At 71.3% G+C, this 56,554-nt stretch carries 50 protein-coding genes and 1 pseudogene (1 of these 51 cut by a window edge); 16 read left to right on the top strand and 35 right to left on the bottom strand.

All coding sequences use genetic code 11. The features are described from left to right. Both AB0H32_RS12475 and AB0H32_RS12470 read left to right on the top strand, forming a co-directional pair. Positions 1 to 472 carry the final stretch of a hypothetical protein gene (locus tag AB0H32_RS12475; protein WP_361118435.1) on the top strand. It extends 1,631 nt beyond the left edge of the window, so only the last 472 of its 2,103 coding nucleotides appear in the window; its start codon lies off the left edge, out of view; the stop codon is at positions 470 to 472. Next, a complete protein-coding gene (locus AB0H32_RS12470; RefSeq protein WP_361118432.1) occupies positions 472 to 2,019 on the top strand; it encodes a hypothetical protein in 1,548 nt (515 codons plus the stop codon). Before AB0H32_RS12475 ends, AB0H32_RS12470 begins: the two co-directional genes overlap by 1 nt. A gap of 64 nt (positions 2,020 to 2,083) precedes the next feature. On the opposite strand, the gene AB0H32_RS12465 is transcribed toward AB0H32_RS12470, so the two are convergent. The 8 genes from AB0H32_RS12465 to hemL form a co-directional block, all read right to left on the bottom strand. Beyond that, positions 2,084 to 2,491, bottom strand: coding sequence for an SRPBCC family protein (locus AB0H32_RS12465; protein WP_361118429.1), 408 nt, complete (start codon positions 2,489 to 2,491; stop codon positions 2,084 to 2,086). 157 nt (positions 2,492 to 2,648) lie between these two features. Continuing rightward, positions 2,649 to 3,749 carry a c-type cytochrome biogenesis protein CcsB gene (gene ccsB / locus AB0H32_RS12460; protein WP_361118426.1) on the bottom strand — a complete coding sequence of 367 codons (1,101 nt, stop codon included), beginning with the start codon at positions 3,747 to 3,749 and terminating at the stop codon, positions 2,649 to 2,651. Then, entirely contained in the window at positions 3,746 to 5,461 is a 1,716-nt protein-coding gene (locus AB0H32_RS12455; protein WP_361118423.1) for a cytochrome c biogenesis protein ResB, read from the bottom strand. Before AB0H32_RS12455 ends, ccsB begins: the two co-directional genes overlap by 4 nt. Positions 5,462 to 5,464: 3 nt before the next feature. Continuing rightward, the gene (locus AB0H32_RS12450; protein ID WP_361118420.1) at positions 5,465 to 6,229 is read right to left on the bottom strand and encodes a cytochrome c biogenesis protein CcdA; all 765 of its coding nucleotides are present in this window, start codon (positions 6,227 to 6,229) and stop codon (positions 5,465 to 5,467) included. Between the two features lies 1 nt (position 6,230). Continuing rightward, a complete protein-coding gene (locus tag AB0H32_RS12445; protein WP_361118417.1) occupies positions 6,231 to 6,821 on the bottom strand; it encodes a TlpA disulfide reductase family protein in 591 nt (196 codons plus the stop codon). Between the two features lie 169 nt (positions 6,822 to 6,990). Further along, entirely contained in the window at positions 6,991 to 8,289 is a 1,299-nt protein-coding gene (locus tag AB0H32_RS12440) for a hypothetical protein (RefSeq protein ID WP_361118414.1), read from the bottom strand. A gap of 146 nt (positions 8,290 to 8,435) precedes the next feature. After that, positions 8,436 to 9,146, bottom strand: coding sequence for a histidine phosphatase family protein (locus AB0H32_RS12435; RefSeq protein ID WP_361118411.1), 711 nt, complete (start codon positions 9,144 to 9,146; stop codon positions 8,436 to 8,438). Further along, the gene (gene hemL / locus AB0H32_RS12430; RefSeq protein ID WP_361118503.1) at positions 9,143 to 10,462 is read right to left on the bottom strand and encodes a glutamate-1-semialdehyde 2,1-aminomutase; all 1,320 of its coding nucleotides are present in this window, start codon (positions 10,460 to 10,462) and stop codon (positions 9,143 to 9,145) included. The genes AB0H32_RS12435 and hemL overlap by 4 nt, the downstream gene beginning before the upstream one ends. A 563-nt stretch (positions 10,463 to 11,025) precedes the next feature. Between hemL and AB0H32_RS12425 the strand changes: the two genes are divergently transcribed. Then, complete coding sequence (locus AB0H32_RS12425) at positions 11,026 to 11,463, top strand: hypothetical protein (protein WP_003974483.1); 438 nt, start codon at positions 11,026 to 11,028, stop codon at positions 11,461 to 11,463. Between the two features lie 127 nt (positions 11,464 to 11,590). On the opposite strand, the gene AB0H32_RS12420 is transcribed toward AB0H32_RS12425, so the two are convergent. The 4 genes from AB0H32_RS12420 to AB0H32_RS12405 form a co-directional block, all read right to left on the bottom strand. Further along, the gene (locus AB0H32_RS12420) at positions 11,591 to 12,436 is read right to left on the bottom strand and encodes a hypothetical protein (RefSeq protein WP_361118408.1); all 846 of its coding nucleotides are present in this window, start codon (positions 12,434 to 12,436) and stop codon (positions 11,591 to 11,593) included. 67 nt (positions 12,437 to 12,503) lie between these two features. Next, positions 12,504 to 16,730 carry a molybdopterin-dependent oxidoreductase gene (locus tag AB0H32_RS12415; RefSeq protein WP_361118405.1) on the bottom strand — a complete coding sequence of 1,409 codons (4,227 nt, stop codon included), beginning with the start codon at positions 16,728 to 16,730 and terminating at the stop codon, positions 12,504 to 12,506. A gap of 289 nt (positions 16,731 to 17,019) precedes the next feature. Further along, the gene (locus tag AB0H32_RS12410; RefSeq protein WP_361118402.1) at positions 17,020 to 17,682 is read right to left on the bottom strand and encodes an NAD(P)H-binding protein; all 663 of its coding nucleotides are present in this window, start codon (positions 17,680 to 17,682) and stop codon (positions 17,020 to 17,022) included. Between the two features lie 196 nt (positions 17,683 to 17,878). Next, the gene (locus AB0H32_RS12405; protein ID WP_361118399.1) at positions 17,879 to 18,907 is read right to left on the bottom strand and encodes an EamA family transporter; all 1,029 of its coding nucleotides are present in this window, start codon (positions 18,905 to 18,907) and stop codon (positions 17,879 to 17,881) included. 78 nt (positions 18,908 to 18,985) lie between these two features. Here AB0H32_RS12405 and AB0H32_RS12400 point away from each other — a divergent pair, with 78 nt between their 5' ends. Further along, positions 18,986 to 19,900, top strand: a complete 915-nt coding sequence (locus AB0H32_RS12400; protein WP_361118500.1) for a LysR family transcriptional regulator — start codon at positions 18,986 to 18,988, stop codon at positions 19,898 to 19,900. Positions 19,901 to 19,944: 44 nt separating this feature from the next. On the opposite strand, the gene AB0H32_RS12395 is transcribed toward AB0H32_RS12400, so the two are convergent. The 6 genes from AB0H32_RS12395 to AB0H32_RS12370 form a co-directional block, all read right to left on the bottom strand. Continuing rightward, entirely contained in the window at positions 19,945 to 20,280 is a 336-nt protein-coding gene (locus tag AB0H32_RS12395) for a hypothetical protein (protein WP_361118397.1), read from the bottom strand. Positions 20,281 to 20,413: 133 nt separating this feature from the next. Further along, a complete protein-coding gene (locus AB0H32_RS12390) occupies positions 20,414 to 21,454 on the bottom strand; it encodes a cytochrome d ubiquinol oxidase subunit II (protein WP_361118394.1) in 1,041 nt (346 codons plus the stop codon). Continuing rightward, entirely contained in the window at positions 21,451 to 22,902 is a 1,452-nt protein-coding gene (locus tag AB0H32_RS12385; protein WP_361118391.1) for a cytochrome ubiquinol oxidase subunit I, read from the bottom strand. Before AB0H32_RS12385 ends, AB0H32_RS12390 begins: the two co-directional genes overlap by 4 nt. 35 nt (positions 22,903 to 22,937) lie before the next feature. Beyond that, complete coding sequence (locus tag AB0H32_RS12380) at positions 22,938 to 23,777, bottom strand: SDR family oxidoreductase (protein ID WP_361118389.1); 840 nt, start codon at positions 23,775 to 23,777, stop codon at positions 22,938 to 22,940. Between the two features lie 201 nt (positions 23,778 to 23,978). Continuing rightward, a complete protein-coding gene (locus AB0H32_RS12375) occupies positions 23,979 to 25,568 on the bottom strand; it encodes a GMC family oxidoreductase (protein WP_361118386.1) in 1,590 nt (529 codons plus the stop codon). A 159-nt stretch (positions 25,569 to 25,727) separates the two neighbouring features. Beyond that, positions 25,728 to 26,645, bottom strand: coding sequence for a cyclase family protein (locus AB0H32_RS12370; protein WP_361118497.1), 918 nt, complete (start codon positions 26,643 to 26,645; stop codon positions 25,728 to 25,730). A gap of 265 nt (positions 26,646 to 26,910) precedes the next feature. On the opposite strand from AB0H32_RS12370, the gene AB0H32_RS12365 reads away from it, so the two are divergent. Further along, positions 26,911 to 27,363, top strand: a complete 453-nt coding sequence (locus AB0H32_RS12365; RefSeq protein ID WP_361118494.1) for a hypothetical protein — start codon at positions 26,911 to 26,913, stop codon at positions 27,361 to 27,363. A gap of 492 nt (positions 27,364 to 27,855) precedes the next feature. Here AB0H32_RS12365 and AB0H32_RS12360 read toward each other — a convergent pair whose 3' ends face one another. The 3 genes from AB0H32_RS12360 to AB0H32_RS12350 form a co-directional block, all read right to left on the bottom strand. After that, positions 27,856 to 28,698, bottom strand: a complete 843-nt coding sequence (locus AB0H32_RS12360) for an ABC transporter permease (protein ID WP_361118383.1) — start codon at positions 28,696 to 28,698, stop codon at positions 27,856 to 27,858. Continuing rightward, a complete protein-coding gene (locus AB0H32_RS12355) occupies positions 28,695 to 29,642 on the bottom strand; it encodes an ATP-binding cassette domain-containing protein (protein ID WP_361118380.1) in 948 nt (315 codons plus the stop codon). Before AB0H32_RS12355 ends, AB0H32_RS12360 begins: the two co-directional genes overlap by 4 nt. A 191-nt stretch (positions 29,643 to 29,833) precedes the next feature. Next, positions 29,834 to 30,616, bottom strand: coding sequence for an MBL fold metallo-hydrolase (locus tag AB0H32_RS12350; RefSeq protein WP_361118377.1), 783 nt, complete (start codon positions 30,614 to 30,616; stop codon positions 29,834 to 29,836). A gap of 102 nt (positions 30,617 to 30,718) precedes the next feature. Between AB0H32_RS12350 and AB0H32_RS12345 the strand changes: the two genes are divergently transcribed. Beyond that, a complete protein-coding gene (locus AB0H32_RS12345) occupies positions 30,719 to 31,321 on the top strand; it encodes an ABATE domain-containing protein (protein WP_361118374.1) in 603 nt (200 codons plus the stop codon). Between the two features lie 220 nt (positions 31,322 to 31,541). On the opposite strand, the pseudogene AB0H32_RS12340 reads toward AB0H32_RS12345, so the two are convergent. Next, a pseudogene (locus AB0H32_RS12340) lies at positions 31,542 to 31,703 on the bottom strand (M55 family metallopeptidase); the annotation flags it as partial. A gap of 103 nt (positions 31,704 to 31,806) precedes the next feature. On the opposite strand from AB0H32_RS12340, the gene AB0H32_RS12335 reads away from it, so the two are divergent. Next, a complete protein-coding gene (locus tag AB0H32_RS12335) occupies positions 31,807 to 32,088 on the top strand; it encodes a hypothetical protein (protein WP_361118371.1) in 282 nt (93 codons plus the stop codon). Between the two features lie 99 nt (positions 32,089 to 32,187). Then, entirely contained in the window at positions 32,188 to 34,026 is a 1,839-nt protein-coding gene (locus tag AB0H32_RS12330) for a phosphatidylglycerol lysyltransferase domain-containing protein (RefSeq protein WP_361118368.1), read from the top strand. Here AB0H32_RS12330 and AB0H32_RS12325 read toward each other — a convergent pair. The 6 genes from AB0H32_RS12325 to AB0H32_RS12300 form a co-directional block, all read right to left on the bottom strand. Next, positions 34,010 to 35,278, bottom strand: a complete 1,269-nt coding sequence (locus AB0H32_RS12325) for an ArgE/DapE family deacylase (protein ID WP_361118365.1) — start codon at positions 35,276 to 35,278, stop codon at positions 34,010 to 34,012. The two genes, AB0H32_RS12330 and AB0H32_RS12325, sit on opposite strands and share 17 nt — an antisense overlap. Positions 35,279 to 35,643: 365 nt before the next feature. Further along, a complete protein-coding gene (locus AB0H32_RS12320) occupies positions 35,644 to 37,056 on the bottom strand; it encodes a HAMP domain-containing sensor histidine kinase (protein WP_361118362.1) in 1,413 nt (470 codons plus the stop codon). Then, a complete protein-coding gene (locus AB0H32_RS12315; RefSeq protein ID WP_361118359.1) occupies positions 37,056 to 37,790 on the bottom strand; it encodes a response regulator transcription factor in 735 nt (244 codons plus the stop codon). Before AB0H32_RS12315 ends, AB0H32_RS12320 begins: the two co-directional genes overlap by 1 nt. A gap of 117 nt (positions 37,791 to 37,907) precedes the next feature. Further along, positions 37,908 to 38,537, bottom strand: coding sequence for an FMN reductase (locus AB0H32_RS12310; RefSeq protein ID WP_361118356.1), 630 nt, complete (start codon positions 38,535 to 38,537; stop codon positions 37,908 to 37,910). Then, positions 38,534 to 39,619: an LLM class flavin-dependent oxidoreductase gene (locus AB0H32_RS12305; RefSeq protein ID WP_361118353.1), complete on the bottom strand. Its 1,086-nt coding sequence runs from the start codon at positions 39,617 to 39,619 to the stop codon at positions 38,534 to 38,536. The genes AB0H32_RS12310 and AB0H32_RS12305 overlap by 4 nt, the downstream gene beginning before the upstream one ends. 90 nt (positions 39,620 to 39,709) lie before the next feature. Next, entirely contained in the window at positions 39,710 to 40,600 is an 891-nt protein-coding gene (locus AB0H32_RS12300) for an NADP-dependent oxidoreductase (RefSeq protein ID WP_361118350.1), read from the bottom strand. A gap of 134 nt (positions 40,601 to 40,734) precedes the next feature. On the opposite strand from AB0H32_RS12300, the gene AB0H32_RS12295 reads away from it, so the two are divergent. Further along, complete coding sequence (locus tag AB0H32_RS12295; protein ID WP_361118348.1) at positions 40,735 to 41,148, top strand: helix-turn-helix domain-containing protein; 414 nt, start codon at positions 40,735 to 40,737, stop codon at positions 41,146 to 41,148. An 88-nt stretch (positions 41,149 to 41,236) separates the two neighbouring features. On the opposite strand, the gene AB0H32_RS12290 is transcribed toward AB0H32_RS12295, so the two are convergent. Together AB0H32_RS12290 and AB0H32_RS12285 are read right to left on the bottom strand one after the other, a co-directional pair. Further along, positions 41,237 to 41,716: a MarR family winged helix-turn-helix transcriptional regulator gene (locus tag AB0H32_RS12290; protein ID WP_361118346.1), complete on the bottom strand. Its 480-nt coding sequence runs from the start codon at positions 41,714 to 41,716 to the stop codon at positions 41,237 to 41,239. 54 nt (positions 41,717 to 41,770) lie between these two features. Beyond that, positions 41,771 to 42,241 carry a hypothetical protein gene (locus AB0H32_RS12285; protein WP_361118345.1) on the bottom strand — a complete coding sequence of 157 codons (471 nt, stop codon included), beginning with the start codon at positions 42,239 to 42,241 and terminating at the stop codon, positions 41,771 to 41,773. 151 nt (positions 42,242 to 42,392) lie between these two features. Between AB0H32_RS12285 and AB0H32_RS12280 the strand changes: the two genes are divergently transcribed. From AB0H32_RS12280 to AB0H32_RS12270, 3 genes are read left to right on the top strand one after another with little or no spacing between them, the layout of a single operon-like run. Next, a complete protein-coding gene (locus AB0H32_RS12280; RefSeq protein WP_361118342.1) occupies positions 42,393 to 42,731 on the top strand; it encodes a YnfA family protein in 339 nt (112 codons plus the stop codon). Positions 42,732 to 42,784: 53 nt separating this feature from the next. Then, positions 42,785 to 43,561, top strand: a complete 777-nt coding sequence (locus tag AB0H32_RS12275) for an SDR family NAD(P)-dependent oxidoreductase (RefSeq protein ID WP_361118339.1) — start codon at positions 42,785 to 42,787, stop codon at positions 43,559 to 43,561. After that, positions 43,561 to 43,743, top strand: coding sequence for a hypothetical protein (locus AB0H32_RS12270; RefSeq protein WP_361118336.1), 183 nt, complete (start codon positions 43,561 to 43,563; stop codon positions 43,741 to 43,743). Before AB0H32_RS12275 ends, AB0H32_RS12270 begins: the two co-directional genes overlap by 1 nt. A gap of 12 nt (positions 43,744 to 43,755) precedes the next feature. On the opposite strand, the gene AB0H32_RS12265 is transcribed toward AB0H32_RS12270, so the two are convergent. Both AB0H32_RS12265 and AB0H32_RS12260 read right to left on the bottom strand, forming a co-directional pair. After that, the gene (locus AB0H32_RS12265; RefSeq protein ID WP_361118333.1) at positions 43,756 to 44,061 is read right to left on the bottom strand and encodes a hypothetical protein; all 306 of its coding nucleotides are present in this window, start codon (positions 44,059 to 44,061) and stop codon (positions 43,756 to 43,758) included. A 161-nt stretch (positions 44,062 to 44,222) separates the two neighbouring features. Beyond that, the gene (locus tag AB0H32_RS12260) at positions 44,223 to 45,416 is read right to left on the bottom strand and encodes an RtcB family protein (protein WP_361118330.1); all 1,194 of its coding nucleotides are present in this window, start codon (positions 45,414 to 45,416) and stop codon (positions 44,223 to 44,225) included. 214 nt (positions 45,417 to 45,630) lie between these two features. Here AB0H32_RS12260 and AB0H32_RS12255 point away from each other — a divergent pair, with 214 nt between their 5' ends. The 3 genes from AB0H32_RS12255 (at position 45,631) to AB0H32_RS12245 (ending at position 48,900) form a co-directional block, all read left to right on the top strand. Beyond that, positions 45,631 to 46,533, top strand: a complete 903-nt coding sequence (locus tag AB0H32_RS12255; RefSeq protein ID WP_361118327.1) for a DUF3558 domain-containing protein — start codon at positions 45,631 to 45,633, stop codon at positions 46,531 to 46,533. 126 nt (positions 46,534 to 46,659) lie between these two features. Beyond that, positions 46,660 to 47,553, top strand: coding sequence for a DUF3558 domain-containing protein (locus AB0H32_RS12250; protein WP_361118325.1), 894 nt, complete (start codon positions 46,660 to 46,662; stop codon positions 47,551 to 47,553). A gap of 99 nt (positions 47,554 to 47,652) precedes the next feature. Next, positions 47,653 to 48,900: a DUF2637 domain-containing protein gene (locus AB0H32_RS12245; RefSeq protein WP_361118323.1), complete on the top strand. Its 1,248-nt coding sequence runs from the start codon at positions 47,653 to 47,655 to the stop codon at positions 48,898 to 48,900. Between the two features lie 90 nt (positions 48,901 to 48,990). Here the strand turns inward: AB0H32_RS12245 and lysS are convergent, their stop codons facing one another. Beyond that, positions 48,991 to 50,730, bottom strand: a complete 1,740-nt coding sequence (lysS, locus tag AB0H32_RS12240) for a lysine--tRNA ligase (RefSeq protein WP_361118320.1) — start codon at positions 50,728 to 50,730, stop codon at positions 48,991 to 48,993. A gap of 209 nt (positions 50,731 to 50,939) precedes the next feature. On the opposite strand from lysS, the gene argS reads away from it, so the two are divergent. Further along, complete coding sequence (gene argS, locus AB0H32_RS12235) at positions 50,940 to 52,709, top strand: arginine--tRNA ligase (protein ID WP_361118317.1); 1,770 nt, start codon at positions 50,940 to 50,942, stop codon at positions 52,707 to 52,709. A 120-nt stretch (positions 52,710 to 52,829) separates the two neighbouring features. Here the strand turns inward: argS and AB0H32_RS12230 are convergent, their stop codons facing one another. Then, complete coding sequence (locus AB0H32_RS12230) at positions 52,830 to 54,311, bottom strand: protein kinase (RefSeq protein ID WP_361118314.1); 1,482 nt, start codon at positions 54,309 to 54,311, stop codon at positions 52,830 to 52,832. A gap of 22 nt (positions 54,312 to 54,333) precedes the next feature. Beyond that, on the bottom strand, positions 54,334 to 56,235 hold the full coding sequence (locus tag AB0H32_RS12225; RefSeq protein ID WP_361118311.1) for a hypothetical protein: 1,902 nt from the start codon (positions 56,233 to 56,235) through the stop codon (positions 54,334 to 54,336). Positions 56,236 to 56,554 lie beyond the last annotated feature (319 nt).

The following is a 56,554-nucleotide window of genomic DNA, read 5'->3' as shown; positions in this document are numbered from 1 at the left end:
CACGGAGTCGGCTGTGGCCCATCTGCGCGACACCTTCCCCACGCTGGAGACCGGCACCTGGCTGCGCACCCTGCGTTTCGTCGCGTCCGCGCCGTACTTCCACGCGCACGACGACGAGGGCCGCGACTTCGGCGGCCGCGGGGACCGGCGGACCGCGGTCGCGCTGGGGCGCACGGACGCCGGCCAGCGGCCACCGGACGGCGTGGACGCCGTACTGCACCTGCGCATACGGCGGTTGCTGCAGGCGGTGTGGCAACTGACCGATCCGCTGGTGCTGCCCGATGCGACGGTGTGCCAGCGGCTCCGCTTCGAGCTGGAGCAGCTGTCCAACCTGCGGCCCGCGGGCAACGCGCTGCTGTGGCGGGCGTCGAGGGACTGGCCGGCGGCGGCGCTCGCCGGGCGCCCGCTGGACGACCCCGACGACGCGGACGACGCGGACGACGGCCCGGACGACCACAGCGGGGAGGCGTGATGGCGCGCAGAGGCGTGGGCACATGGGTGCGCGAGAGCGTGTGGGAGATCCCGTTGCGCCGCTACCTGGCCCTGCTGGTCACGGCGGCCCTGGTCGCGGGGCTGGTGTTCGGGGTGCGGGCGCTCGCCCACGTGAACCGCTCCTGCGCGCCGGGGGTGACCCGGCCGCAGAACAGCGGCGAGTGCGTGGGCGTGGCGACGGGCCCGTACGCCTTCGGACACGCCCAGCTGCGGGACGTCGTCGAGGCGATCGGGCGGGAGAACGACCGGCTCAGGCCGGGCAGTTATGTGACGGTGGCGCTGATGCTGCCGTACTCGTCCGCCTCCCGCACCAGTCTGAACGACATCCAGCACCAGCTGCAGGGCGCCTACATGGCGCAGTACCAGGCCAACCACGACTCCAACGGGCAGGCGCCCGCGATCCGGCTGGTGCTCGCCAACCCGGGCGCCACCGGGGACCACTGGCAGCAGACCGTGGACCAGCTGGTGCGGATGACGACGAGTGCGGACCGGCTGCGGGCCGTGGCGGGCATCGGGCAGAGCACCGACAACAACAAGAAGGCCGTCGGGGAGCTGACCCGGCACGGGATCCCGGTGGTCGGCTCCTCGATCACCGCCGACGACCTGGCCAACGGGCAGGGCGGCAAGGACCCTTACCCGGGGCTGGCCCGGGTCTCGCCGACCAACACCGACGAGGCCCGCGCACTGGCCTCGTTCGCCCGGGTGAGCGCGGGCAAGGCGCTGCTGGTGTACGACAAGCCGGGCGACCCGTACACGCGGACGCTGCAGAAGTCGTTCGCGGCGCTGATCAAGGGCTCGCCGTACGAGCCGCAGCCGTTCACGCCGCCCGCGGACCGCAGCGAGGAGGGAACGACCGCGAACACCTTCCGGCAGATCACGCACCTGGTGTGCGACACCTCCCGGGAGACGGACACGATCCTGTTCGCGGGGCGGCACACGCAGCTGCGGCAGTTCATCAACGCGCTGGGCGGACGCGGCTGCCAGGACCGGGCGTTCACCGTGCTCACCGGCGACGAGGCCTCGTACCTGACCCACGAGAGCGACCTGGACCGTTCCGCCCTGCGCCACCGTCTCTCCGTGCGCTACACCTCCCTCGCCCATCCGGACGCATGGACGAAGGACCCCGCGAAGACGGGCGGCGCGGCGGCGGACTTCGGGGTGCTGCAGACGCTGCTGACCGCCGCCGCGCGGAAGCCGACCGGGCCGATCGGTCCGGCCGCCCTGGACGACGGCCAGCTGATCATCGGCTACGACGCACTGCAGCTGGCGGTGCACGGGATCCGCGAGGCGGTGCCGGACGGGAGGAACGTCCCGGCGCTCGCGGACGTCGGTCTGCAGTGGCCGCAGGTCAAGGGGTCGCTGCGGGTCGGCGGGGCGAGCGGCTGGATCTGCCTGGACGTGCACGGCAACCCGTACGACAAGGCCGTACCGATCGTGGAGCTGACCCCCGAGGGCGGCTCACGGTTCGTGAAGATCGCCTGGCCGGAGGGGAAGCCGCCGGCGAAGGAGTGCCTGCCGCCGTCCTAGAACCCGGCCGGTCCTCCCCTTCGAACCGGTCCGCCGTTCTGGTGCCCGGCCCGCCGGGCAGGCCCTAGGCCGGGGAGGGGCTCAGATTTTCGATCAGGCGTTCGAAACGGGTCCGCCAGCCGTCCTCCGACTCCCCCTCGCCCTGGAACTCATGGGTGAAGCGAAGGCGGCACCCCTGCTCCCCGTCCCGTTCCAGATGGAACCGGACCCGGCCGCCGCCGCGCACGGTGTACTCGGCGACGCGGTCGACGTCCCACGCCGTGACCCGCCCCGTGCCCAGATCACGCAGCGTGACCAGACCGTCGAGCCGGGGCTCCAGGACGTCGACGGCGGTGCACCAGGACCCGAGCCCCTCGCGGGTGGCCACCGCGGGCCAGACCTGCTCCATGGACAGCGGGAGCCGGACCAGGAAGTGGAGTATGTGCGTGTTCCCGTGCGTCTGGCTGGTGCCCTGTTCGATGGAACCGCTCATGACACCAGCCTGACCCGTCACGAAGGGTTCCGCACGCGGTTGCGGGCGGCCGGACGCGTCTTCGCGGATTCCCATCCGCCTCTCCGCAGCCGTCCGCACGGCAAAGGCCGGTCCCCGTGACCCGCGTCACTGGAACCGGCCTTCCGCAGTCCGCGGGTCACACGCCCGCGTAGGAGTGCTTGCCGCTGACGAAGATGTTGACGCCGTAGTAGTTGAACAGCCAGCAGCCGAAGGCGATCATCGCCAGGTAGGCGGCCTTGCGGCCCTTCCAGCCGGCCGTGGCCCGGGCGTGCAGGTAGCAGGCGTAGGCGACCCAGGTGATGAAGGACCAGGTCTCCTTGGGGTCCCAGTTCCAGTAGCGGCCCCAGGCGTCGCCCGCCCAGATCGCGCCCGCGATGATCGTGAACGTCCACAGCGGGAAGACGGCCGCGTTGACGCGGTAGGCGAACTTGTCGAGCGAGGAGGAGGCGGGCAGCCGCTCCAGCACCGAGGTCGCGAACCTGCCGGGCTTGCCGCCGGTCTGCAGCTTGTTCTCGTACGAGTCCTTGAACAGGTACAGGATCGTGGCGACCGCGCCCACGTAGAACACCGCGCCGCAGAAGATCGCGGTGGAGACGTGGATGTACAGCCAGTACGAGTGCAGGGCCGGGACCAGCTGGTCGCTCGCGGTGTACAGGACGGTGACCGCGAGGCCGAGGTCGAGCAGGACCGTGGTGATCAGGAACAGCCCGAGCCAGCGCACGTTCTTCTTCAGCGCCAGCAGCCCGAGGTACACGGCGACGGCGACCGTGGAGAAGGTGATGTTGAACTCGTACATGTTGCCCCACGGCGCCCGCTGCACGGAGGCCGCGCGGGCGACGACCCCGGCCAGCTCCACCAGGAACGCGAGCACGGTGAGGGAGATGGCGATGCGCCCGTAGAGGTCGCCCTGCTCGTCCCCGCCGTGCGCACCGGGCCCGTCCGGCACGTCCCGGGCACCGGCGGCGGAGCGCACCACGACCTTGGGCCGCTCCAGCACGGCGGTCCCGCCGGCCTGCTTCACGGTCACGGCGGGCGCCCCCGCCTTCTGCGCGCCGTCGGCGGTCAGCGCGGCGGCCGTACGGGCCACCCTGCTGCGGCTGCCGAAGAGCCATTCGGCGATGTACGCGAAGAAGGCCAGCGTGTAGACGGCCATCGAGGAGTAGATCAGCGTGTTGCTGATGCTCGCCAGGTGTTCGTTGGTCGCTACGGCGAGATCGTTTGCGGCGGCGAGAGTCACTTCTCAGCCCCTTCGGCAGGTACGACTTGAGGGTCGGGGGTTGCTTCGTTGGATGCTGAAGAGCCGTCGGGGTCGGGTGCCCCCGGCGCCTGCTCGTAGAGGGTTCCGGCGAGGTCGCCCAGTTCCTCGGGCACCTTGGCGGACTCGCTGCGGCCGAGCCCGGCCATCTCGACGACCGTGACACCGTCGGCGCCGCGCACCGCCCGCACCCACACACGGCGGCGCTGGATGAACAGCGAGGCGGCCAGACCGAAGATCGCGGTGAGGGCACCACCGAGCGCCCAGCTGCTGCCCGGCTCCTGGACGATCTCGAAGCCGGCCCACTCCTTGACGTCCTTCTCGAAGGTGAGGGACCCGGCGCCGTTCGGCAGCTGCAGGGTGTCGCCCGGCCTGAGCAGCTTCTTCAGCTGCTGCCCCTCGGCGTCCTTGAACTGCTTCATGTGCGTGGTGTCGAGCTGGTACACGTTCTGGCTGCCCGTGTCGACGCCGAGGTCGCCGTGGTAGGCGTTCACCGCGAGCAGCGGGTTCACCAGCGCCGGGAACTGCGACAGCATCGTGCCGCTCTTCGGGTCGAAGGTCGGCACGAAGAAGGCCTGGAAGCCGAGCTGTTCCTTCTTGCCCCGGCCGTCGCGGTAGCCGTCCATCACCTTGACCACGCCGTTGGAGGTGACGTTGCCGTCGAGCGGCAGCAGGGGTACGGCGTCCTGGTAGACGACCTTGCCCCGGCCGTCCCGGACGGTGATGACGGGCGCGTAGCCGTGGCTGACGAGGTAGACCTTGGAGTCGCCGATCTTCAGCGGCTCGTTGACCTTGATGGTGGCCGGCTTCTCCTTGCCGTACGCCCCCTCGCTGTAGGTGATCTTCGCCTGGAAGGTGCGCGGGGTGCCCCGGTTGGGGCCGCTGGCCTCGTAGGTGGCCCGGAAGTCCTTCAGGTCGAAGCTGAAGGGCACCAGATCGTCGGCGGTGAACATGCTGCCGGACTTCATGTCGTCGTACATCGGCAGCGCGTTGGAGAAGCCGTCGCCCTCCACCATCAGCTTGGTGCCGTCCGACTTGAACATCTGGCCGGAGGCGAAGGCGACCAGCAGCACGATCAGCGCGATGTGGAAGGCCAGGTTGCCCAGCTCGCGCAGATAGCCCTTCTCGGCGGCGACCGCGTCACCGGCGACGTGGGCGCGGAAACGGCGCTTCTTCAGCAGCGCGAGCGCGGCCTCGCGGACCTCGTCCGGCTCCGCGGTGGTGCGCCAGGTGGTGTAGGCGGGCAGCCGGGTCAGCCGCTTGGGGGCGCCCGGCGGGCGGCCGCGCAGCTGGCCGACGAACTGCCAGGTGCGCGGGACGATGCAGCCGATGAGGGAGACGAACAGCAGGATGTAGATCGCGGAGAACCACACCGAGCTGTAGACGTGGAACAGGCCGAGCTTGTCGTAGACCGGCGCGAGCGTCCGGTGCGCCTTGCGGAAGTCGTCGACCTTGTTGAGGTCGGCGCCGGTCTGCGGGATCAGCGAGCCGGGGATCGCGCCGAGCGAGAGCAGCAGGAGCAGCAGGAGCGCGACCCGCATGGAGGTCAGCTGCCGCCAGAACCAGCGGGCCCAGCCGATCACGCCCAGGCCGGTGAAGCCGGAGACCTCCTCCTGCGGCGCGGTGGACAGCTGGGAGCCTGCCGCGCCCAGGTCCTCCTGGTCCTGGCTGCTGCCGGTTTCGGTCTTGCTCATCGATCAGATCCCCACATTGAAGCCGCTGGACCAGCCCTGCATCTCCTGCACGAGACTGTCCCACGCCCCGGTCAGCAGCAGCACACCGGTCACGATCATCATCGTGCCGCCGATGCGCATCACCCAGAGATAGTGGCGCTTGACCCAGGCGAAGGCACCGAGCGCCTTGCGGAAGGCCACGGCCGCGAGCACGAAGGGCACGCCGAGGCCCAGGCAGTAGGCGACCATCAGCACCGCCCCGCGCCCGGCGCTCGACTGATCCATGGCGAGGAAGTTCACGGACGACAGGGTCGGGCCCAGGCAGGGGGTCCATCCGATGCCGAAGAGGGCTCCGAGCAGGGGCGCGCCCACCAGACCGGTCGTGGGCCGCCGGTGGAAGCGGAACTCGCGCTGGGTGAACCAGGGCATCAGCCCCATGAAGAACACACCCATGGCGATCATGAGTACGCCGAGCACCTTGGTCAGAACGTCCTTGTGCTCCTGCAGGGTCCAGCCGAAGGAGCCGAACAGCGCCCCGCCGGAGATGAACACGGCGCTGAAGCCGAGCACGAACAGGGCGGCTCCGGCGGCCATGCGCCCCCGTCTGGCGTCGGCCAGGTCGGTGCCGGCGACCCCGGTGACGTAGGAGAGGTAACCGGGGACCAGCGGGAGGACGCAGGGCGAGAAGAAGGAGACGAGCCCGCCGAGCAGAGCGATGGGCAGGGCGACGACAAGGGCGCCGTGCTTCACGGTCTCGTTCTCGGCGGCCAGCGTGACGAGTGCGCTCACGTCACTTCTCCGCGAGGACCGGCTTGAGCATCTTCAGCAGGGTGGTGTCGTCGAGCGCCTCCAGCGCCCGCGCGGCGACCTTCCCCTCCTTGTCGATGACGAGCGTGGAGGGGATCAGCTGCGGGTTGAGGGTGCCCCGCTTGAAGCGGAGCATCAGCTTGCCCGTCGGGTCGTAGAGGCTCGGGTAGTCGATCCCGTGCTCCTTCTCGAAGGCGACCGCGGGGGTGGTGCTGGTGTCCCGGGTGTTGATGCCGACGAACTGGACGCCCTTGCTCTCGTACGCCCGGGAGACCTTGGAGAAGTACTTGGCCTCCTCCCGGCACGGCCCGCACCAGGAGCCCCAGACGTTGATCACGACGACCTTGCCCTTGTAGTCGGCGACGTCCAGGGTCTTGCCGTCGATGGTCTTGCCGGACAGGTCGGGCGCCGTGGCCCGCTTGCCCTTGGGGACGGTGGAGATGCCGTTGTTGCCGGTGACGAAGTTGGTGTTGCCACCGCCGCCGGAGGTGCCGCCGTTGCCGCACGCGGACAGGGTCAGGGCCGCCGCGGCGGCCATGGCGCCGAGCAGGGCGGCGCGGCTACGGGTACTCATGTGAAAAGTTTCGCATGCCTGTTCCGAGGATCTCGCGCGCCCCCCTGCCGGGCGGAAAACCGCATTTCAGGGCGTATTTACTCCGGGCATTCCGGACACATCCCTCAGCGGCTTCCGCACGACTCCCCCGACCACGCCCGGCGTTCCCCCGGCAGGCCCGGGAGGCTTCTCAGGCGGCGTCCGAGGAGGCCGACTTGGTGTCCCGCAGGAACTCCTTCCAGCCCCCGGTCGGCTGCGCCCCGACCTCCAGCGTGCGCAGCTTGGCGAGCACCTCGGGCTTCTGGACGTCCATCCAGTCCACGAACTGCCGGAAGGAGACCATGCGCACGTCGGCACCCTTCTCCTTCTCGCGCGCGATGTGCTTGAAGGCCTCCTCGACGGAGTCCATGTAGATGCCGCCGTTCCAGTGCTCGAAGTGGTTGCCGATGAAGAACGGCGCCCGGTTTGTCTTGTATGCCCGCTCAAAGCCTGCTATGTACGCCCCGGCGGACTGCTTCCGCCAGCCCGGATAGTTGGAGGCGGGCGCGTTGGTCGAGTTGACCGACTGGTTGGCGAGCATGTTGTAGTCCATGGACAGGACCTCGAAGGAACGTCCGGGGAAAGGTATCTGCTGCAACGGCAGGTCCCAGATGCCCAGCCGCTTCACCGGCCACACCTGACGGCCGCCCGGCGAGGAGGCGTCGTAGCGCCAGCCCAGCTTCTTGGCGGTGGGCAGCAGGTTGTCCTGGCCGAGCAGACAGGGCGTACGGCCGCCGGCCAGCTCCTTGTCGTAGTCGAACGGCAGCGAGGGCAGGTCGGACCAGCCGGTGTTGGTCCGCCACTGCGTCACGAACGCCTTGGCCTGCCGGATCTCGCTCTCCCACTGCTGCGGGGTCCACCACTTCACCGAGGTGCGGGCCTCACCGCAGAAGTGCCCGTTGAAGTGGGTGCCGATCTCGTGCCCCTCCAGCCAGGCCCGGCGCACGTTGGTCAGCGTCGCCTTGATGTGCGGGTCGCTGAGGTAGCCGATGTCGGAGGCGCCACGCAGGTTGTTCGGCGGCTCGTACATCCGCTTCTTCGCCTCGGGCAGCAGATACAGCCCCGAGAGGAAGAAGGTCATGCTCGCACCGTGCTCCTTGGCCAGGTCCAGGAAGCGCGGGAAGAGACCGTTGCCGACCTCGCCGGCACCGTCCCAGGAGAAGATCACGAACTGCGGCGGGGTCTGCCCCGGCTCCAGCGGCTCGGGCTTGGCCGGCTGGTGCGGCTGCTTGCCGGTGAAGGAGGTGGAGCCGTCGCCGATGGGGCGCCCCTTGGTCCCGCCGTTCTTCCCGTCGCCGCTTCCTCCGCCCGAGTTCCCGGAACCGGACGCGTGCCCGTCGCCGTCCGAGGAGTTGAGGGACCCACAGCCGGCGAGGCCGGCGGCGGCCGCCGCGCCCGCGCCGAGGCCGAGTGCTCCCCTCCGGGAAAGGGTCCGGGAGAACGTGCGCATGGAAATCCCCGATCATCGCGCCTGCTGGTGGTCACCCAGTCAGAGGGCGTGACGATCGGGGAGGTTCACTACGATTTATATGTTTTTCGCAATAGCTCTGGCAAAAGCACCCTAAGGCATGTCAAACGGACTGCCAGGAACGGCAGTTAGGCGCCGAAGGCCTTGCTCTTCCCCTTCACCGGCTTGACGCCGGCGCGGAGGTGGGCCGGAACGAGATCGATGGCGGGCTCGGCATAGCCGACGGAGACGATCCTGTCACCCTGGTATGTGAAAGTTGTCAGGGAGGCCAGCGTGCACTGCCGCTTGCGCGGGTCGTGCCAGAGCCGCCGCTTCTCGACGTACGAGCGCACGATCCAGATCGGCAGCTGGTGGCTGACCAGCACCGCCTCGTGCCCGCGGGCCTGGTCCTTGGCCGCGTTCAGTGCGCCCATCATCCGGACGACCTGGTCGATGTACGGCTCGCCCCAGGACGGCTTGAACGGGTTGACCAGGTGCTTCCAGTTGTCGGGCTTGCGCAGCGCGCCGTCGCCGACTCCGAAGGTCTTGCCCTGGAAGACGTTGTCCGCCTCGATCAGCCGCTCGTCGGTGGCGAGGCCGAGCCCATGCGCCTTGGCGATCGGGGTGGCGGTCTCCTGCGCACGCTCCAGCGGCGAGGCGACCACGTGGGTGACGTCCCGCGAGGCGAGATGGTCGGCGACCCGGTCGGCCATCTGCCTGCCCAGCTCGGACAGGTGGTAGCCGGGCAGCCGCCCGTAGAGGATCCCGTCCGGGTTGTCGACCTCGCCGTGCCGCATGAGGTGGACGACGGTGATGTCACCCTTGCCGGCGTAACCGCCGTTGCTGCCGTTGCTGCTCATGCTGCCGTGGCCTCCGCGGCGGCTCGGGCCGCCGCCGGAAGGGCGTCGGCGATCTTCTGGATGGCCCGCTCGTCGTGGGCCGTGGACACGAACCAGGACTCGAAGGACGACGGCGGCAGATAGACGCCGTTCGCCAGCAGCGAGTGGAAGAAGGCAGTGAAGCGGAACGACTCCTGCCGCTTGGCGTCCTCGTAGTCCCGCACCTGCCGGTCGGTGAAGAACACCGAGAACATGTTGGAGGCGGTCTGCAGCCGGTGCGCGACGCCCTCCTTGCCCAGCGCCTCGGTGACGAGGGACTGGATCTGCTGGGAGACGGCGTCGACCTTGTCGTAGGCCGCGTCGTCGAGGAGCCGCAGCTGGGCGAGCCCGGCGGCCGTGGCGACCGGGTTCCCGGAGAGGGTGCCGGCCTGGTACACGGGCCCCGCGGGCGCGAGGTGGGCCATGACGTCGGCCCGCCCTCCGAAGGCGGCGGCGGGGAACCCGCCGCCCATGACCTTTCCGAAGGTCATGAGGTCGGGCCTGACCCCGTCGATCCCGTACCAGCCGGCGCGGCTGGTACGGAAGCCGGTCATGACCTCGTCGGAGATGAACAGGGCGCCGTTCTTCTGGCAGGCGTCCTTCAGCCCCTGGTTGAACCCGGGGGCCGGCGGTACGACGCCCATGTTGCCGGGCGAGGCCTCGGTGATCACGCAGGCGATCTCACCCGGGTGCCGGTGGAAGGCCTCCTGCACGGCCTCCAGATCGTTGTACGGCAGCACGATCGTGTCCCCGGCCTGGGCGCCGGTGACGCCCGGGGTGTCGGGCAGCGCGAAGGTGGCGACACCGGACCCGGCCGCGGCGAGCAGCGAGTCCACGTGCCCGTGATAGCACCCGGCGAACTTGATCACCTTGGTCCGCTGGGTGAACCCGCGGGCGAGCCGGATGGCGGACATGGTCGCCTCGGTCCCGCTGCTGACGAGCCGCACCTGCTCGACGGGCTCCACCCGGGCGACGATCTCCTCGGCGAGCGCGACCTCGCCCTCACCGGGCGTACCGAAGGACGTACCGCGCGCGACCGCCTCCTGGACGGCGCCGATGACCTCGGGGTGGGAATGCCCCAGGATCATCGGCCCCCAGGAACACACCAGGTCGACGTACTCACGCCCGTCGGCGTCGGTCAGGTACGGGCCCTTGCCGGACACCATGAACCGGGGCGTGCCGCCCACGGCGCGAAAGGCACGCACCGGGGAGTTCACGCCGCCCGGCGTGACGACGGACGCACGGTCGAAGAGCGCCTGCGAGGCGGGCGCTTCATAGGGATAGGGCAGTTCGCTCATGGCACTCATGACGTGCGACTTCTCCGAGTTCTCGGACTCCGGTTGCGTAGTGACCTCCTCAGGGTAGGCCGCGCCTCGCCCCGCGAGCGGCGGACCCCAAGATCGCGGCCGCGCCATCTGCGAGACTGGCACCTGATACACACAGCTCATCGGCACGTAGTAGTCAGGGGCTGTTGAAGATCCTGCGGACTGGTGTTTCACCGCACGTTTCGGCGGGCGGCCGTGGGGGAGGTCACTGACACGATGATCGGGTTGCGCGGCGGGGGCCACGCGTCCTAGAAAAGCAGTCGGGTGGAGATATGCATCGCGGTGGCGGACTGGGCGAGGGGACTGATGACCTCGGTCCTCGGCGTGCCCGGCGGGGAAGGCACCGGCGCGAGGCGGAGGAAACGACCGAGGCACGGCAGACGGACGCACGGCAGGCACAGGGTGTACCGAACGAGCCCGAGCGGTACGACCGGCAGACCGACCGGCAGCTGGACCAGCATCTGGACCGGCCGGTCGAGCGCCGGCTCGGCCACCGGGACGACCGCCTCCGGGCGGGGAGCAGGAATGGTGGTCGGGTGGGGGTGACGTACAAATACTTCGGCGCGCCCGACGGCGCGACCGCGGCCCGCGTCCCCATCTCGATGCGCCCCGAGGAACTCGGCGGCGACGAGCTGGGCATGAACGGCATGTTCACCAAGATCAAGCCGGAGACGATGGCCGCGATGGTGCTGACCGGCATCGAGGGTGTGCCCCTGCACAAGGTGCCGCCCCTGGAGCTGGTCGTCCTGCACCCCGACTACGCCGTCGTCAAGCTCCCCATGACGGTCGTCGACCCCCTGCGCGGCATCGGTGAGGAAGCGGTGGGCGCGGCGGCGTTCATCTGGTCCACGGTGCCGGACCGGGGCGGGCCCCGGGACGCGTTCAACGTGTACCAGCTGCTGCACGAGTGGCAGGACTTCTCGCACCGGCTGCACGAGGCGGGGCACCAGCCGTACTGCCTGGTGTGGCCCTGAGCCGGTTTCCGTGAGGTGCGGGCGGGCTTTCGGGCCCGCCCCCTCACCGGACACACCCGCTCTGCGACCGTACGACGCCGGTGCGTGACAACGCCTCCCGCCGACGCTTCCGGGCCGGGGCGGCGGGTCAGCGTCGGGGCTGGTGGAAGACCGCGAGGTCGATGACGAACCCGAGGCCGTGCGCAGCATGCTGGTCGAGCGTTCGCACCAGGGCGGCGACGGCTTCCTCGCGATCGGGTGCCGGGACGTCGGCGACCCGGACGGTAACCTTCTGGGTGGGCGGGTCGAGACGGCTCACCTGGGCGGTGACGGGCTGGTCGTAGACCGTCCAGCACTGGAACTCGACATCGCGGTACCGGCCGTCGGCCAGCGAGGCCGCCAGCACGTCAGAACCGCCCATGAGCGGCTCCCGCCTGCCGTCCGCCGTCTCACGGGAGCCGAAGAGAGCGCCGGTGAGCGGATGCGTGACCGAGAGGCCCGCGGCGCCGAGCTGCTTGATCATCACTTCGCTCGAAGCTCTCGTCAGCGTCGGCAGGTACCGGACGAAGAACGGCTCCAGGGCATCGTGCTGTGCGCCGGCGGAGGGGGCCGGGGCGAAGTGTTCGTGGAAGATGTCACGGGCCCGCTCGCGGGAGAGGGCGGGGCTGACGTGGCCGTTGCCCCGGATGTGGGCGGTGAACTCGGCGGGGAGCGCGATGTGATGGCGGCGTACGTAGTGCGCCAGCTCGACGGGCCACAGCCAGGTTCCGTCGGTGACCAGCGACCCGGCGCCGGGAATCCACCCGTCACCGGTGATGACGTCCCGCTCCGCCCCCATGACGGAGTAGATCTCGGTGGACGATTCCAGGTAGGCGACGATCCGGTCCTCGTCCCGCTCCCCGGCGGTCCTGACCGCTTCGCGCAGGGAGGGAGCGGCAGCCGACGGGGCACTGTGGTCGCCGAACTCCCGGTAGAAGCCCACTCGCTTGATCATCGTCTCTCCGGTCGGACCGTCGCCTCGGTCCGGCCCACCGTAGTGGTGGGGCTCGGGCCGGGCACGGTCAGTACACGTCGCGCACGTAGCGCTTGTCGGCGGCCAGCTGTTTGAGGTAGGCCGCCGCCTCGGCCTCGTCCAGGCCGCCGTGCACGGTGGCGATCTCCCGCAGGGCCCGGTCGACGTCCTTGGCCATGCGGGCGGCGTCTCCGCAGACGTAGAAGTGGGCGCCGTCCCGCAGCCAGGACCACAGCAGCGGACCGTGTTCGCGCATCCGGTCCTGGACGTAGACCTTGGCACGCTGGTCGCGGGAGAACGCGGTGTCCAGGCGGGTGAGCGTGCCCCCGGCGAGGAACGCGGCCAGCTCCTGCTCGTAGTAGAAGTCGGTCGCCCGGTGCTGCTCGCCGAAGAACAGCCAGTTCGGGGCGCGGTGGCCGCGGGCCCGGCGCTCCTCCAGGAAGCCGATGAACGGCGCGATGCCGGTCCCGGGGCCCACCATCACCGCCGGTGTGGCGGGGTCGGCGGGCGGACGGAAGTGCGGCGCCCGCTGGACACGGACCGGCACCGGGGTGCCGGGCTCGGCGTCGGCGAGGAAGGGCGAGCACACGCCCTGGCGGGGGCGGCCGCCCAGGTTCTCGTAGCGGACGACGGAGACCGTCAGCGACACCAGGTGGGGGTCGGTCAGGGGGCTGGAGGATATGGAGTACAGCCGGGGCTGCAGCCGCCCCAGCACGTCGGCCCAGTCCTGGGCCCCGGCCCGGATGCCGAACTCGGCGGCCACGTCGACGGCCTGGCGGCCCCAGGACCACTGCGCCAGCCCGCCCTTGTTGTCCGGCCGCAGCAACTTGCGCAGCTCGCGCGGGTCGCGGGCCCGGTCGGCGGCGAAGCGCAGCAGGTCGGGAGTGATGCGGGTGATGTCCAGGTGGCGCAGCAGGGCCTCGGCGAAGGGCACGTCCTGGGCGTTCTTGACCTGGACGACCGCGTCCGCGTCCAGGCCGGTGACGGCCAGCCACTCCGTCACCAGCCGGGGCGAGTTGACCGGGTGCACCGCCAGGGCGTCCCCGGCCTCGTAGACCAGCGGGGTGTCGCTGTCCCGGGCGTCGAAGGTGAAGCGCCGGACCTCCTTGCCCGCACCGGGCAGGCTCAGCAGGCGGTTGCCGGTGAGGCGGGCGGTGGCGGGGACGGGACGGCCCGGCCGGAGAGCCGCCGGGGCGGCGGGGGCCTGCGCGGAGGCCGGGTCGGGTGCCGATCCGGGTTCCGGCCGCTCGGGGCTCTGCAACGCGGTGAGCACCTGGTCGAGCCAGGCTCCGGCCTCGGTCTCGTAGTCGGGTTCACAGTCGGTGCGCGGGGCCAGCCGTACCGCCGCCAGCTCCTCCATACGCCGGTCCAGGCGGCGGCCGTGGCCGCAGAAGTCGTCGTAGGAGGAGTCGCCGAAGGCCAGGACGGCGTAGCGCCTGCCCTCCAGGCGCGGGGCGTCGGGCGCGGCGAGGGCGTCCCAGAACCCCGTGCCGTTGTCGGGGGCGTCGCCGTCGCCGAAGGTGCTCGTGATCAGCAGCAGATCGGCGTCCGAGGGCAGGCCGGCGGGATCCGCCTCCTCCATGGGCAGGAGGGAGGCGGGGTGGCCGTCCGCGGTGAGCCGCTCGGCCGTGGCACTCGCGAACTCCTCGGCGTTGCCGGTCTGCGACGCCCAGAGGATCACGATCTGGCGGCGGGGCGCGGCCGGGGCGGCCGCTCCCGGGCGGGCGCCGGCACCGTACGCGGTCGAAGGTGCCGCCTCGGCCCTGGAGTACATCCCGGCCAGCACGCCGTTCACCCACAGGGCGTGCTCCGGGCTGAAGGGGGCGTCCGGCGGCAGCACCGGTACGCCCGCGGCGCCCGACGGAATGCCGGCCAGGAAGCCGGTCAGATACCGGCGTTCGTGTGCGGCCAGGACCGGCGGCGGTCCCGGCTCCAGCCCGAACGGAGGGGGAACGGACGCGGGGGCGAGGACGGCGGGAGGCGGGACCTCGCTGGACGCGGGGGCGGCGGGAGGCGGGACCTCGCTGGACGCGGGGGCGGCGGGAGGCGGGACCTCGCTGGACGGCTGGACCGTGGCCGCGGTTCCCACCGGCGCCGGGCCCCGCACCGTCACCGGGGTGGCCACCTTGGTCAGCGACACCGCACACACCTTGAACTCGGGCTGGAAGGAGAGCGGGTCGACGGCGTCGCTGGTCACCGCGTTGACGCTCAGGTACTCCCCGAACAGGTCGTTCCAGTGGAACGGCGCGAAACAGCAGCCGGGCCGCACCCGGTCGGTGACCACCGCGGGCAGCACGGCCCGCCCGCGGCGCGAGGCGACCTCCACCGAATCGCCCTCGACGACGCCCAGTTCGGCCGCGTCCTGCGGGTGCACCTCCACGAAGGGGCCGGGGTTGAGCTTGTTCAGCTTGGCCACCTTGCCGGTCTTCGTCAGCGTGTGCCACTGGTGCTGGAGACGGCCGGTGTTGAGCAGGTACGGGTAGTCGTCGTCGGGCATCTCCGCCGCCGGGATGTGCGGGCGGGCGTGGAACACGGCTCGGCCGGTCGCGGTCGGGAAGACCGGCGAGCCGTCCTCGCCGACGTACCGGACCGGGTTGCGGTCGGGGCCGTCGGCGCTCGCCGCCGGCCACTGCACGGGCGTCTCCCGCAGCCGCTCGTAGCCAGCACCGCGCAGGTCCCAGCCGGTCGCCGGGTTCCAGGCGCGCTTGATCTCCTCGAATACTTCCTCGGCGCTGTCGTACGCGAATCCCTTCTCGTACCCCATCGCGCGGGCCACGGCGGCGATGATCCGCCAGTCCGCCGTCGCCTCGCCGGGCGGGTCGACGGCCGGCCGGGCGAGGGTGAGGTTGCGCTCGCTGTTGATCAGGACGCCCTCGGTCTCGGTCCACAGCGCGCCGGGCAGGACGACATCGGCGTAGGCGTTGGTCTCCGTCTCGGCGAACACGTCCTGCGTGACGACGAACTCGGCGGCCTCCAGGCCCTCGATGACCGTCCTGCGGTTGGCGACGGAGGCGACCGGGTTGGTGCAGATGATCCAGCACGCCTTGATGTCCCCGTCGGCCATCTTCCGGAACATCTCGACCGTGCCCCTGCCGACGCCGTCGGCGCGCAGGGTGCCCGGCTCCAGCTCCCACAGTTCCTCGACGAAGGACCGGTCGGCGTCGACGAGGACGGAGCGCTGTCCGGGCAGGCCCGGCCCCATGTAGCCCATCTCCCGGCCGCCCATGGCGTTGGGCTGGCCGGTGAGGGAGAAGGGCCCGCTGCCGGGGCGGCAGATCGCGCCGGTGGCGAGGTGCAGGTTGACCAGGGCGTTGGTGTTCCAGGTGCCGTGGGTGGACTGGTTCAGGCCCATCGTCCAGCAGCTCGTCCACTCCCCCGCCTCGCCGATCAGGCGGGCCGCCTCCCGGATGTCCTCCTCCGGGATGCCGGTGGTCTCGGCGACGGCGGCGGGCGGGTGGTCGGCGAGGAATGCGGGCATAGCCTCCCAGCCCTCGGTGTGGGCGGCGATGAAGTCGGGGTCGGTGTGGCCGTTCTCGTGCAGCAGGTGCAGCAGCCCGTTGAGCAGCGCGAGGTCCGTGCCCGGCTTGATCTGCAGGAACAGGTCGGCCTTGTCGGCGGTGGCGGTGCGCCGGGGGTCGACGACGATCAGCCTGGCGCCCGCCGATTTCACCCGGTCCATCATCCGCAGGAAGAGGATGGGGTGGCAGTCGGCCATGTTGGAACCGATGACGAGGAAGACGTCGGCCTTGTCGAGGTCCTGGTACGAGCCGGGCGGCCCGTCCGCGCCCAGCGAGAGTTTGTAGCCGGTGCCCGCACTGGCCATGCACAGCCGGGAGTTGGACTCGATCTGGTTGGTCCGGACGAAGCCCTTGGCCAGCTTGTTCGCGAGGTACTGCGCCTCCAGGCTCATCTGCCCGGAGACGTAGAGGGCGACCGCGTCGGGCCCGTGCTCGTCGACGATCGCGCGCAGGCGGCGCGCGGTCTCGGCGACCGCGTCCGCCAGGGGCGCGGGCTGCGGCTCCTCGCCGCGGTCCGGCCGGACGAGGGCGGTGGTCAGCCGGCCCGGGGCGGCAAGCATGTCCGCGGTGGTCGCGCCCTTGGTGCACAGCCGGCCGAAGTTCGCCGGGTGCTCCTTGTCCCCGCTCGCCTTCAGGACCGTACGCCGCCCGTCCGGTCCCCTGCCGACGTCGAGGACCATGCCGCAGCCCACCCCGCAGTACGAGCAGACGGTCCGCACCTTCGTCGTGCCCTCACTGCGCGAGCCCGGCGCGGCCACGGGCGCCCCCCTTCTGCTCTGCTCGCCTGATCTCACCCTTCGCGACCGTACGAACCGCTCATTACGCGGGTGTCTCCGCACCCGATCACGAGGGGTTAAGCCCACCGCACAGGGCCGGGCGCGCGGATGTGAGCACGGGGCCGGGCGGGCCCGACATGAGCACCCGACCGGGCGGGCCCACGTGAGCACCCGATCCGGCGGGCCGATGTGAGCACCCGACTCGGCGGGCCGATGGGAGCACCGGACCGGGCTCACGGCGCCGCGGGCTCGGCACCGGCGTGGATCCCGGTCAGGCGCCGGCAGGCCGGTGGACGACGGTGATGTGGCGCTCGGGCCCGGGGGTTTCGAGTTCGTCGAGCACGGCGACGGCCAGGTCCTCGGCGCTGATCCACGACTGCCCGTCGGCGGTGGTGAGCAAGGTGTCGGTGCCGCGCCGGTAGCGGCCGGTCCGCTCACCCGGTTCGAGCCGGGCCGGCGGGCTCAGATAGACCCAGTCGGCACCGGCATGGGCCCGGCAGGTCCGCAACTGGGCCGTCCCGGCAGCGGCTACGGCCTTCACCTCGGCAGGCACGTACACGGGATTGTCGGCGACCGGCAGATCGCGGTCACCGGGGCTGCGCAGCGCACCGGCGCCGCCGACGACGAGGACGCGGATCCCACGCCGTGCGGCAGCGTCCAGCACCGTACGGGTGGCGCCGACCAGGAAGTCCCGGTCGGCCGGCACGGTCCGCACGGTCAGCACGACGGCGTCCGCGGCACCGTGCGAGGCGGAGCCAGCGAGCGCCTCGCCCACGGCATGCGCGTCGTTCACATCGACCGCGACCGATGTCACGTCCGGGTCCCCGCCCGCGGGCCTCCGGGACATGGCGAGCACCTGGTGTCCGCGTGCACCGGCCTCGGTGATCACCCGGCTGCCGACCATCCCGGTGGCACCGAGCACGGCGATCGTCATGCCGGCTCCCGGTCGATGTGCCCCCGCCGAGTGTGCCCCCATCGGACCTGCCCCCGTCGAGCGTGTCTTCTGCGAGCCCGTCCCCTTCGGGTCTGTCTTCTTCGAACCTGTCTTCTTCGAGTCCGTCTTCATCGAATCCGTCCTTCTCAAGTCTGGCGTCCGCGGACCTGGCCCTCGCGGACCTCGTCTTCCCGGGTCACGGCTTCTCGCATCTCCTCTCCTCCGGTCTCGTCTCCTCCCCTCTCGTTCTCCTGGCTGCGGCCTCGGCTGCGGTCCCGGCTGTGTTCTCCCGTTCTCCCGCCTGTCTGCCGCGCGCGATGCGGCCCGGCCGGCGCGGAGGTCCGAGCTGGGCGGCGAGCAGGGCGGCCAGGGCCAGGACGAAGCCGAGGGTCTGGAGCAGGCTCAGCGATTCACCCAGCACGACGCCGATGGCGGTCGCGACCAGCGGAGACAACAGCACCAGGGGTGCGGACGCGCCGACCGGCAGCTGTCCGATCCCGCGGAACCACAGGGTGTAGGCGATCAGCCCGCCCATGCTGCCGAGCCACAGGTAGCCGCCGGCGGCTCCGGCGTCGATCCGCTGCGGCACCCCTTCGAAGGCGAGCGTGAGCGGGAGCAGCAGCAGGCCGCCGACCGTCAGTTGCCAGCCGGCCAGGGTGAGCGGGCCGACCCCTGCCGGTCGGCCCCAGCGCTTGGTGAGGACGACCCCGCCGGCCATGGTGGCCGTGTGGCCGAGGCCGGCGAGCACCCCGACGGTGTCCAGGTGGGCCCGCGGGCCGAGCACGACGAGTCCGACGCCGATCACGCCGGTCACACCCCAGGCCAGTCGCCAGGCGGTCGGCCGGTCGCGGAGCACCGCGACGGCCAGGCCTGCGACCAGCAGTGGCTGGGCGGCGCCGAGGGTGGCGGCGACGCCGCCGGGAAGTCGTTCGGCCGCCAGGAACAGCAGGGGCATCCCGCCGATGTTGAGCACGCCGAGGACGGCGGCCTTCCACCACCAGTCCGCGCGTGGGAGCACCCGGGTGAGCGCCAGTGCCAGCAGCCCGGCGGGCAGGGCGCGCATCAGCCCGGCGAACAGCGGGTGCCCGGGCGGGAGCAGCCGCGTGGTCACGACGTAGGTGGTGCCCCAGGAGGCGGGAGCGAGTGCGGTCAGTGCGACGGTCGCCGCCTGCTGCACGTACGAGGTCCGTGACAGGCCCGACGACCGCTCGGTCGGGGAGTGCATGCGTTGAAGTGTCCGCAGCTCCCGTCATGAATCCAACGCATGCTTGTCATCCCAGCCATGAAGCAGAACGATGGATGTGTGGACCTCCAGCAGATGCGCTACGTCGTCGCCGTCGCCGAGACACGCAATTTCACCCGCGCCGCGGAGCGCTGCTCCGTGGTGCAGTCGTCGCTCAGTCACCGGATCGCCGGACTGGAACGGGAGCTGGGCGTCAAGCTGTTCGCCCGGTCCAGCCGCCGCGTCGAGCTGACCAGCGCCGGAGCGGCGTTCGTGGCCGGGGCGCGCGAGTGCCTGGCCGCTGCCGACCGCGCGGCCGCCGACGCCGTTGCCGCGACCGGCGTGGTGCGCGGCCGGCTCGCGGTCGGCGTGATCGTGACGACGGCTGCCGTCGACGTACCCGAACTGCTGCAGCGGTATCGCGCCCAGCACCCGGGCGTCCGCGTCGCCCTGCGTTCCGGACGCAGTGACGACCTGGTGGCGGCGATCCGCGACGGCGACCTCGACATCGCCTTCCTCGGCCTGCCGGAGAACGAACCGCCCTTGGGTGTCGACACCGTCGTGCTCGATCACGACGAGCACGTCCTGGTGGTGCCGGCCGGGCACCGGCTGGCGGGTGCCTCCCGGGTCACGCTGGACGAGATCGCCGGGGAGACATTCGTGGACTTCGTGTCCGGGACACCCGCTCGCGCCCAGTCCGATCAGGCGTTCGCCGCCGCGGGCCTGGTCCGCGACGTCGCGTACGAGGCCGGTGTCGTCGAGCTGATCACCCGGCTGATCGCGCGCGGGCTCGGCATCGCGCTGCTGCCGTCGGCGTTCATCCGGCCGCTGGCGGCCGGGGACCACGAACTGGCGCTGGTCCCGGTGACCGGCGGGCCGCGCCGCGTGGAGTATCTGGCGTGGGGCCGGTTCAACCCGAGCCCCGCCACCCGGGCGATGCTCGACGTCCTCGGGGTCCGGCCGCCGTCAGCGGCGCCCCGGCCGGGTACTGCGTGACCCGTGCCTTCGCGCGCACGCGGTGACCGGCCTGCGCCCGCAGGTCATTCGGGTGCGATGGAGAAGCTGCGCCACAGGCCGGTGGACCTGACCACCTCGTCCGACGACTGCATGCTCAGGTAGATGCTCGTCCCGCCCGGCGGCGCCGTGCAGTCGGGTGTGGTGTACAGGAGGATGCTGCTCTGCGTGTAGTTGTCGACGTGGGTCACGCCCTCGCTGAAGGGGTGGCACCCGTGGACCGACGGGTTCGTGATGCTCTCCACCAGTCTGACACCGCTGTGCGCGGTGATCTGGCCTCCCGCCTGATCCTGGCAGGCGGCGAGGACTATGCCGAGCAACGCGATACCGGTGAGCGTGGCCAGCGGCCGTGAAGCACGCATCGGGCCTCCTGTGCCGGGACGGGAGCCTGGAACGTCCTTTCGCCACCACTATCCGCCAAAAGGGGCGGGCACGCCCGGCGGAGGACGACCGCCCACGGCCCACACGAGAGGGCACGGTCACCTCCTCACCGGATCAGCTCTCGCCGTCGGCCCCCGAGCCCCGCAGGTCGGCGTCGGTGAGGCCCTCCAGCTCGCCACGGGTGTCCAGCCGGTAGAGCAGGGCGACCGCGGGGATGACGAACACCAGGGCGACGAACGTGACGAACGCCAGCCAGCGCAGCGTGGTGTGCGCGCCTGCGCCCTGGGCGACGGTCAGCGAGGTCGGGACGAGGTAGGGGCGCTGCGCCATGCCCCAGGCGATGACGGCCGACGCCACCACGCCGACCGCGCTCACCCGGGCCCAGGCTCCGGAGGGGCGCATCAGCAGCCATGCCGTGGCGAGCGTGGCCAGCACGGCCACGACGACGAAGACGAGCCCCACGCCGTGGGTGAGCCCGTGCCACACATGAGGCGCGTCCCCGTGGGTGACGACCAGCGTGATCACGGCGAGGACGGCGACGGCGGCGAGGGCGCCCAGGGCCCGCCGCCGGAAGTGGCCGTCCAGGTCGGGCACGGCGAAGCGGCGGGCGTCCGCGGCGAGGAAGACGGCGCCGAGCAGTGCCGTGGCCGCGACGGCGAGCAGTCCGAAGAGCACGGATGTGGGGTTGGCCCAGGCGTCCGTCGACGCCGTCGCGCTCGCCGTCACCCGGCCCGAGGCCACTCCCCCGGCCGCGGCGCCCAGGAAGAACGGCGTCAGCAGCGAGGAGATCGCGAAGACCGCTCCGTACAGGCGTCGGCCGGCCAGCCGCCGTGCCGGTTTGCGCAGGGCGAAGCCGGCGCCGCGCAGGACGATGCCCACGGCGGCCAGTGCCAGGGGCAGCCACATCGCCGTGAACACCCGCTGGAAGAGGACGGGGAAGCCCGTCCACATGATGACCAGGACGAAGATCAGCCAGACGTTGTTGACCTCCCAGACGGGCTCCATGGCGTGGTCGATCAGCCATCGCGGACGCTTGCCGCGTTCCGCTCCGCCCGCGGTCAGGTCCCAGAAGCCGGCTCCGTAGTCGGTTCCGCCGGCGCAGGCGTAGGCGGCGATCGCGAGCAGCAGGACGACGGCGATGACCCCGGCGATCACGGCCTGCTCCCGGCGGAGCGCGGCCCGTACGGTGTGTCCGTCTCCGGGGTGTCCGTCTCCGGGGTCTCCTTCGGTGCCTCCGGACCGCCCGTCCTGTCGGCCTGCCGCCAGCGGGAGCGCATCTTCAGCAGGATCACCAGGAACGACCCGAACACGAAGACGTACACCGCGACGACCAGCCCGAACATGATCCACAGGCTGGTGGAGCGCGTCGCCGTCACCGCCTCCGCGACCCGCATGTTCTGGTAGACGATCCACGGCTGGCGGCCCACCTCGGTGGTGATCCAGCCGCATTCGACGGCCAGGACGGAGGCCACGCCCGCGCACGCCGCGGCGCGGTAGAACCAGGGGGAGGCGGGCAGTCGGCGGCGGCGCAGCCACACCAGGGCGTACCAGAGCGCGAGCAGGAGCAGCAGGGAGCCGAGGCCGACCATCGCGTCGAACGCGAAGTGCGTGATGGTCGCCTGGGTTGCGGTCGGCCGGTCGTCGGCCGGCACCGAGGTCAGACCGGTCACCTTGGTGTCCGGCCGGAAGCCGGCCAGGATGGAGTCGAGCTGCGGGATCTTGATGCCGCCGGAGATGGTCCCGTTCGGGTGCAGCCGGCCGAACAGGTACTCGGGCACATGGGTGTCGGTCTTCCAGACGATCTCCATCGCGGCGAACTTCACCGGCTGCTTGTGGAACACCTGCCGGGCGATGGAGTCGCCCAGCATGAACTGCAGCGGCGTGCACACCGCGGCGAGCGTGAAGGGGATCGTGAAACCGAGCCGGTGGTAGCGGTCGCGGCGGCCGCGCAGCCAGCCCATGGCGTAGACGCCCGCCGTGACGTAGCCCGCCGTGACGAACATCGCCATGACGAAGTGCCAGTACTCCGGGCCGAACATGGGCGTGAAGATCGCCTTGCGGACGTTCACGTCCATGGGATTGCCCGCGGCGTCGAGGGTGAAGCCCCGGGGCGTGTTCATCCACGAGTTGGCGGCCAGGATCCCGAAGGCACCGAGCAGGGCGACGAGGGGAAGCGGCAGCGCGAGCAGGAAGTGGGCGCGGGAGGGAAGTCTGCGCCAGCCGTAGAGATAGATGGCGATGAGGACGGCTTCCAGGAAGAACGCCCACGCCTCCACCCCGAAACCGAGGCCGAAGACATCGCCCCAGCGGCCCATCATGCCCGGCCACAGCAGCCCGAACTCGAAGGAGAGCACGGTGCCGGTGACGACGCCGATGGCGAACTGGACGGCCATCACGGCCGACCACCGCCGGGCCAGGAGCAGGGCGGTCGCATCGCCGCGGCGCAGGCCGTGGCTGTGCATGATCAGGGTGATCAGCGGCAGCGCCACGCCCAGCGGCACCAGGATGATGTGGGACGCAAGGGTGAAGGCCATCAGCGATCTGGCCGGAAGCATCTGCGCGGGCGCGGGCGCAGGTGCCAGCGCCGCCATCACGGTGTGCATACGGGTCTCCCCGGGGCCGACGCGAGTGGGTGGGGTCAGCCGCCGGTGGCGAAGCCGGGGAAGAGCGTCATGCCGCCGTCGACGTAGAGGGTGGCTCCCACGACGTAGTCCATGAGGTCGGAGGCGAGGCCGACGACGGCGTGGGCGATGTCGTCGGGCTCACCGACCCGGTCGTAGGGGATCAGCCGCAGGAGATCCCGCTCCGCCTCGGGCGTCTCCCAGGCGTCGCGGTTGATGGGGGTCTTGATGGCTCCGGGGGCGACCGCGTTCACACGGATCTTCTTCGGGGCGAGCTCCTGGGCGAGGGTCTCCATCATCATCTGGACGCCGCCCTTGGACGAGGCGTAGTTGACGTGACCGGCCCACGGGATGATCTGGTGCACGGAACTCATGCAGATGATCTTCCCGGCGGCGCGGGACACCTCCGGGACGACTCCGCGGCGCAGGAACTCCTTGGTCGCCTCACGGGCGCACAGGAACTGCCCGGTGAGGTTGACGTCCAGGACCTTCCGCCACTGGGCGAGAGTCATCTCGGTGAACGGGGCGTCCCGCTGCAGTCCGGCGTTGGCGACCAGGATGTCGATGGTGCCGAACTCCTGGACCATCCGGTCCGTCATGGCGACGACCTGGTCCTCGTCGGAGACGTCCGCCTCGTAGGCCGCGGACCGCACTCCGAAGGCGGTGATCTCCTCGACCACCTGCTCGGCGTCCTCCCGGCCGGCCACGTAGTTCACCACGACGTCGGCCCCGGCCCGGCCCAGGGCGACGGCAGTCGCCCGGCCGATTCCGGAGTTCGCGCCGGTGACCAGTGCCTTCTGGCCCTTCAGCAGATGTGCGGGGATCACGCCCTGCGGTGCGCCCTGGGTGGAACTCACGATGCCCTGCTCCTCCACTACGTGCCCGTCCGGCCGGGCCCGGGGCCCGGGGTTCGGGCTTCAGACAAGCACCGGGGAGGGGCGGCGGCATGCCGGGGCGGACGGTGTTGCGCTGCCCGGCCGAGGATCTTCGCCCGGTCGGGGGCGGGGCGCGGGACCGGGCGGAGGCGGGACGGCGGGCGGCGGGCGGCGGGCGGCGGGTCAGCCCAGCCGCTCCACCAGGTGGTCGCCCACGCGCAGGGCGTTCGCGATGGCCGTCAGGGACGGATTGACCGCGCCGATGCTCGGGAAGAAGCTCGTGTCGACGACGTAGAGGTTGTCCAGGTCGTGGGCCTTGCAGTTGACGTCCAGGGCCGAGGTCGCCGGGTCGGTCCCGAAGCGCACCGTGCCGGCCTGGTGGGCGGTAGCGCCGATCGGCATGCCCTTGTGCAGGTAGATGCTGCGGGACAGCAGCTTGTGCTCGTGCATGCCGAGATGACCGAGCATGTGCTGCAGCTTGTGCCGCAGGCGCTCCAGACCGGCGATGTTGTTCGTCTCGTCGAGCGTGAGCCGGATGCGGCCGTCGCTCTCCAGGGTCACCCGGTTGTCCGGCTGCGGCAGGTCCTCTCCGCACAGCCAGAAGTCGACGGCGTGATGGGCCAGCACCTCGAAGGGCATGTCCGGTGCCACCGCTCCGGCCCAGCGCGGGGCCTGGCCGTGGATCTGCTCGGCGTCCGACTTGCCGAGCATCTGGATCCCGCCCAGGGGGTAGTCCCAGTCGTCCGCGCCCAGGTACCAGTCGTGCAGGGCGAGCGTCTTCTGGAACTGGGTGTCGTTGGGCTCCTTCGAAACGGCCATCAGCGCAAGGTTGTTGTGCCGCATGTAGTGGCGGCCGACGACGTCCGAGCTGTTCGCCAGTCCGCGCGGATGCCGGTCGCCGGCGGAAGCGAGCAGCAGGGCGGCGGAGTTGACCGCCCCGCAGGCCACGACCACGATGTCGGCCGAGAAGCGGGCCTCCTCCTCGCCGGGGAGCCGGGCGACGACCGTGGTGACGCTGCGGCCGGAGGGGTCGGTCTCCAGCCTCGTCACATGGGCGTTGGTGAGCAGTTCGACATTGGGGTGCCGCAGCGCCGGCTCCACGCAGATGACCTGGGCGTCGGACTTGCCGCGGACCAGGCAGGGGAAGCCGTCCACCCGGTTGCAGCGGATGCAGACGCTGGAGTGGGTGGCCCGGCCGTGCTCGTCCTGGGTGAGGTCGACGCCGATCGGCAGGTGGAAGGGGTGCAGTCCCTGCTTCTCCAGGTCCTGGCTCAACTGCTCGATGCGCGGCTCGTGTTCGACCGGCGGATAGGCGTACTGCTCGCTGTACGGCCCCTCCCAGGGATCCTCGCCGTGCCGGCCGTGCACCAGGTAGAGGTGCTCCGCCTGGGTGTAGTACGGCTCCAGGTCCTCGTAGCCGATGGGCCAGGCGGGCGAGATGCCGTCGTGGTGGCGCAGTGCGCCGAAGTCCTGCGGGCGCAGCCGGAACAGCGCCGCGCCGTAGAACTTGGTGTTGCCGCCGACGTAGTAGTTCACCTCGGGCGGGAACTCGTTGCCGTGCCGGTCGAGCCAGAACTCCGGGGCGCGGTACTTGCCCTTGACGAACACCGCCGTCGAGTCCCAGTTGTCGCGTTCGCGCCGCAGGTAGTCCCCGCGTTCGAGGACGAGCACGCGTTTGCCGGACGGGGCGAGGCGGTGGGCGAGCGTGCCGCCCCCTGCCCCGGTGCCGATGACGATGACGTCGTAAGGGGGCAGGGAATCCACGGCAACCACCGTCCTTGCTCGTGCGGTCCGCGGCCGTTGCTGGCTCTCCCCCCTTCGAACGTACGCGCCCCGCGGCCGCGCGGCACCTGGAGCGTTCCCCGCACCGGCACGGTCGCGGAACGGCGGTGACGAAACGAGGGTCACAGAACAGGGGTCGCGGAACGGGGGTCACAGAACGGCGATCGGGTTCACCGGGGAGCCGGTCGCCGCAGGAAGCCGCAAGGGGGCCACCACGCACAGGAAGTGCCAGCGGCCCTGCTGTTCGCACACCGGCACCAGGTCCTCGAAGTCCAGCCAGTCCAGCAGATGCAGTCCCAGGGCGTTGACCGCCAGCACGTGCACGGGAAACGGGACCTCGGCCACCGCGCTGGGCGCCGCGTCGCTGTTGCCGTCCGAGCCCAGGACGGACACGCGCCGCTCGGCCGCAAAGCGCATCGCCGTCGGGTGCAGACCCGCCCGCACCCGGGTCACGTCCCACGCGCCGAGTCTTCGGCGCCTGAGACGGTGTCCCACGCGCACGAACAGCAGGTCGCCCGGCCCGACCCTCGTCCGCTGGGCGGTCTCGGCCGCGACGAGGTCCTCGGCCGTCACCTGATCGCCGGGGTCGAGCCACGGCACACCGCGCAGCCGCGGGATGTCGAGCAGGACACCGCGGCCGACGATGCCGTCGCGCACCAGGTCGAGCGTGAGCGCGCCGGCGCCGTCCGGCGTCACGGTGCTCGCCGGGACGCCGCCGTACAGCTCGCCGTCGAACATCACATGGCACAGCGCGTCGAGATGGCTGTCGACGTCCCCGTGCACGTTCATCGCGAACCGGTCGCGGGCGAACGCAAGCCCGTGCCCGGCGGTCTCCTCCCGGTGCGTCGGTGCCGTCATCGTGTGGGAAGCGGGCTCGGGATCGTCGGGACCGGCCCGGGTCTCGACGGGCGCGGCCAGCGACACGGTGCGTCCGCACCGGACCTCGGCGGCGGCCGCCGTCACCCGCTCGGGTGTGAGGAGGTCCAGCGCGCCACGCCGGTGCTCGCCGGCGTCCGCGGCCTGGTTCCGCAGGCGCCGGTACAGGTCCCGGAAGGCGGCTTCGGACAGGGCGTGCGATGCCGCCGGACGCGCGGGCACGGGCTGTGGGTGCGGCTGCGGGTGCGAGGTCACCGGGTACTCCTCCTCGTCCGGTCCCTCCCTCCCGTTCATTGCAGCACCCGGCCGAAGGCCCCGCATGCGCGGGTGGCTCGGCGTGCAGGCCACGGCGGCGGCGCCTTCACTGGGGAGGGAAAAGGCCGGACGGCTCAGGACTCGCTGGAGGTGCGGTATGGCAGGGCACAGGACACGGGGGGCGGCAGGGGCGGCTTTGGCCGTGGTCGTCGCGGTCGCGGCGGGAGGGTGCTCCGGCAGTTCCGGAAACTCTTCCGGCGCCGCCAGCAAGGCGGCTTCGGCGGCGTCCTCGGCCGCCGCGTCCCTCGCCTCCAAGGGAGCCGACGCGCTGGCCTCGGCGTCGGCGCAGGCCAAGAGCAAGCTCGACGAGGTCAAGAACGGCGTGAAGGCCAAGGACGACGTGACGCTCGGCACCGTCGCCATCGGCGGCGACGGCAAGGCGACGGCCAAGGTGACCGCCAAGAACACCGCCGATGCCGCCAAGTCCTTCGCCGTCCAGGTCAATTTCACGGACAAGAGCGGCAATCTGCTGGACGTGACCGTGGTGACCGTCAAGGACGTGGCCGCGGGCGCCTCCGGCGAAGGCACGGCCACCAGCAACCGCAAGCTGACCGGGGACGTGCACGCGGCGGTCGGCTCGGCCCTGCGCTACTGACCGCGACCGCCCGGGCGCCGACGAGGCGCACGACACCCCGCAGGCCCGGCGCGACTGCCGCAGCCGCCCGTGCAGGGCGGGGCGGTACAGGGCCGGGCCGTACAGGGCCGCCGTACAGGGCCGGGCCGGCCGGGCCCCGGGCTGACACGGCGGGCTGTACAGGGCAGGCTGCGCAGGCCGCGCTGTGCAAGGCCGCTGTGCAAGGAGACGAAGAGGGGCGACGCCCGCAAGCACGCGGCCGGGCGTCGCCGCGCCCAGGGTGCCCGTGCCGCACGCCGCGCACCCGCACCCGCACCCGCACCCGCACCCGCACCCGCACCGACCGTCGGTGTACCCGCCCCGCGTGTCGGTGTACCCGCACCGCACGACAGCGCACCCCCGCCGACCCTCGACACACCCACACCACCATCGGCGCACCCCCGGCCGACCCTCGACGCGCCCGCACCGCACGCCGCACCCGCCCCGCACGCCGACGCACCCCCGCTGCCCACGTCAGGCGTCGCTGCGCAGCAGCCGGTATGCCGCCCCCGCCAGCGCGAGTGCCGTCCAGCCCAGGAAGACCAGCAGGCCGGCCAGGGGGGCGAGGGTGGTGGAGTCGTGGGTCAGGGCGAACATCGCCTGACCCGCGTTGCTCGGCAGGTAGGGGCCGATGTCGTCGTGCCAGGAGCTGGGCAGGAGCGAGACCAGGCCGGGGATGAGCATCAGGGTGGCGACCAGGAGCGAGATGCCTGCGGCCACCGAGCGCAGCAGCGCACCGAGCGCGATGCCGATCACGCCGACCAGGCCGAGGTAGAGCCCGGCGCCCAGCAGGCTGCGGACGACCCCGGCGTGGGTCAGGCCCAGCGCGGCGGGGGTGCCGGCGACGATCCCGCTGCCGGCCAGGAAGGCGGCGAACGAGCCGAGGGTGCCGACGACCAGCGCGACCAGCCCGAACACGGCCGCCTTGGACCACAGGACGGGCAGCCGGCGCGGTACGGCAGCGAGCGTGGAGCGGATCATGCCGGTGGAGTACTCCCCCGCCATGACCAGCACACCGAGGACCCCGAGGGCCAGTTGGGCGAAGTTGGTGCCGAAGAGGGACAGGCTCACGGCCGTCGCGCGGGCGAAGTCCCGGTCCATGCGGGGGGTGCCGAACATGAACTTGTAGCGGCTCGCGGCGATCAGCCCGAAGGCGAGGAGGAACAGCAGACCGAGGCCCAGGGTGATCCAGGTCGAGCGCAGCGACCACAGCTTGGCCCACTCGGAGAACAGCACGCGCCGTCCGGTCACCCGGTAGTCGGGGCGTGCGGGGGGTGCGGTGCGGGACGGTTCGGCGGTGGCGGCAAGGGTGCTCATGCGGTCCTCCCGGCGGTCTCGGGGATCTCGATGCCGGTCGTGGAGCCGTGGTACTCCACGGCGTCCCGGGTCAGGTCCATGAAGGCCTCCTCCAGGGAGACGGTCCGCGCGGTCAGCTCGAACAGGGCGATCCCGTGCTCGGCGGCCTTCAGCCCGATCTCGCGGGCGCTCACCCCGGTCACCTGCAGTTCCTCGGAGCCGACGCGGCCGGTGATGGCGACGCCCGGCCCGGCCAGCACGTCCCGCAGCCGCGTCGGGTCCTGGGTGGCCACCTTCACCGTGTCGCCGCCCGCCTCGCGGACCAGGTCGCGCACGGTGGTGTCGGCCAGCAGCCGTCCCCGGCCCACGACGATCAGGCGGTCCGCCACCAGCGCCACCTCGCTCATCAGGTGGGAGGAGACGAACACCGTCCGGCCCTCCGCCGCGAGCGAGGTCAGCAGGGTGCGGATCCAGCGCACGCCCTCCGGGTCCAGGCCGTTGACCGGCTCGTCCAGCATCACCGTCTGCGGATCGCCGAGCAGCGCCGCCGCGATGCCGAGCCGCTGGCCCATGCCGAGGGAGAAGGCGCCGGCCCGCTTGCGCGCCACGCTGCCGAGACCGGCCAGCTCGATGACCTCCTCGACCCGGCGGCACGGGATGCCGTGGGTGAGGGCGAGGGCCCGCAGGTGGTTGTGGGCCGTGCGGCCCGGGTGGACGGACCTGGCCTCCAGGAGTGCCCCGACCTCCTGGAGGGGTGCCCGGTGGCGGGCGTAGCGGCGGCCGTTGACGGTGACGGTGCCGCTGGTCGGGGCGTCGAGGCCGACAACCATCCGCATGGTGGTGGACTTGCCCGCGCCGTTGGGCCCCAGGAAGCCGGTCACCGTGCCCGGCTCCACGGTGAAGTCCAGCGCGTCGACGGCCGTCTTCTCCCCGTATCTCTTGGTCAGCTGCCGTGCCTCGATCATGGGCGCTCTTTCTCTCGGACCAGGGCGTGCGTCGCGTCCGACGCCTCATCCGCAACGCTATGGCCCGAATCGCCCCGATTCCGTGATACCGAGGGCTGAACGGGGGCCCCACGAGTGACAGCGCGGCACGACGGCGCCGCGGAGCGACTCGGTCCAGCCGCCGAACGGCTCGGTCCAGCCGCCGAGCGGGCTCAGTCCAGCTGCAGCCGGTCCGCCAGCCCCGCCACGGTGAACGCCCTCACCACGTCCTGCCGCGTCTCGGTGAAGTGGGCCCAGCTGTCACAGTGGGCCGGGACCACCCGGCGGGCGTCCAGGAGCTGTGCGGCCCTCACGGTTCCGGCGCCGTCGAGGACGAGCAGGGCGTCGTCGAGGACGGGCATGCGGGGCGCACCGGCGAAGAGGACGGCGGTGTCGACGGGCGCGTACCGGTCGGCGATCTCCTGGACCAGCTCCAGGGAGGCGTTGTCGCCGCTCACGTAGACGCTCGGCAGGTCGGCGGAGGTCAGGACGAAGCCGGTGACCTCGCCCACGATCGGCTCGGAACCCTTGGGCCCGTGCAGGGCGGGCGCGGCGGTGACGGTGACGGTGCCGCCGTCGGGGCGGGGCAGCTCGGCGGACTCCCAGGGCGCGAGGGCCCGGGTGGTGCCGCCGAGGCGGCCGGCTGCGCTCGCGGTGGTGAAGGTGCGGGGCACCTCGGCGAGCAGGGCGCGGCCCGAGTGGTCGAGGTTGTCGGCGTGCTGGTCGTGCGAGAGCAGGACGACGTCGACGGGGCCCAGCTCGGTCCGGCCGATCCGGGGCGGGGCGGTCTTGACCAGGGTCCGGCCGCTGGGCGAGGGGTAGTCGCCGGGATCGTCGAAGGTCGGGTCGGTGAGGAAGCGGAGCCCGCCGTACTCGATGAGGACGGTCGGGCCGCCGAGGACGCGGACGGGTATCTGCTCGTTCGTGGCGTCGGGGGTCGGACCGGCAGCGGCCATGATCAGCACCTCACAGCATCGTCTCACGGATGATTAATGGTCTATCCGTGAAGGGACGTTAGCCCTTCCTCACGGATGGATGCAAGACGTACCATGAGATTCATGACTGGGAGCGTGACAGGCGAGCAGACGCCACCGCCCGCGCCGGGCGCGGAGCAGTACCCGTCCCTCGACCTCGCCAACAGCGCGGTCGCCCTGCCCGGCGGCCACCGCGCCGACCTGCTCGGCACGCCCGCGGCGGCGGACCGGTGGCTCGTGGAGCACGATCTGGCCCCGGCCGGCGCGGACCTCCAGGAGACCTGCGCGGCCCGGCTGCGGTCGCTGCGCGAGGAGATCCGCTCCCTGCTCGCCTCCCGGATCGAGGGCCGCCCCGCCCCGGGCAGCGCCCTGAACGCCGTCAACGAGGCGCTCACCCGCGCCCCTGCGGCCGCCCTGCTGCACTGGCACCCCGAGCGCGGCCTGTACCGGGCGGGATCCCACCCCACCACACAGATCGTGGAGCACGCCCTGGCGGCCCTCGCCGCCGACGCCGCGGACCTGCTCACCGGCACCGATGCCGACCGCCTCACCGCCTGCGGCTCCACCCCGTGCAACCGCTACCTGCTCCGGCACGGCCGCCGCCACTGGTGCTCCACCCGCTGCGGCGACCGCGCCCGCGCGGCCCGCGCCTACGCCCGCCGCGCGGCGCAGCCGCCCACCGAGTAGGCGCCGAGCGCCCCGAAGGGGCGCGGGGAACTGCGCGACCGGCCACGACGGCGCCGCAGACGCCCGACCGCACAGCGCGGCACATCCGGCGGCGCGTACCTGGCGGACCGGCACATCGGCGGACCGGCGGACCGGCGGACCGGCGGACCGGCGGATGATGCGCCGGGGCGGTTCGCCGAGCAGCCCTGACCGGTGAGCAGCGCACCGGCGGCTGAGGTCATGGGCCGTGGGCGCCGTTCACAAGTACGTCGCTCGGCCCGGCCGCCAGCGTGCCGCGCACGGCCGCATTCGCATCCTCGGCCATCATGGAGCGGCCCCGTCCGGAGTCCCGCCCGGCGGGCCGGACGTCGTCGGCGTCGACGAGCCCGGAGACACCCTCCATGTCCACGCCGCCGCAGATCCGCACGGCACCGACCCCAACCCGACCCTACGTATTGTAGGTTCCCAACCGCCAACGGCCACACGTCTGTTCAACGGGGGACACCATGCAGGACACCGAAACGGAGCCGAGCCCATCGGCGGACCTCGGCCCACGCAGTCTCGGCCCGACGCTGACCCTGCTGATCGTCAGCCTGGTCGTCGCCGCGGTCGGCGTCTACGAGCTGTGCGGCTTCGGACTGCACAGCCTCGACCGGCGCCCGCATCTGTTCAGCGACGGCCTCGCCACCGGCGGGGTGATCGTCGCCGCGGTGGCGGCCGGGGCGGCGGTGGGCAACCTGGCCTGGCTGCTGGCGGCCGCCCGGCGCAGCGCACAGGGCTCGGGATGAGAACCTGTGCACCGGGTATGCGCAAGCCCATGCCCCCGCTACCCTACGAGCTGTAGGGTCAGTGTTGCCCCGTCCCCTCCTCCCAAGGTGCCCGTCACCATGCCCGCGAGTCAGTCGATGCCCGCACGTCGCTCGACACCGATCACCCCACAGGTCCCCGCTCAGCGAAGGCCGCGCCTCTCCATCCCCACCCTGCCGTCCGGCGACAGCAGACTGCGGGGGCGCGCTGCGGCGGCCACCGTCTGGTACCTGCGGCTGCAGGCCGTGCTCAACATCGTCGCCGTCCTCTCGCTGCCGTTCCGCGAGGAGGTGCACGAGCACAACGCGGGCGAGTTCTTCACCCCGTACCTGGCCACCGCCGGCCTCGTCTCCGCGGCGCTCGCCCTGTTCCTCGCGGTGGTGATGCGCCGCCGCAAGCGCGCCGCCTGGGTCTTCAACCTCCTGCTCGCCGGCCCTCTGTTCAGCCTCTACGTCGTCGCCCTGACCCGCGCCCCCTACCGCGAGCACGTCTTCAACTGGCTCTCCGCGGCCCTGACCGGCCTGTTCGTGGCGGCCCTGCTGATCGGCCGACGCGAGTTCGACGCCATCGGCGACCGCTCCAACCCGCGCCTCGCGCTCGCCGTCGGCGCGGGCGGCACGCTGGTCAGCGGCACGCTCGGCACGCTGCTGGTGCACGCGACGAACACACTGCCCGGCGCCACCCTCAAGGACGAGATCGCCTACACCGTGCTGCGGGGTGTCAGCGTCGGCCCGCTCGCCGACCGGGTCGACGCCGTCCACGCCCCCCGCTGGGCGGACGTGATCGTCAACGTCCTGATCGCCGCGACCTTCCTCCTGGTGCTGTACGCCTGCTTCCGCGCCCCCCGCGGCGAGAGCCTGCTCGCCGAGGAGGACGAGCAGCAGCTGCGCCGCCTCCTCGACAAGCACGGCGAACGCGACTCCCTCGGCTACTTCGCGCTGCGCCGCGACAAGGCCGTCATCTTCTCCCCCAGCGGCAAGGCGGCCGTCACCTACCGCGTCGTCGGCGGCGTCAGCCTGGCCTCCGGCGACCCGATCGGCGACCCCGAGGCCTGGCCCGGCGCCATCGACGCCTGGCTGGCCGAGGCCCGTCGGCACGCCTGGACCCCGGCCGTCATGGGCGCGAGCGAGGAGGCGGGCACGGTCTACGCCCGCCACGGCCTGGACGCCCTGGAACTCGGCGACGAGGCGATCGTCGACCTCGCCGACTTCACCCTCGAGGGCCGGGCGATGCGCGTCGTCCGCCAGGCCCACAACCGCGTCCGCCGGGCCGGCTACACGGTCCGCATCCGCCGCCACGAGGACATCCCCGACGAGGAGATGGCCCTGCTCATCGACCGCGCCGACCACTGGCGCGACGGCACCACCGAGCGCGGCTTCTCCATGGCCCTGGGACGCCTCGGCGACGCCGACGACGGCCGCTGCGTGATGCTGGAGTGCCTGGACGCCGACGATGTGCCGCGTGCCCTGCTCAGCTTCGTCCCGTGGGGCGAGCACGGCCTGTCCCTGGACCTGATGCGCCGCGACCGCGACTGCGAGAACGGCCTGATGGAGTACATGGTCGTGGAGCTGCTCCTGCAGGGCGAGAAGCTCGGCGTACGGCGGGTGTCGCTGAACTTCGCCATGTTCCGCTCGGTGTTCGAACGCGGCACCCGCCTCGGCGCCGGCCCGGTCCTGCGCCTGTGGCGCTCGATCCTCACCTTCTTCTCACGCTGGTGGCAGATCGAGTCCCTCTACCGCGCCAACGCCAAGTACCGCCCGGTGTGGGAGCCCCGCTTCCTGCTCTTCGCCAAGAGCAGCGACATCCCCCGCATCGGCCTGGCCAGCGCCCGCGCGGAGGGCTTCCTCGCCCCGCCCACCCTGCCCGCGTTCACCCGCCGCCGGCAGCCGGCCGCCCCGGAGGTCACTTCACCCCGGTAGACCGCAGCACGGTGAGCGCCAGCGTCCGAGCCACCTCCATCACCTCGGGCACGGACACGCACTCCCGCGGGCTGTGCGCCACCCGCACGTCCCCGGGCCCGTACTGCAGCGTCGGAATCCCGGCCCCGGCATACAGCCTGAGGTCGCTCCCGTAGGGCGCCCCGCGCTCCCGGGGCCGGGCGGCCCAGCCGGCCGCGTCGGCGCAGGCGTCACGGACCTCGTCGCGCAGCGGATGCCCCTCCGGGAGGCGTCCGCTGGCGAACTGCCCGCCCGGCCAGCTCACGGTCGCCGGATGCTCCCGCAGCCACGGGTGGGCGGCGCAGGCCTCGGCCACGCAGCGCTCCAACTCGGCGCGCGCGTCGGCCGGTTCCTCACCCAGCCGGACGCCCAGCCGCCCCTCGGCGACCAGCAGGTCGGGCACGCTGCTCGCCCAGTCGCCGGAGCGCAGGGTGCCGACGGACAGGGCATACGGGATCGGGTACTCGGCCATCAGCGGGGAGGGGCCGGCGTTGCGGGACGTCTCCAGGCGGGTCAGCGCCTCGTGCAGCGGCATGTAGGCGTCGATCGCGCTGACCCCGGCGTCCCGCGAACTGGCGTGGGCCGCCTTGCCGGGCACGGTGAGGCGGAACGTCAGCGCGCCCGCGTTGGCGGTGATGAGCGTGCCGGCGGTCGGCTCGGTGATGACGCAGGCGTCCCCGCCGTGACCGCGTTTCAGGGTGCCGAAGGCGCCGATCCCGCCGTCCTCCTCGCCGACCACGAAGTGCACGGCGACCCGTCCGCGCAGCCGCACCCCGGCCGCCCGGACCGCGGCCAGCGCGGCGAGGTGCGCCACCAGTCCCGCCTTCATGTCGCAGGCCCCGCGCCCGTGCACGACGTCCCCGGTCACCCGCGGCACGAACGGATCCCCGTCCCAGGCGGCAGGGTCTCCGGGCGGTACGACGTCCACGTGCCCCTGGAGGATCAGCGTCGGCCCGCCCTCCCCACCCTCCGTGTGCCCCACCAGGCCCCAGGCCTCCTCGCGCGGTGCCTCCGTCCCGGGGAACCCCGGGTCGGCGAGGAGCGCGGGCAGGTCCATGGACCACAGGTCGACGTCGAGCCCGAGCCGCTCCAGCCGCCCGGCGAGGTGGTGCTGGATCTCCGACTCGGCGGCGCTGCCGGTCACGCTCGGAATCGCGATCAGCTCCAGCAGTGTCCGCCCGACGGCCGCCTCGTCGATGCACGCGAGAACGGCTGCCTCCTGATCACTGAGCACGGGGACTCCCCTCCCGAGACGGCTTCGGCTCAGATCATGGCCCCCACCGCGCCCCGAAAACACCCCTGCCCCCACCCCCGCCCAAACCCACCCGCGCCACCGAACCGGCCTGCGTCGCTGAACCCGACCGGCCGCTGAACCCGACCGGCCGCCGAACCCGACCGGCCGCACGACCCACAAGCCGCCGACGGCGATGAACCCCCACAGGGGCCACCGGCACCCGACGACGAAACCCGCACGGGTGGTGCGGGTGGGAAATCAAAAGGAATCGCACCGCAAGCCGCCGACGACGAGCACCCCCACAAGGGCCACCCGCACCCGACGACGAAACCCGCACGCGCGGTGCGGGTGGGCACACCAGGGCCTCAGCCCCCACCCACGGTGAACCCGATGACGGCTCCGCCACCCTCCCGCCGGAAGGCGAACGGCGCCCCACCATGCGCCATGGCAACCTCCCGCACGATCGAGAGCCCCAGCCCCGACCCCGGCAGCGACCGCGCATCCGCGGCCCGGTAGAACCGGTCGAAGATCCGGATGAGATCCCCCTCGGCGATACCGGGCCCCCGGTCCAGCACCTCGATGCGCACCGTCCCCGTCCGCGCGGGCCCCGAGACCCTGACCTCGATCGGCGCCTTGCCGCCCCGGTCGAACTTCGCCGCGTTCTCGACCAGGTTGGAGATGGCCCGCTGCAGCATCCCCGGCCGGCCGTCGGTCGTCGTGTCCCCGCTCGTGTGCAGCACGATCTCCCGCCCCGTGCGCCGCTTGGCCAGCCCCACCACGTCCTCGGCGAGGTCGGCCAGGTCCAGCCGCTGCGGCGGCTCCGTGTCGGACTGCCCGGCCGCGAGATCGACCAGCTCGTTGACCAGGTCGGTCAGCTCGCGGGCCTCCAGCGTGAGATCGGCGACGAGGTCCTCCCGGGTCTCGGGGGGCAGCTCGTCGATCCTGCGCAGCAGCGAGATGTTCGTACGCAACGACGTCAGCGGCGTGCGCAGCTCGTGGCCGGCGTCCTGGACCAGCCGCCGCTGGTCCTCCTCCGACTGCGCGAGGCGTCCCAGCATCCGGTCGAAGGCACGCCCGAGGCGCCCCACCTCGTCCAGGCCGGTGACCGGCACCTCGATCCCCAGCTGCCGGGTGCGGGCCACGTCCTCGGCGGCGGAGGTGAGGATCACCAGGCGCCGGGTGATCCGGCGCGCCAGCCACCAGCCGAACAGCCCCGCGGCCACCACGACGGCGGACATCAGGATCAGCGTCCGCTGCTGCAGCGCCCGCAGCAGGTCCTCGGTGTCGCTGAACTCCTGGGCGACCTGTACGGCGCCCTTCCCGTCGCCGAGCGAGACGGTGGCGATGCGGAACAGGTCCTCGCCGACCCGGACGTCCTTGTGCTGGTTGACTCTGCCGGCCGCCTGCGCGGTGGCCACGCCCCGGTCTCCGGGTGTGACGGGCAGCGCCGGGCTGCCGTGGTCGACGATCTGCCCCTGCGCGCCGAGCACCTGCACATCGGTGCGCGCGGGCCGGACCAGATCATGGCCGGGCCGGGAGGAGGAGAAGTCCTCGGGGACCATCTCGTGCTGCCGCACCTCGTCCCGCACGTCCTGCACGACCTGCGTGAACACCGACTGCTGATCGACCCGGACCAGGCGCGCCGCGGAGCCGTACGACAGGATGCCGACGAGGATGGTGACGGCGGCGGTGACGGCCGCGAAGGACACCGCGAAGGTGGTGCGCAGGGAGACCAGCCTGGGCCGGGGCCCGGACGGCGGCCGCCAGCGGCGGCCCACTAGTCCTCCCGCAGCACGTAACCCACGCCCCGCACGGTGTGGATCAGCTGCGCGGCGCCGGGCTCGTCCAGCTTGCGGCGCAGATAGCCGACGTACACGGCGAGGTTCTTCGAGCCGGGACCGAAGTCGTAGCCCCAGATCCGGTCGTAGATGGTGGAGTGGTCGAGCACGATCCCGGCGTTGCGCACCAGCAGTTCCAGCAGCTCGAACTCGGTGCGGGTCAGCTCCAGCTCACGCTGGCCGCGCCAGGCCCGCCGGGCCTGCAGGTCCATCCGGATCCCCGCGGCCTCCACCTGCCGGTCGGAGACCTGCACCTCCCGCCCGCCGTCGCCCGCGGGGGCCGCCCCTGCGCTGCCCGCGGGCACCGGGCTGGTCCGCCGCAGCAGCGCCCGCAGCCTGGCGAAGACCTCCTCGACGTCGAAGGGCTTGACCACGTAGTCGTCGGCACCGGCGTCCAGGCCCGCGATGCGGTCGGCGGTCTCCACCAGGGCGGTGAGCATCAGGATCGGGGTGCGGTCGCCCTCGGCACGCAGCACCCGGCAGACCTGGAGACCGTCGATGCCCGGCATCATCACGTCGAGCAGGAGGACGTCCGGCGGGGTCTTGTGGGCCTGCGCCAGCGCTTCCACGCCATCGGCCACCGCCGTCACCTCATACCCCTCCAGAGTCAGGGCACGCTCCAGGGCATGACGGATGGCACGATCGTCTTCGGCGAGCAGCACAGTCTGGGGCACATCCCCAGTCTGCCAAGGCCGGTGCCGGTTGGCCCGGGCCCGATGGCCCTACGATCACGCTTTTTACCGCCCTCTCACCGTCACACAGGCAACCGGGACTCCGGCCCTACCGTCTTCTCACCCCGCGGATCGCAGCGCGGCCAGCTGCTCCGCGAAGGGCACCACGGTGAAGTCGGCGACCTCCACGGGGGCCGGCCGGTCCTCCTCGGACGGACCCTGGTGAGCGCCCGACAGCCCTGTCATCAGAGCGGCCAGTTCACCCGCCGCCCGCTCGATCCGCTCCGGCAGCCCCTCCGCGCCCCAGTCCTCCGAGGCGGCGTAGACGCCGGTCGGTACCACCACGGCCCGCAGATGGGCGAAGAGCGGACGCAGCGCGTGCTCCAGCACCAGGGAGTGCCGGGCCGTACCGCCCGTCGCGGCGATCAGCACCGGCTTGCCCGCCGGCGCGTCCTTGTCCAGTACGTCGAAGAACGACTTGAACAGCCCGCTGTAGGACGCCGCGAACACGGGGGTGACGGCGATCAGACCGTCCGCGGCCGTCACCGCGTCCAGTGCGGCCGCCAGCTTGCGGCCCGGAAACCCGTTGGTGAAGTTGTGCGCGATCTCGACGGCGAGGTCGCGCAGCTCGACCACCTGGACGTCCACCGGCTGCGACGACCGGCCGGCCACCGCGGCGGCCAGCCGGTCGGCCAGCAGCCGGGTGGAGGACGGGACGCTCAGCCCCGCCGATACGACGACGAGCTTCATGCGGTGATCGCCTCCTTCGCGGCGAGCAGCAACTGGTGGGTGGGCGCCTCGGGCACCTCGGCCGGACGCCCGGCGGCGAACTCCTTGCGCAGCACCGGTACGACCTCCTCGCCGAGCATGTCGAGCTGCTCCAGCACGGTCTTCAGCGGCAGCCCCGCGTGGTCCATCAGGAACAGCTGGCGCTGGTAGTCACCGGCGTACTCCCTGAAGCCCAGCGTCTTCTCGATCACCTGCTGCGGGGAGCCGACCGTCAGCGGGGTCTGCTCGGTGAACTCCTCCAGCGAGGGCCCGTGCCCGTACACCGGCGCGTTGTCGAAGTAGGGCCGGAACTCACGGACGGCGTCCTGCGAGTTCTTCCGCATGAAGACCTGGCCGCCGAGCCCGACGATCGCCTGCTCCGGCGTTCCGTGCCCGTAGTGGGCGTACCGCTTCCGGTAGAACTCGACCATCCGCCTGGTGTGGTCGGCCGGCCAGAAGATGTTGTTGTGGAAGAAGCCGTCGCCGTAGTACGCGGCCTGCTCGGCGATCTCCGGGGACCGGATGGAGCCGTGCCAGACGAAGGGCGGCACGTCGTCCATCGGACGCGGCGTGGACGTGAAGCCCTGCAGCGGGGTGCGGAACTTCCCCTCCCAGTCGACGACGTCCTCGCGCCACAGCCGGTGGAGCAGGGCGTAGTTCTCGACGGCGAGGTTGATGCCCTGCCGGATGTCCTGCCCGAACCACGGGTAGACCGGCCCGGTGTTCCCGCGCCCCATCATCAGGTCCACCCGCCCGTCGGCCAGGTGCTGGAGCATCGCGTAGTCCTCCGCGATCTTCACCGGGTCGTTGGTGGTGATCAGGGTGGTCGAGGTGGAGAGGATCAGCTTCTCCGTCCTCGCCGCTATGTGGCCGAGCATCGTCGTCGGGGAGGACGGGACGAACGGCGGGTTGTGGTGCTCGCCGGTGGCGAAGACGTCGAGCCCGACCTCCTCGGCCTTGAGCGCGATGGCGACCATGGACTTGATCCGCTCTCGCTCGGTCGGCGTACGCCCCGTGGTGGGGTCCGGCGTGACGTCGCCGACCGTGAAGATCCCGAACTGCATGGTCGCTCATCCTCCAAATGGTTGACCATTCAACTACACCCCCTCCAACGGTCACCCACCCGGCGATATTCCGGCCCCCGGCGGCACCCCTCAGGGCACCAGCACCAGCCGCCCGCGCACCCCGCCCTCAGCCAGCCGCGCGTGGGCCTCGGCCGCCCGAGCCAGGGGGTAGGTCCCGGCGACCCGGAGGGTCAGCGCACCCTCGTCCACCAGCCCGACCAGCTCGGCCAGCTGCGCCCCGTCCGCGTGCACCATGACGGCCTCCGTCCGCACGTCGCGCACCGGCGCGGGCTGCCGGCCGGGCTGGGCACTGACGAACACGCCCCCGTCACGCACCCACTCCAGCGCCGGCTCGCCGAGCATCGCCGCGTCCAGCACCGCGTCCACGCTCTTCGGAACGACCCCTTCGGCCGCGAAGTCCGCGGCCCCGAAGGACCGCACCAGCTCCTCGTCACCGGCCCGGGCATACCCGGTCACCGCGAGCCCCCGCCGGGCGGCCAGCTGGACGGCGAACCCGCCGACCGCACCCGCGGCACCCGTGACCAGCAGCGAGGCACCCGGCTCCAGGCCGAGCAGATCAAGAGCCTGCAGGGCGGTCAGGCCGTTCAGCGGCAGGGTGCCGGCGTGCACCGCGTCCACCGCGGCCGGCGCCTTGGCCACCCAGGCCGTGTCCACGACGACGTACTCGGCGTGCGCCCCCAGCGGGTCGGCCACCCCCGGCACCAGCGCGACCACCGCGTCGCCCACCTGCCAGGCGGCGGCAGACCCGACCGCGTCCACCGTCCCGGCGACGTCCCAGCCGAGCCCGATCGCCTCGCCCGCCCCGCCGAAGATGCCGGCCCGCAGCGCCAGGTCCACCGGGTTGACCGCACCGGCCGTCACCCTGATCCGCACCTGCCGGGCTCCCGGCTCCGGCACCGCCACGTCCACGATCTCCACGGCCTCCGGACCGCCGAACGTCTTCACCACAGCAGCACGCATGTCAACTCTCCCCGATTTCAAGGTATTTGATGAGCTTCGCGGCAGTTTCCCGGCCGCAGCACCAACCCTAGGAGAGCTACTATCTATTGGTAAGTAGTTACCTGGAAGTGCGTAGGAGACCCGGAGGAGACCCCATGGCGACCACGACCGCCGCCCAGCGACGCGAACAGGCCCGTATCGACTACGACGCCTTCCTGCGCAGCTGCCCCACCAACCAGCTGCTCGGCCGGCTCAGCGACAAATGGGTCAGCCTCGTCGTCTCCGCCCTCTACTCCGGCCCCCAGCGCTACAGCGACATCGGCCGCAGGATCGCCGGCGTCAGCCCCAAGATGCTCACCCAGACCCTGCGCACCCTGGAACGCGACGGCATCGTCGCCCGCACCGTCACCCCGTCCGTCCCGGTCCGGGTCGACTACGAACTCACCCCGCTCGGCCACAGCCTGGCCGGCCTGCTCATGGCGGTGAAGGACTGGGCGGAAAGCCACTTCGACGAGGTCCGGGCCGCCCGCGAGCACTACGACGGGGCACACCCCGACGAGAACATCTGACGCCCGCCCCGCCGAGGCCCCGTCCCGAGGCCCGGTCCCGACCTCCGGACCCGCCCCCGGGGCCGGGCCCCCCCGGGCCAGCCCCTGGCTAGACCCGGCCCTCCCGCAGCCGCGCGATCTGCTCCCCGCCGAACTCCACCGTCCGCTCCATGTGCCGCACGATCGTCGCCAGCTCGGCATCGTCCAGCTCGTCGAAGATCCGCGACCAGTCACCGGCCAGCGAGTCCCACATCCGGCCGAACTCGGCGATCTTCTCCGGCACCGTCACCACCAGCACCCGCCGCCGGTCCGCCGCATCCCGCCGCCGCACCACGTACCCGGCCCGCTCCAGCCGGTCCACCAGGCGCGTCGCCGAACCGGTCGTCAGCCCCGTCAGCTCCGCGACCCGGCCCGTGGTGACCGGCCCATCCTCCAGCGTGAGCAGATTCAGGCACTGCAGATCCGTCGGATGCAGCCCGATCCGGTCGGCGACCGCCTGGTTGAACAGGGCGTACGAGGCCATGTACCGCCGGGACACCACGGACAGCTCCACCAGCAGCCCGGACCGCCCGGTCCCCTCACCGGCCATGCCGCACTCCCCTTCGTCTGCGTGGTGCAGAGATCGTACGACGGCCCCGGCACCTCAGAACGCGTACGCGTCCCCCGTGCCCAGGACCAGCACCTTCAGCTGATCGTTCGTACGGTCCCGGTCCACCACACCCCCGTTCCACGCGGCACCCACCTCCAGCGTCACCTCCGCCGGCTTCCCCCTCAGCCGCACCGCCACCCTGATCTGCTCCCCCGCCCGGTCCACGGGCAGCGCCCCCGTACCGCACACCACCGTCCGCTCGTCCGACCGCGCACACCCCCCGGGCAACCGCTGCGCCTCGGCCAGCGGCACCGACCAGCGCAGCAGCACACTCGCGTCCGGCACGGCCGAAGGACCGTTGTTGCCCGGCGTGAGCCGCACCTCCACCTGGTCCCCCTTCATGGCGGCACTCCCGTGGAAGACCAGATCGGCCTCGGGCGCCGCGACGGCCCCAGCCGGCCCCACCGCTCCCGCGGCCACCACCACGGCACCGCACACACCCGACGCCCACCGTCTCATCCGCATGCCACTCACCTCACCAATCGTCTCGTACGCCGTACATCCCTGCGCCATGCCGCACCTCCCCTCCGGCATGCCGTACGGATGTATGCCACGCGGACCGGCCGCCAGGCGCCCTCCAACAGGTGACACCACACCCGCATGCCAAGCTGCCGCCATGGTGATCCTCCGCTCCGCCGCCCTGTTCGTCGTCGCCGCGCTCTTCGAGATCGGCGGCGCCTGGCTGATCTGGCAGGGCGTACGCGAGCACCGCGGCTGGCTGTGGATCACCGGCGGAGTGCTCGCCCTCGGCGCCTACGGCTTCGTCGCCACCTTCCAGCCGGACGCCCACTTCGGCCGCATCCTCGCCGCCTACGGCGGAATCTTCGTCGCCGGCTCGATCCTGTGGGGCGTCGTCGCCGACGGCTACCGCCCCGACCGCTGGGACATCACCGGCGCCCTGATCTGCCTCGCCGGCATGGCCGTGATCATGTGGGCGCCGCGAAACGGCAGCTGAGGCTCGCCTAGGCTGGACGCAGCGCCGACCCCTCTACTCCCCTGGAGCAGCCCATGGCCCCCGCCGCCCCGTCCGCCGCCTCCCCCATTGCCGTCGTCACGGGTGCGAGCAGCGGCATCGGTGCCGCCACGGCCCGGCAGCTCGCCACCGCCGGCTACCGCGTCGTCCTCACCGCCCGCCGCAAGGACCGCATCGAGGCCCTGGCCGAGGAACTGACCACCGCGGGCCACTCGGCGACGGCCTACCAGCTGGACGTCACGGACCGCGCGGCCGTCGACGAGTTCGCCACGGCCTTCAAGAGCGTCGGCGTCCTCGTCAACAACGCCGGCGGAGCCCTCGGCGCCGACACGGTGGCCACCGGCGACCCCGCCGACTGGCGCACGATGTACGAGACGAACGTCCTCGGCACCCTCAACGTCACCCAGGCCCTGCTGCCGAAGCTGGAGGCGAGCGGCGACGGCGTGGTGGTCGTGGTCTCCTCCACGGCCGGCCACGGCACCTACGAGGGCGGCGGGGGCTACGTCGCCGCCAAGCACGGCGCCCACGTCCTCGCCGAGACCCTCCGCCTGGAGATCGTCGGCCGGCCGGTCCGCGTCATCGAGATCGCCCCCGGCATGGTCAGGACCGAGGAATTCGCCCTCACCCGCTTCGGCGGCGACTCGGACAAGGCCGCGAAGGTCTATCAGGGCGTGGCCGAGCCCCTCACCGCCGACGACGTGGCCGAGACCATCACCTGGGCGGTCACCCGCCCCAGCCACGTCAACGTCGACCTTCTGGTCCTGCGCCCGCGTGCCCAGGCCTCCAACACGAAGGTCCACAGGGAGCTGTGATGCCCGCCGAGGACCCGGCTGCGGAGTCCGCCGCGGCCCCCGCCACGGACTCCGCGGAAAAACGCCGCCTCGCCCAGGAGACGAAGAACGAACGCCAGGTCTGGTACTTCCTCGCCTACTTCCTCTTCGGCATCCACTTCGTGGCGTTCGTGATGATCTACGCGGTACGCCACGCGAAGTGAGCCACGGGTCCGTCAGCGCACCCGGCACCCGGGATCCTCGACGACGGCATGTGCGGGAATGATCTTCACGTCGTCCTCGTCCTCCTGCCGGAAGAACTTCGTGGTGACACAACCCCGCCGGCCGTCCCCCACGCACTTGGTGGCCAGGTTCCCGAACCCGTCGGGGAAGTTGTAGACCTCGGCCGGGGTGTCGTCCCCCGCCCGCCCCCGCACCGGGCGTCCCCCCTTGCCCCGCTGGTCGTTGTAACCGTCGGAGCACCCCGCGACCAGACTCCCCGCGACCACCAGCAGACCGGCGGCCCCTGTCCCCGCATGCATCCGTGTGCGCTTCATCAACTGACCCCCCACGACGTCGGGTTGATGACCAGGGAGACAGCACGACAAGCCGGTCCGGTTCCGGTCGCTCACACTCGGCGCCGCACGACAGCAGCGTCGAGGCGCACGGGGCGAGGCTCCCCGAATTCGGGAGCCTCGCCCGTTCAGCCCTTCACGCAGACGACCTGCTTCAGCTTCGCCACGACCTCCACGAGGTCCCGCTGCTGGTCGATGACCTGATCGATCGACTTGTAGGCGCCCGGGATCTCGTCGACGACACCGGAGTCCTTGCGGCACTCCACGCCCCGCGTCTGATCCTCCAGGTCCTTCGTCGAGAAGCGCCGCTTGGCCGCGTTGCGGCTCATGCGGCGACCCGCGCCGTGCGAGGCCGAGTTGAAGGACTTCTCGTTGCCGAGGCCCTTCACGATGTACGACCCCGTGCCCATCGAGCCCGGGATGATCCCGTACTCGCCGGAGCCGGCCCGGATCGCGCCCTTGCGGGTCACGAGCAGGTCCATGCCTTCGTACCGCTCGCGGCTCACGTAGTTGTGGTGGCAGCTCACCTCGGACTCGAAGGTCACCTTGGCCTTCTTGAACTCCTTGCGGACGACGTCCTTGAGGAGTGCCATCATGATCGACCGGTTGTACTTCGCGTATTCCTGAGCCCAGTAGAGGTCGTGCTCATACGCCGCCATCTGCGGGGTGTCGGAGACGAACACGGCGAGATCACGGTCGACCAGGCCCTGGTTGTGCGGGAGCTTCTGTGCAACACCGATGTGGTGCTCGGCGAGTTCCTTGCCGATGTTGCGGGATCCGGAGTGGAGCATGAGCCACACCGATCCAGCCATATCCACGCAAATCTCTATGAAATGATTACCCCCGCCGAGGGTTCCCATTTGCGCAGTGGCCCGCCCCTGCCGGAACTTCACCGCCTCCGCAACCCCGTCGAACCGCCCCCAGAAGTCCGCCCACCCAGCGGTGGCCAACCCATGGAAGAGCCCGGGCTCCACGGGATCCTCGTGCATCCCCCGCCCCACCGGAATGGCCTGCTCGATCTTCGAGCGCAGTCGCGACAGGTCCCCCGGGAGATCGTTCGCCGTCAGGGACGTCTTCACCGCCGACATCCCGCAGCCGATGTCGACACCCACCGCGGCGGGGCACACGGCCCCCTTCATGGCGATGACCGACCCGACCGTCGCGCCCTTGCCGTAGTGCACGTCCGGCATCACGGCCAGGCCCTTGATCCAGGGCAGGGTCGCGACGTTCTGGAGCTGGCGCAGGGCCACGTCCTCGACCGTCGCGGGGTCGGTCCACATCCGGATCGGGACCTTCGCGCCCGGCATCTCTACGTACGACATGTCTTCCTCATTCCCCCGACAGAAACAACAAAAGGCTTAGAAGCAGCAAAACGCAAAATAGGCGCCAAGGTCTACGAAAGGGACAAGGGACCGGCGTCCACGGCAGTGCGTGCGATACACATTGTCTCCAGGGCGCGCCCCGCTGCAGCAAGCGAATAACCAGCGGGGACACTGGAGCACCGAGCGAGCACACACCGTCGAGAGGAGCCGAACCGTGCAGCGGAAGGCGTATGTGACCAGCACCGCCGCCCTCCTCGCGGCGCTGCTCGCCGGCTGCACGAGCGGGTCGGGCGACGACAGCTCGACGGACAACGCCAACCCGGGCGACGCGGGTACGGCGACGGTGGCGGCCCAGCCGGGCAAGTACCGCAGCCTCCCCGAGCCCTGCGGTGCGGCCGACCACAGCACCCTCGACTCCTTGCTGCCCGGTATCAAGCAGATCGCGGATCCGGTGCAGCGTGACAAGGCCTACCAGGGCGACGCGACGCTCACGTACAACACCGAGCGCAAGGTGGGCTGCCACTGGAAGGTGGAGTCCCCCGACGCCACCGACCGTCTCTCGGTCGACTTCGAGCGCGTGGTGTCGTACGACAACACGGTCAGCGACGACGACCAGGCGAAGAAGCTGTTCCAGGAGCTGGAGACGGCTGCCGATCTGCCCGAGCCGAGCGCCTCGACCGGGACGCCCACGCCCACCGCCACGGCCTCGGCGGGCGGCACGGCGTCCGCCTCCTCCGCGGCCGGTCCGTCGGGCACGCCCTCGGGCTCCCCGTCCGGTTCCCCCAGCGGATCTCCCAGTGGTTCTCCCAGCGGGTCCCCCTCCGGATCCGCTTCCGGCCCCTCCTCCGACCCTTCCTCGGGTGCGCCCCCGGCCGATCTCCAGCCCCGCGTTCTGACCGATCTCGGCGACGAGGCGTATCTGGACGATCAGCTCGACAGCGCCGGTTCGACGGCCGAACAGCGGACGGTGACTGTGGTGTTCCGCACGTCGAACGTCATCGTCACCATCGCGTACGAGGAGCAGCCGATGGCCACGGGAACGGAGCCGGACAGCAAGGAAATGCAGGACAGGGCCCGTGATCTGGCCTCGCAGCTGGACGACGCGCTCAACGGCTGACAGCCGTCGGGGTCCCCCGGGCCGCCGCCTTCAAAGCGTGTGAACGGAGACCGCACAGCTCCTTCACCGCGTACGGTGGCCCCGCAGGAACCCGCACGAACACCGAGCGTCACGAGTGAAGGAACCATGCAGCGAGCAGCCCAGCGAGACGACCGTGCCCACCGTGATCAGCGAGCCAAGCGCCTGAGCCGCGCCCTTGTCTGCGCGGCAGCCGTTCCCGCGGTCCTGATCACCGCCGCCTGCTCCTCGGACAGCGGTGACTCCAAGGACAAGGGCGGCGCGAGCGCCCAGCAGACCACCGGCGGCGGTTCGTCGCAGCAGCCCTCGTCCGGCGCTTCGCCGAGCGTCCAGGCGGCCGTGTACCAGTCGCTTCCCGAGCCGTGCACGGTGGTGTCGAAGAAGACCCTGACCGATCTGGTGCCCAAGGACACGTCGGGCAAGGAGGGCAGCTCCGACGACGTCAAGACCCGTGGGTCCTGCTCCTGGAGCAGCCTGGACAACAACGGTGTCAAGGGCTCCCAGTTCCGCTGGCTGAACGTCTCCCTGCTGCGTTTCGACTCGGATGCGGGGCGCGGCTCGGGCAACGAGCAGGCGCACGCGTACTACACGCAGCAGGTCAAGGACGCACAGACCGTGTCCGGTGCGAAGAACGCCAAGTCGGAGCCGGTCGCGGGTACGGGTGACGAGGCGACGGCGGTGCACTACGACCTGAAGAAGAAGGAGGGCGCCTTCAAGCAGCAGACGGTGGTGACCCGGGTCGAGAACGTCGTGATCACGCTCGACTACAACGGTGCCGGTCTCGCGGGCGAGAAGACGCCGAGCGCCGATGATCTGACCAAGGCTGCGGAGAAGGCCGTCAAGGAGGCGGTCGCGGCCGTCGCGGCCGGCAACGGCAAGGGTTCCGGGGCCGGTTCGTCCTCGTCGGGGAAGGCTTCTCCGTCGCAGTCGGCATCGAAGTCCGCGTCGAAGTCCGCCTCTCCGAGCCCGTCTGCGTCGAAGTCGGCCGCCAAGAAGAACTGACCGGTCTCACGTCCGCCGCACGCGTATGCCACTCTGTTGCGCGCAACAACACGCAAGGGGAGGGGAGTACGAGTGGCCGCGCCACTGCAGCTGACTCGGATGCACCGCATACTCATCGGCGTGGTCGTGTCCGGCGCGTTGATCATCGCCGGCATCGGCTTCGCCGGTTCCTACGCGGCCGTCCGTGAGCTGGCCATCAAGAAGGGCTTCGGGAACTTCTCCTATGTGTTCCCGGTCGGCATCGACGCAGGTATCTGTGTTCTCCTCGCCCTGGACCTGCTCCTGACCTGGATCCGGATCCCGTTCCCGCTGCTGCGCCAGACGGCCTGGCTCCTGACGGCGGCGACGATCGCCTTCAACGGGGCGGCCGCCTGGCCGGACCCGCTGGGTGTGGGCATGCACGCGGTGATCCCGATCCTGTTCGTGGTCGCCGTCGAGGCGGCCCGGCACGCCATCGGCCGTATCGCCGACATCACGGCGGACAAGCACATGGAGGGGGTCCGCCTCACCCGCTGGCTCCTCTCCCCGGTCCCGACCTTCCTCCTGTGGCGTCGTATGAAGCTGTGGGAGCTGCGTTCGTACGACCAGGTGATCAAGCTGGAGCAGGAACGTCTTGTCTACCAGGCGAGACTGCGTTCCCGCTTCGGCCGGGGCTGGCGCCGCAAGGCTCCGGTGGAGTCCCTGATGCCGCTGCGGCTGGCCCGCTACGGCGTCCCTCTGGCCGAGACGGCCCCGGCGGGGCTGGCGGCGGCGGGCATCGAGCCGACCGTGCTGCCGGCCGTGGACCTGGTGGCCGCGGGCAGTCGTGCCGTCGCGGCGGCGCCCGTCCCGCAGGGAGGTGCGCCGTCCGGCGCGCAGCGCCCCCTGCTGCCCGGCCAGCGCACCGGGTCTGCGGAGAACATCCAGGACCCGGAGGAGAGTCCCTGGTTCCAGACTCCCCGCGAGGTCGAGTACCAGGGCGGCTACGACCCGGCCTTCGACCCGGGCCCGGAGCCCCTGTACGTGCCCGAGGAGCAGTACGAGGACTGGTACGAGGAGCAGCCTCCGGAGCAGTTCCAGCAGCCCTCCCCGTCGGAGGAGACCGGCAGCTTCCCCATCCCGGTGGGCCCGAACCGCACCCGGGAGCTGGGCGAGGGCGGCGGGACGCCTCCCGTGGAGCCGGACGAGGAGGCCTACTACCAGGTCTTCCGTCAGTCGATCGACGGCAGCTACCCGACCGCCGGCCAGTTCCGGGGCGACGTGGAGGCGACGTACGGGACCTCGCTGCCACAGCGTGAGGCCGAGCGCATGGTCAACCGCTTCACCAACCGCCACACGGCGGAGCTGCAGGAAGACCACATCGCCTAGCGAAGAAGGACCACGCGCCGGCGAAGACGGACGGCACGAGAAAGGGCCCTCTGCCGAGGGCCCTTTTCCGTTACCGCTCTGTCCTGCCGGTCACTCCCCGAGCAGCTTGCGCACCCGCTCCTGGCCGACGGCGAGCAGCAGCGTGGGCAGCCGCGGCCCGGTGTCCCGCCCGACGAGCAGGTGGTACAGCAGGGCGAAGAAGGTCCGCTGGGCCGTCTTGATCTCCGGCGGGAGTTCCTTCGGTGTCGCGTCGGCCGGGAATCCGGCCTGGACCTTGGGCACGCCGTACACGAGGTGGGTCAGCCCGTCGAGGGACCAGTGCTCGGCGAGTCCGTCGAGCAGCAGGCGTACGGACTGCTGGGACGCCTCGTCGAGGGACTTCAGCAGTTCGGCGTCGGGCTCGTCGCGGACGATGGTGCGCTGGTCGGCGGGGACGTGGGTGTTGATCCAGGCCTCGGCCTTGTCGTACCGGGGCCGTGCCTCCTCCAGGGTGGCCAGCGGCTGCTCCGGGTCGAGCTCGGAGAGGATGCGCAGCGCCTGGTCCTCGTGCCCGGCGGTGATGTCGGCGACGGAGGCGAGCGTGCGGTACGGCAGCGGGCGCTGCGTCTTGGCCAGCTCGCCGGCGGCGGTGCCGACGGCCCGGCTGTGGGCGGCGACGTCGGCCGGGAGGGCGGATCCGTCGGCGACCTTGCCCGCGAGCTTGTCCCACTCGTCGTAGAGCCGCTGGATCTCCTGGTCGAAGGCGATCTTGAAGGACTGGTTGGGCCTGCGGCGGGCGTAGAGCCAGCGCAGGATCTGCGGCTCCATGATCTTCAGCGCGTCGGCGGGGGTGGGCACGCCGCCGCGGGAGGACGACATCTTGGCCATGCCGGAGATGCCGACGAAGGCGTACATCGGGCCGATGGGCTGCTTGCCGCCGAAGATCCCGACGATCTGCCCGCCGACCTGGAAGCTGGAGCCCGGGGAGGAGTGGTCGACGCCGCTGGGCTCGAAGATGACGCCCTCGAAGGCCCAGCGCATCGGCCAGTCGACCTTCCAGACCAGCTTGCCGCGGTTGAACTCGCTGAGCCGGACGGTCTCGGAGAGGCCGCAGGCGGTGCAGGTGTAGGACAGCTCGGTGGTGTCGTCGTCGTAGGAGGTGACGGTCGTCAGGTCCTTCTCGCAGCTGCCGCAGTACGGCTTGTACGGGAAGTACCCGGCGGAGCCGGAGCTGCCGTCGTCCTCGGCCGCGGCGCCCGAGCCCTCCTCGGCCTCCAGCTCGGCCTCGTCGACGGCCTTCTGCTGGGGCTTCTTGGCCTTCGGCTTGGTCCGGTACTGGGCGAGGATCGCGTCGATGTCGCCGCGGTGCTTCATGGCGTGCAGGATCTGCTCGCGGTAGACACCGGAGGTGTACTGCGCGGTCTGGCTGATGCCGTCGAACTCCACGCCCAGCTCGGCCAGCGACTCGGTCATCGCGGCCTTGAAGTGCTCGGCCCAGTTCGGGTGGGCGGAGCCCTTGGGGGCAGGGACGGAGGTCAGCGGCTTGCCGATGTGCTCGGCCCAGGAGTCGTCGACGCCGGCGATTCCGGCCGGGACCTTGCGGTAGCGGTCGTAGTCGTCCCAGGAGATCAGGTGGCGGACCTGGTGCCCGCGGCGGCGGATCTCGTCGGCGACCAGGTGCGGGGTCATGACCTCGCGCAGGTTGCCCAGGTGGATGGGTCCGGAGGGGGAGAGGCCGGACGCGACGACGACCGGTTTGCCCGGGGCGCGGCGCTCCGATTCCTCGATGACCTCGTCCGCGAAACGGGAGACCCAGTCGGTCGTCTCGGTGCTCTGAGCCACGATCGGCACGTCCTTCTTTCTCCTCGGGCAGCCGGTACGGGCACACGGCTGACCGCTCCATTGTCCCAGGTGGGGACACAACCACGAAAACGCCTTTTCACCGCGTTGGACGGGCTGTCCGGGCCCGGCGTTCAGTCACCGAGCGGAAAATTCGCTTTACCCCCCGTGGGATACTGGCGGGGACTATCCGCCCCACGAGGAGAACGGCACCCCTTCCTATGGCCTCGGTCACGTCCCTCAGCGATTCCGTCCAGCAGCAGCTCGCATCCGCCCTCTCGGCCACCCTGCCGGAGGCAGCCGGTGCGGACCCGCTGCTGCGACGAAGCGACCGGGCCGATTTCCAGGCCAACGGGATCCTGGCGCTCGCCAAGAGGGCGAAGGCGAACCCGCGGGAGCTGGCCGAGCAGGTCGTCTCCCAGGTGGTGGCCGGTGACGTGATCAAGGATGTCGAGGTCTCCGGACCCGGCTTCCTGAACATCACGATCGCGGACAGCGCGATCACCGAGAACCTGGCCGCGCGGTACGCGGACGACACGGGTCGTCTCGGGGTGCCGTACGCGGCGCACCCGGGCACGACGGTGATCGACTACGCGCAGCCGAACGTGGCCAAGGAGATGCACGTGGGCCACCTGCGCTCCGCGGTCATCGGCGACTCGGTCGTCCAGCTCCTGGAGTTCACGGGCGAGAACGTGGTCCGGCGTCACCACATCGGCGACTGGGGAACCCAGTTCGGCATGCTCATCCAGTACCTGGACGAGCACCCTCACGAGCTGGACCACAAGGAGGCCCGGGTCACCGGTGAGGAGGCGATGTCGAACCTCGACCGCCTCTACAAGACCGCGCGGAAGCTGTTCGACTCCGACGAGGAGTTCAAGACGCGCGCCCGGCGCCGGGTGGTGGACCTCCAGGCGGGTGACCCGCACACGCTGGCCACGTGGCAGAAGTTCGTGGACGAGTCGAAGATCTACTTCTTCTCCGTCTTCGAGAAGCTGGACATGGAGGTCCGGGACCCCGACATCGTCGGCGAGTCGGGCTACAACGACATGCTGGCCGAGACCTGCCGTCTGCTGGAGGAGTCGGGCGTCGCCGTCCGCTCCGACGGCGCCCTCTGCGTCTTCTTCGACGACATCAAGGGCCCGGAAGGCAATCCGGTCCCGCTGATCGTGCAGAAGTCGGACGGTGGCTACGGCTATGCGGCGACCGACCTCTCGGCGATCCGCGACCGTGTCTTCAACCTGAAGGCGAACACCCTGCTGTACGTGGTGGACGCCCGCCAGGCGCTGCACTTCAGGATGGTCTTCGAGACCGCTCGCCGGGCCGGCTGGCTGAACGACGACGTGACGGCGTTCCAGCTGGCGTTCGGCACGGTCCTCGGCAAGGACGGCAAGCCGTTCAAGACGCGTGAGGGCGAGACGGTCAAGCTGGAGGACCTTCTGGACGAGGCCGTGGACCGTGCCACGGCGGTGGTCCGGGAGAAGGCCGAGAAGGTGGGCCTGACGGAGCAGGAGATCGCCGAGAACGGCCGCTACGTCGGCGTCGGTGCGGTCAAGTACGCGGACCTGTCCACCTCCGCCGTCCGGGACTACAAGTTCGACCTGGACCAGATGGTCTCGCTGAACGGCGACACGTCCGTCTATCTCCAGTACGCCTACGCCCGCATCCAGTCCATCCTCCGCAAGGCCGGCGAGGCCCGTCCCGCCGCGCACCCGGCGCTGGAGCTGGCCCCGGCGGAGCGCGCGCTGGGCCTGCATCTGGACCGGTTCGCCGAGACGGTCCTGGAGGTCGCGGCGGCCTACGAGCCGCACAAGCTGGCCGCTTACCTGTACCAGCTGGCGACTCTTCTGACGTCCTTCTACGACCAGTGCCCGGTCCTGAAGGCCGAGACGCCGGGGCAGGTGGAGAACCGTCTGTTCCTGGTGGACCTCACGGCCCGCACCCTGCACCAGGGCATGGCCCTGCTGGGCATCAGGACGCCGGAGAAGCTCTGACCGGTTCGTGATCAGGGCTGGGGGGCTCCCGCGAGACAGACTCCGGGAGCTCTTCCAGCGCCCCGATGCCGGCGTCGTACCACAGCAGCCCACCGGGCTCGGTGACCCCGCTGTCGGCACCTACATGATGTGGTCTTCCTGCAGCTCCGCCGTGTGGCGGTTGGCGAAGCGGTTGACCATGCGCTCGGCCTCGCGCTGTGGGAGCGTGATGCCGTAGATCGCCTCCACATCGCCGCGGAACTGGCCGGCGGTCGGGTAGCTGCCGTCTATCGACTGCCTGAAGACCCGGTAGAAGGCCTCCTCGGACTGCTGGGCCTCCCTCACGAACAGCTGCGCGGTGATCTTCTCGATCTGGGCATTGATGTCCTCGCGGCGCCGGGCGAGGATCTGCAGTTCACGCTTGCGCTCCTCGACGTTGCGTTGGGCCTCGCGCAACGCCTCGCCCTTGGCCTGCGCCGCGGCGAGCTGCTCCTCGGCAGCCTTGATCAGCGCGTCGCGGCGCTCGTCGGCCGACTTCAGTATCTCGGCGGCATCACGGCGGGCGTGGGCGAGCAGCTCGTCCGCATCCGCGCGGGCCTTCTCGACCAGGGAGTTGCTCTCGGCGAGCGCGTCGGCGTGCAGTCGCTCGGCCTCCGCCCTGTTCCGCTCCGTCCGCCGGAACAGCTCCCACGCCCGCTTCAGGATCTGGCCCGACACCGAGTGCCTGTGCCCCAGTTGCGAGATGTCCACGATGTTCCCACCGGGCTCCATCACCGCGTGATCGACGAGGAGGGTACTGAGGGTCTCGTAGACGGCCGCCGCGTCCGCGGGACGGTCTTCCGGGCGTTTGGCGAGCAGATGCAGGATGAGGTCGTTCAGGACAGCGGGAAGTCCTTCGACGATCTCCGCCGGAGCGGTCGCGGTGTCCTCCATCTGCATCCGGAGCACTGCCCACTGGACGTTGCTGGTGAAGGGTGGTCTACCGGTCACCGCATGGTAGAGAAGACAGCCCAGGGAGTAGAGATCGCTGCGGTGGTCGACCTCTCGGGCGCCCTCGGCCTGCTCCGGAGACATGTACAGCGGGGAGCCGAGCGGAGCACCTGTGACGGTGAGTTCCCGGGCCCCGATGGTCTCCCCCATGAACTTCGCGACCCCGAAGTCGAGGACCTTCACCACGCCGTCCGCCGTGAGCAGGGCGTTGGCGGGCTTGATGTCCCGGTGGACCACGCCCTGACGGTGCGCGGCATGCAGCGCCTCCGCCATCTGCACGGCCCACCCCACGGCAAGCGGCCAACCCGGTATCGACTCCTTGAGCCGTCGGTGCAGGGACACGCCCTGAACCAGCTCCATGACGAGGAACAGGGTGGGACGCCCGTTGACCGACGCCTCACCCCAGTCGTGCACGGTGACGATGTTCTGATGGGCCAGCCGCCCCGCCAGCTGCACCTCACGCCGGAACCGGGCCTGCGTCTCCGTCTCCTGCGCCCCGAACGTCCCGTGGACGAGCTTGACGGCGACGTCCCGCCCCATCCGCTCGTCCTCGGCGGCCCACACCTCGCCCATGCCGCCCGCGCCGAGCCGTGCTCCGATCCGGAACCGCTCGGCAAGCAGTTCTCCCTGCATCTGCGCCCTCTCCCAGGCCGTCTCAGAGGGACGAGTTGTGTGTGCTGCCGAACGAGCCGCCCGCCAGCCTGCGCAGCCGGCGGGCCTCCTCCCCCAGGCGGTGCGCGACCTCCTGCGCGCCGTCCGTGAGGCCGCTGGCCGCCACCTGTGCGGACAGCAGGGTGAAGTAGTGGGCGGTGGCGAGGAGTTGGTCGTCGCGGTCCGGAACCGGTCCGGGACCGGGCGGGTGCCCGTTGACGTCGTCCAGGACGCGGTTGATCTCCCTGTCGATCTCGTCCCGGGCGGCGTGGGTGAGTGCCACGGACCGCCCGGTCTGGGCCAGGACGGAATGGCAGGAGCGGACGAGCTCGCGCAGCAGCCGGTCGTCCCGGTTCGGGTAGCTGACCGCGGCGGAACCGAAGAAGTTGCCCTGGACCAGGCGGTCGACCGTGACGGCGGGCTCGTAGCGGCGCAGGTCGATCGCGCTGCGTGCGCCGAGTGCCGCCCGGAAGCAGGGGTGGATGTGGAACTCGGTCTCGTGCGGCTGCACGGGCAGGTAGTGGCCTCCGGCGAACACCACGTCGTTGCCGCGCCGCACGCCGAGGAAGCCCACGTCGTAGAGGACGTCGATGATGCCGGAGAGGGTCAGCGCGTCGGCGTAGGAGGGGAATTGCCGGTGCAGGGTGTCCTCGGCGGCCTCGAAACGGCTGTGGAGGGCCGCGCGGGAGACGACGTAGCCCTGGTTCTGGAAGAGCGGGAACAGGTTCTCCAGGAAGGGGTGGGTGACCAGGTACTCCAGGGACAGATCCTTCAGTTTCCACGCGGAGAACTGGAACTCCGCCTCCAGGACGTCCTGCTCGGTGATCAGGTCCCGGCCGCGGTTCACGGCCGTGTCCTGGCAGAGATTGAGGAACTGGATGACGTCCCGGGGCCGGGGCAGGCAGCGACGGAAGACGTAGTCCGGCGTCGCCTCGCCCGCCACGGCCGGCGGGAAGACCTCCTGCCACAGCTGGTCGGCGGTCAGCTCCACGCCGGTGGCGGCCCGTGCCCGGGCCAGCGCGAGATCGCGCAGCGCCTCCTCGGTCCAGGCGATCCGCAGTTCGTCCCCGTGGAACTTGTCGCCCTCGCCGAACGACAGCGAGTCGTAGATGTCCGCCCGCAGGAACAGCAGGAACCGCACCGACCGCCCGTAGCGGCTCGCGGCGTGCTTGGCCGCCAGCAGCAGTCCGATGACCATCGCGTTGCTGTCCGGCTCGGCCGACCACACCAGCTCCAGCTGGTCGACCATGAGGAGCAGCGGCTCGTGCGCCGTGTCGCACCCGAGGTCGGCGAAGGCCTGCGCCACGCCCCGCTCGACGACCTCCAACTGGCGCTGTGCCCGCGCCCCTTCCGACGGCGCCTGGCCGAGATCGAGTCCCGCCTTGATCCCGAACGCCTCCAGGGACAGGGAGGTCTGCAGCCCCTTGGCCCCCTTCGCCAGCCGCTCCGCCAGCCCCTCGCCGTCCAGTTCGCCGTTCTGTTTGAGGAACCGCAGGAGCGCCTTCACCGAGTCGGGCCTGCGCCCGTGCGCGTCCTTCGCGTGTGCGGCCAGATGCCGGGCGGCGTGCACGGCGAACACGTACCGCCAGATCAGCGCCTTCGCCGAGTCGCCCGGCAGCCCCTGTAACTCGAACCGCCGGATCTCCTCGCCGGCCGTCTCGTCCGGCGTGACCAGCGCTTTTCCGGCGAGTGCCGCGCCGTCCGCCATCAACTGCATGCAGATGGCGCTCTTCCCCGACCCCTTGCGGCCGATGATCAGCATCTTCCGCCCACGCACCGCCGCGTTGTAGGCCGCGGTGGGCAGAAAACCGCCGCGCAGCAGCAGCCCGTACCCGTCGTCGGTCACATCCCGCTCGGCATCCTCACGCCCGAAGTGCACACGCGCAAGCAGAGGCTCGTCGGCCATCCCGCCCCCCAAGAAGTCGCCGTCGTCCTGGAGACACGGTAGCGAGCAGAACGGCCCAACAGACCAAGAACTCGCACCACAGGAGTTTCCCGGGGCACGTTCTCCGCCGTCCTGCCGTCCGGCGGGGGGAACTCAACGGGCTTTGCCGTCACTCATGGCCGTCGAGGAGTTCCCGGGTGCGACGCAGCAGGGCTGTCTGCCGGTGGTTCGTGGGTGGCCGCCACGACGTGCTCCCCGGCAGCGGCCTTGCCGTTCCAGCCGTTGGTCAGGTCGATCGAGCGGGGATCCACCTGACCTGGGATCAGCAGGAAACCAGATG

Origin of the sequence: Streptomyces sp. NPDC020362, assembly GCF_040642095.1 — a bacterium.
In the GTDB taxonomy this organism is placed as follows: Bacteria; Actinomycetota; Actinomycetes; order Streptomycetales; family Streptomycetaceae; genus Streptomyces.
This window is presented reverse-complemented; position numbering and strand designations above follow the sequence as displayed.

What these genes read in the sequence shown, in the direction of transcription:
- AB0H32_RS12360 (WP_361118383.1), bottom strand. Translation starts at nt 28,698, where the DNA reads ATGAGCACCCTTGCCGCCACCGCCGAACCGTCCCGCACCGCACCCCCC.
- AB0H32_RS12350 (WP_361118377.1), bottom strand. Translation starts at nt 30,616, where the DNA reads ATGGCCGCTGCCGGTCCGACCCCCGACGCCACGAACGAGCAGATACCC.
- AB0H32_RS12345 (WP_361118374.1), top strand. Translation starts at nt 30,719, where the DNA reads ATGACTGGGAGCGTGACAGGCGAGCAGACGCCACCGCCCGCGCCGGGC.
- AB0H32_RS12275 (WP_361118339.1), top strand. Translation starts at nt 42,785, where the DNA reads ATGGCCCCCGCCGCCCCGTCCGCCGCCTCCCCCATTGCCGTCGTCACG.
- hemL (WP_361118503.1), bottom strand. Translation starts at nt 10,462, where the DNA reads ATGAGCGAACTGCCCTATCCCTATGAAGCGCCCGCCTCGCAGGCGCTC.
- AB0H32_RS12420 (WP_361118408.1), bottom strand. Translation starts at nt 12,436, where the DNA reads ATGATCAAGCGAGTGGGCTTCTACCGGGAGTTCGGCGACCACAGTGCC.
- AB0H32_RS12285 (WP_361118345.1), bottom strand. Translation starts at nt 42,241, where the DNA reads ATGCGGATGAGACGGTGGGCGTCGGGTGTGTGCGGTGCCGTGGTGGTG.
- AB0H32_RS12270 (WP_361118336.1), top strand. Translation starts at nt 43,561, where the DNA reads ATGCCCGCCGAGGACCCGGCTGCGGAGTCCGCCGCGGCCCCCGCCACG.
- AB0H32_RS12445 (WP_361118417.1), bottom strand. Translation starts at nt 6,821, where the DNA reads ATGAGTACCCGTAGCCGCGCCGCCCTGCTCGGCGCCATGGCCGCCGCG.
- AB0H32_RS12260 (WP_361118330.1), bottom strand. Translation starts at nt 45,416, where the DNA reads ATGTCGTACGTAGAGATGCCGGGCGCGAAGGTCCCGATCCGGATGTGG.
- AB0H32_RS12395 (WP_361118397.1), bottom strand. Translation starts at nt 20,280, where the DNA reads ATGCGTGCTTCACGGCCGCTGGCCACGCTCACCGGTATCGCGTTGCTC.
- AB0H32_RS12230 (WP_361118314.1), bottom strand. Translation starts at nt 54,311, where the DNA reads ATGCAGGGAGAACTGCTTGCCGAGCGGTTCCGGATCGGAGCACGGCTC.
- AB0H32_RS12225 (WP_361118311.1), bottom strand. Translation starts at nt 56,235, where the DNA reads ATGGCCGACGAGCCTCTGCTTGCGCGTGTGCACTTCGGGCGTGAGGAT.
- AB0H32_RS12405 (WP_361118399.1), bottom strand. Translation starts at nt 18,907, where the DNA reads ATGCACTCCCCGACCGAGCGGTCGTCGGGCCTGTCACGGACCTCGTAC.
- AB0H32_RS12465 (WP_361118429.1), bottom strand. Translation starts at nt 2,491, where the DNA reads ATGAGCGGTTCCATCGAACAGGGCACCAGCCAGACGCACGGGAACACG.
- AB0H32_RS12280 (WP_361118342.1), top strand. Translation starts at nt 42,393, where the DNA reads ATGGTGATCCTCCGCTCCGCCGCCCTGTTCGTCGTCGCCGCGCTCTTC.
- AB0H32_RS12245 (WP_361118323.1), top strand. Translation starts at nt 47,653, where the DNA reads ATGCACCGCATACTCATCGGCGTGGTCGTGTCCGGCGCGTTGATCATC.
- AB0H32_RS12330 (WP_361118368.1), top strand. Translation starts at nt 32,188, where the DNA reads ATGCCCGCGAGTCAGTCGATGCCCGCACGTCGCTCGACACCGATCACC.
- AB0H32_RS12470 (WP_361118432.1), top strand. Translation starts at nt 472, where the DNA reads ATGGCGCGCAGAGGCGTGGGCACATGGGTGCGCGAGAGCGTGTGGGAG.
- AB0H32_RS12335 (WP_361118371.1), top strand. Translation starts at nt 31,807, where the DNA reads ATGCAGGACACCGAAACGGAGCCGAGCCCATCGGCGGACCTCGGCCCA.
- AB0H32_RS12385 (WP_361118391.1), bottom strand. Translation starts at nt 22,902, where the DNA reads ATGCACACCGTGATGGCGGCGCTGGCACCTGCGCCCGCGCCCGCGCAG.
- AB0H32_RS12265 (WP_361118333.1), bottom strand. Translation starts at nt 44,061, where the DNA reads ATGCATGCGGGGACAGGGGCCGCCGGTCTGCTGGTGGTCGCGGGGAGT.
- AB0H32_RS12300 (WP_361118350.1), bottom strand. Translation starts at nt 40,600, where the DNA reads ATGCGTGCTGCTGTGGTGAAGACGTTCGGCGGTCCGGAGGCCGTGGAG.
- AB0H32_RS12310 (WP_361118356.1), bottom strand. Translation starts at nt 38,537, where the DNA reads ATGAAGCTCGTCGTCGTATCGGCGGGGCTGAGCGTCCCGTCCTCCACC.
- argS (WP_361118317.1), top strand. Translation starts at nt 50,940, where the DNA reads ATGGCCTCGGTCACGTCCCTCAGCGATTCCGTCCAGCAGCAGCTCGCA.
- AB0H32_RS12355 (WP_361118380.1), bottom strand. Translation starts at nt 29,642, where the DNA reads ATGATCGAGGCACGGCAGCTGACCAAGAGATACGGGGAGAAGACGGCC.
- AB0H32_RS12250 (WP_361118325.1), top strand. Translation starts at nt 46,660, where the DNA reads ATGCAGCGAGCAGCCCAGCGAGACGACCGTGCCCACCGTGATCAGCGA.
- AB0H32_RS12295 (WP_361118348.1), top strand. Translation starts at nt 40,735, where the DNA reads ATGGCGACCACGACCGCCGCCCAGCGACGCGAACAGGCCCGTATCGAC.
- AB0H32_RS12290 (WP_361118346.1), bottom strand. Translation starts at nt 41,716, where the DNA reads ATGGCCGGTGAGGGGACCGGGCGGTCCGGGCTGCTGGTGGAGCTGTCC.
- AB0H32_RS12440 (WP_361118414.1), bottom strand. Translation starts at nt 8,289, where the DNA reads ATGCGCACGTTCTCCCGGACCCTTTCCCGGAGGGGAGCACTCGGCCTC.
- AB0H32_RS12455 (WP_361118423.1), bottom strand. Translation starts at nt 5,461, where the DNA reads ATGAGCAAGACCGAAACCGGCAGCAGCCAGGACCAGGAGGACCTGGGC.
- AB0H32_RS12435 (WP_361118411.1), bottom strand. Translation starts at nt 9,146, where the DNA reads ATGAGCAGCAACGGCAGCAACGGCGGTTACGCCGGCAAGGGTGACATC.
- AB0H32_RS12410 (WP_361118402.1), bottom strand. Translation starts at nt 17,682, where the DNA reads ATGACGATCGCCGTGCTCGGTGCCACCGGGATGGTCGGCAGCCGGGTG.
- AB0H32_RS12305 (WP_361118353.1), bottom strand. Translation starts at nt 39,619, where the DNA reads ATGCAGTTCGGGATCTTCACGGTCGGCGACGTCACGCCGGACCCCACC.